At 68.6% G+C, this 55,784-nt stretch carries 54 protein-coding genes; 38 read left to right on the top strand and 16 right to left on the bottom strand.

The genetic code is table 11. The features are described 5' to 3' along the window. The 14 genes from rpsB to lpxB form a co-directional block, all read left to right on the top strand. Nucleotides 1-647, top strand: a 647-nt coding sequence (gene rpsB, locus ACFE87_RS16180; protein ID WP_375460681.1) for a 30S ribosomal protein S2, incomplete at its 5' end; no start/stop codon positions are given. 83 nt (nt 648-730) lie between these two features. Continuing rightward, nucleotides 731-1,690 carry a translation elongation factor Ts gene (gene tsf / locus ACFE87_RS16175; protein WP_375460680.1) on the top strand — a complete coding sequence of 320 codons (960 nt, stop codon included), beginning with the start codon at nt 731-733 and terminating at the stop codon, nt 1,688-1,690. A gap of 87 nt (nt 1,691-1,777) precedes the next feature. Continuing rightward, on the top strand, nt 1,778-2,506 hold the full coding sequence (gene pyrH / locus ACFE87_RS16170) for a UMP kinase (protein WP_375460679.1): 729 nt from the start codon (nt 1,778-1,780) through the stop codon (nt 2,504-2,506). A gap of 95 nt (nt 2,507-2,601) precedes the next feature. Next, nucleotides 2,602-3,168, top strand: a complete 567-nt coding sequence (gene frr, locus ACFE87_RS16165) for a ribosome recycling factor (RefSeq protein WP_375460678.1) — start codon at nt 2,602-2,604, stop codon at nt 3,166-3,168. A 31-nt stretch (nt 3,169-3,199) separates the two neighbouring features. Continuing rightward, nucleotides 3,200-3,982: an isoprenyl transferase gene (locus tag ACFE87_RS16160; RefSeq protein ID WP_375460677.1), complete on the top strand. Its 783-nt coding sequence runs from the start codon at nt 3,200-3,202 to the stop codon at nt 3,980-3,982. Beyond that, complete coding sequence (locus ACFE87_RS16155; RefSeq protein WP_375460676.1) at nt 3,954-4,835, top strand: phosphatidate cytidylyltransferase; 882 nt, start codon at nt 3,954-3,956, stop codon at nt 4,833-4,835. The genes ACFE87_RS16160 and ACFE87_RS16155 overlap by 29 nt, the downstream gene beginning before the upstream one ends. After that, nucleotides 4,832-6,022 (top strand): 1-deoxy-D-xylulose-5-phosphate reductoisomerase, encoded by a 1,191-nt coding sequence (dxr, locus tag ACFE87_RS16150; RefSeq protein WP_375460675.1) that lies wholly within the window; start codon nt 4,832-4,834, stop codon nt 6,020-6,022. Before ACFE87_RS16155 ends, dxr begins: the two co-directional genes overlap by 4 nt. Before the next feature lie 10 nt (nt 6,023-6,032). Beyond that, nucleotides 6,033-7,199, top strand: a complete 1,167-nt coding sequence (gene rseP, locus ACFE87_RS16145; protein ID WP_375460674.1) for an RIP metalloprotease RseP — start codon at nt 6,033-6,035, stop codon at nt 7,197-7,199. A gap of 167 nt (nt 7,200-7,366) precedes the next feature. Further along, nucleotides 7,367-9,925 carry an outer membrane protein assembly factor BamA gene (gene bamA / locus ACFE87_RS16140; protein WP_375460685.1) on the top strand — a complete coding sequence of 853 codons (2,559 nt, stop codon included), beginning with the start codon at nt 7,367-7,369 and terminating at the stop codon, nt 9,923-9,925. Nucleotides 9,926-9,974: 49 nt separating this feature from the next. Next, nucleotides 9,975-11,027, top strand: a complete 1,053-nt coding sequence (lpxD, locus tag ACFE87_RS16135) for a UDP-3-O-(3-hydroxymyristoyl)glucosamine N-acyltransferase (protein WP_375460673.1) — start codon at nt 9,975-9,977, stop codon at nt 11,025-11,027. Between the two features lie 249 nt (nt 11,028-11,276). Then, on the top strand, nt 11,277-11,747 hold the full coding sequence (fabZ, locus tag ACFE87_RS16130) for a 3-hydroxyacyl-ACP dehydratase FabZ (RefSeq protein WP_375460672.1): 471 nt from the start codon (nt 11,277-11,279) through the stop codon (nt 11,745-11,747). After that, complete coding sequence (gene lpxA / locus ACFE87_RS16125; protein ID WP_375460671.1) at nt 11,744-12,571, top strand: acyl-ACP--UDP-N-acetylglucosamine O-acyltransferase; 828 nt, start codon at nt 11,744-11,746, stop codon at nt 12,569-12,571. Before fabZ ends, lpxA begins: the two co-directional genes overlap by 4 nt. After that, the gene (locus tag ACFE87_RS16120) at nt 12,568-13,440 is read left to right on the top strand and encodes an LpxI family protein (protein ID WP_375460670.1); all 873 of its coding nucleotides are present in this window, start codon (nt 12,568-12,570) and stop codon (nt 13,438-13,440) included. Before lpxA ends, ACFE87_RS16120 begins: the two co-directional genes overlap by 4 nt. Next, nucleotides 13,433-14,617, top strand: a complete 1,185-nt coding sequence (gene lpxB / locus ACFE87_RS16115; protein ID WP_375460669.1) for a lipid-A-disaccharide synthase — start codon at nt 13,433-13,435, stop codon at nt 14,615-14,617. The genes ACFE87_RS16120 and lpxB overlap by 8 nt, the downstream gene beginning before the upstream one ends. Nucleotides 14,618-14,787: 170 nt before the next feature. Here the strand turns inward: lpxB and gltA are convergent, their stop codons facing one another. The 3 genes from gltA to ACFE87_RS16100 form a co-directional block, all read right to left on the bottom strand. Continuing rightward, nucleotides 14,788-16,080, bottom strand: a complete 1,293-nt coding sequence (gltA, locus tag ACFE87_RS16110) for a citrate synthase (RefSeq protein ID WP_375460668.1) — start codon at nt 16,078-16,080, stop codon at nt 14,788-14,790. 139 nt (nt 16,081-16,219) lie between these two features. Beyond that, the gene (gene gltX, locus ACFE87_RS16105) at nt 16,220-17,668 is read right to left on the bottom strand and encodes a glutamate--tRNA ligase (RefSeq protein ID WP_375460667.1); all 1,449 of its coding nucleotides are present in this window, start codon (nt 17,666-17,668) and stop codon (nt 16,220-16,222) included. Between the two features lie 369 nt (nt 17,669-18,037). Continuing rightward, nucleotides 18,038-18,403 carry a hypothetical protein gene (locus tag ACFE87_RS16100; RefSeq protein WP_375460666.1) on the bottom strand — a complete coding sequence of 122 codons (366 nt, stop codon included), beginning with the start codon at nt 18,401-18,403 and terminating at the stop codon, nt 18,038-18,040. A 468-nt stretch (nt 18,404-18,871) separates the two neighbouring features. Here ACFE87_RS16100 and ACFE87_RS16095 point away from each other — a divergent pair, with 468 nt between their 5' ends. Then, on the top strand, nt 18,872-21,166 hold the full coding sequence (locus ACFE87_RS16095) for a ComEC/Rec2 family competence protein (protein ID WP_375460684.1): 2,295 nt from the start codon (nt 18,872-18,874) through the stop codon (nt 21,164-21,166). A 38-nt stretch (nt 21,167-21,204) separates the two neighbouring features. On the opposite strand, the gene lexA is transcribed toward ACFE87_RS16095, so the two are convergent. The 4 genes from lexA to ACFE87_RS16075 all read right to left on the bottom strand — a co-directional run bounded on the left by lexA (nt 21,205) and on the right by ACFE87_RS16075 (nt 26,500). Next, nucleotides 21,205-21,903, bottom strand: a complete 699-nt coding sequence (gene lexA / locus ACFE87_RS16090; protein ID WP_375460665.1) for a transcriptional repressor LexA — start codon at nt 21,901-21,903, stop codon at nt 21,205-21,207. 111 nt (nt 21,904-22,014) lie between these two features. Continuing rightward, nucleotides 22,015-23,241, bottom strand: a complete 1,227-nt coding sequence (locus tag ACFE87_RS16085) for an MFS transporter (protein ID WP_375460664.1) — start codon at nt 23,239-23,241, stop codon at nt 22,015-22,017. An 82-nt stretch (nt 23,242-23,323) separates the two neighbouring features. After that, entirely contained in the window at nt 23,324-24,418 is a 1,095-nt protein-coding gene (locus ACFE87_RS16080; RefSeq protein ID WP_375460663.1) for an AI-2E family transporter, read from the bottom strand. 174 nt (nt 24,419-24,592) lie between these two features. Continuing rightward, a complete protein-coding gene (locus ACFE87_RS16075; RefSeq protein WP_375460662.1) occupies nt 24,593-26,500 on the bottom strand; it encodes a SurA N-terminal domain-containing protein in 1,908 nt (635 codons plus the stop codon). 126 nt (nt 26,501-26,626) lie between these two features. Between ACFE87_RS16075 and tpiA the strand changes: the two genes are divergently transcribed. From tpiA to ACFE87_RS16050, 5 genes are all read left to right on the top strand, one after another. Then, entirely contained in the window at nt 26,627-27,385 is a 759-nt protein-coding gene (tpiA, locus tag ACFE87_RS16070) for a triose-phosphate isomerase (protein ID WP_375460661.1), read from the top strand. A 268-nt stretch (nt 27,386-27,653) separates the two neighbouring features. Beyond that, a complete protein-coding gene (locus ACFE87_RS16065) occupies nt 27,654-27,896 on the top strand; it encodes a DUF2283 domain-containing protein (protein ID WP_375460660.1) in 243 nt (80 codons plus the stop codon). 74 nt (nt 27,897-27,970) lie between these two features. Beyond that, entirely contained in the window at nt 27,971-28,378 is a 408-nt protein-coding gene (secG, locus tag ACFE87_RS16060; RefSeq protein ID WP_375460659.1) for a preprotein translocase subunit SecG, read from the top strand. Between the two features lie 114 nt (nt 28,379-28,492). Beyond that, nucleotides 28,493-30,121, top strand: a complete 1,629-nt coding sequence (locus tag ACFE87_RS16055; RefSeq protein WP_375460658.1) for a CTP synthase — start codon at nt 28,493-28,495, stop codon at nt 30,119-30,121. 566 nt (nt 30,122-30,687) lie between these two features. Continuing rightward, a complete protein-coding gene (locus ACFE87_RS16050) occupies nt 30,688-31,101 on the top strand; it encodes a DUF350 domain-containing protein (RefSeq protein ID WP_375460657.1) in 414 nt (137 codons plus the stop codon). On the opposite strand, the gene ACFE87_RS16045 is transcribed toward ACFE87_RS16050, so the two are convergent. Together ACFE87_RS16045 and ACFE87_RS16040 are read right to left on the bottom strand one after the other, a co-directional pair. Then, nucleotides 31,102-31,659 (bottom strand): CoA-binding protein, encoded by a 558-nt coding sequence (locus tag ACFE87_RS16045; RefSeq protein ID WP_375460656.1) that lies wholly within the window; start codon nt 31,657-31,659, stop codon nt 31,102-31,104. Further along, a complete protein-coding gene (locus ACFE87_RS16040; RefSeq protein WP_375460655.1) occupies nt 31,644-32,459 on the bottom strand; it encodes an enoyl-CoA hydratase in 816 nt (271 codons plus the stop codon). Before ACFE87_RS16040 ends, ACFE87_RS16045 begins: the two co-directional genes overlap by 16 nt. Nucleotides 32,460-32,573: 114 nt before the next feature. Here ACFE87_RS16040 and ACFE87_RS16035 point away from each other — a divergent pair, with 114 nt between their 5' ends. From ACFE87_RS16035 to ACFE87_RS16015, 5 genes are all read left to right on the top strand, one after another. After that, nucleotides 32,574-32,987 (top strand): PaaI family thioesterase, encoded by a 414-nt coding sequence (locus tag ACFE87_RS16035; protein WP_375460683.1) that lies wholly within the window; start codon nt 32,574-32,576, stop codon nt 32,985-32,987. Nucleotides 32,988-33,167: 180 nt separating this feature from the next. Further along, complete coding sequence (rplM, locus tag ACFE87_RS16030; RefSeq protein WP_375460654.1) at nt 33,168-33,629, top strand: 50S ribosomal protein L13; 462 nt, start codon at nt 33,168-33,170, stop codon at nt 33,627-33,629. 1 nt (nt 33,630) lies between these two features. Beyond that, complete coding sequence (rpsI, locus tag ACFE87_RS16025) at nt 33,631-34,110, top strand: 30S ribosomal protein S9 (RefSeq protein WP_375460653.1); 480 nt, start codon at nt 33,631-33,633, stop codon at nt 34,108-34,110. Nucleotides 34,111-34,403: 293 nt separating this feature from the next. Next, entirely contained in the window at nt 34,404-35,375 is a 972-nt protein-coding gene (argC, locus tag ACFE87_RS16020) for an N-acetyl-gamma-glutamyl-phosphate reductase (RefSeq protein ID WP_375460652.1), read from the top strand. A 28-nt stretch (nt 35,376-35,403) separates the two neighbouring features. Next, nucleotides 35,404-36,327, top strand: coding sequence for a polysaccharide deacetylase family protein (locus tag ACFE87_RS16015; RefSeq protein ID WP_375460651.1), 924 nt, complete (start codon nt 35,404-35,406; stop codon nt 36,325-36,327). Here ACFE87_RS16015 and ACFE87_RS16010 read toward each other — a convergent pair. After that, nucleotides 36,312-37,253, bottom strand: a complete 942-nt coding sequence (locus ACFE87_RS16010; protein ID WP_375460650.1) for a LysR family transcriptional regulator — start codon at nt 37,251-37,253, stop codon at nt 36,312-36,314. The genes ACFE87_RS16015 and ACFE87_RS16010 overlap by 16 nt on opposite strands. A 67-nt stretch (nt 37,254-37,320) precedes the next feature. Between ACFE87_RS16010 and ACFE87_RS16005 the strand changes: the two genes are divergently transcribed. Beyond that, nucleotides 37,321-37,860: a flavin reductase family protein gene (locus tag ACFE87_RS16005; protein ID WP_375460649.1), complete on the top strand. Its 540-nt coding sequence runs from the start codon at nt 37,321-37,323 to the stop codon at nt 37,858-37,860. A 17-nt stretch (nt 37,861-37,877) separates the two neighbouring features. Further along, nucleotides 37,878-38,873, top strand: coding sequence for a Gfo/Idh/MocA family protein (locus tag ACFE87_RS16000; RefSeq protein ID WP_375460648.1), 996 nt, complete (start codon nt 37,878-37,880; stop codon nt 38,871-38,873). A 7-nt stretch (nt 38,874-38,880) separates the two neighbouring features. Here ACFE87_RS16000 and maiA read toward each other — a convergent pair whose 3' ends face one another. Beyond that, a complete protein-coding gene (maiA, locus tag ACFE87_RS15995; protein ID WP_375460647.1) occupies nt 38,881-39,531 on the bottom strand; it encodes a maleylacetoacetate isomerase in 651 nt (216 codons plus the stop codon). A gap of 32 nt (nt 39,532-39,563) precedes the next feature. On the opposite strand from maiA, the gene ACFE87_RS15990 reads away from it, so the two are divergent. Beyond that, a complete protein-coding gene (locus ACFE87_RS15990) occupies nt 39,564-40,124 on the top strand; it encodes a carboxymuconolactone decarboxylase family protein (RefSeq protein ID WP_375460646.1) in 561 nt (186 codons plus the stop codon). 16 nt (nt 40,125-40,140) lie between these two features. Here the strand turns inward: ACFE87_RS15990 and ACFE87_RS15985 are convergent, their stop codons facing one another. Next, complete coding sequence (locus tag ACFE87_RS15985; RefSeq protein ID WP_375460645.1) at nt 40,141-41,079, bottom strand: NAD(P)-dependent oxidoreductase; 939 nt, start codon at nt 41,077-41,079, stop codon at nt 40,141-40,143. A gap of 33 nt (nt 41,080-41,112) precedes the next feature. Here ACFE87_RS15985 and ACFE87_RS15980 point away from each other — a divergent pair, with 33 nt between their 5' ends. The 8 genes from ACFE87_RS15980 (at nt 41,113) to ACFE87_RS15945 (ending at nt 49,659) form a co-directional block, all read left to right on the top strand. Further along, on the top strand, nt 41,113-42,024 hold the full coding sequence (locus ACFE87_RS15980; protein ID WP_375460644.1) for an NAD(P)-dependent oxidoreductase: 912 nt from the start codon (nt 41,113-41,115) through the stop codon (nt 42,022-42,024). A gap of 140 nt (nt 42,025-42,164) precedes the next feature. After that, a complete protein-coding gene (locus ACFE87_RS15975; RefSeq protein ID WP_375460643.1) occupies nt 42,165-43,880 on the top strand; it encodes a CocE/NonD family hydrolase in 1,716 nt (571 codons plus the stop codon). Between the two features lie 49 nt (nt 43,881-43,929). Next, nucleotides 43,930-45,171 carry an ABC transporter substrate-binding protein gene (locus ACFE87_RS15970; RefSeq protein WP_375460642.1) on the top strand — a complete coding sequence of 414 codons (1,242 nt, stop codon included), beginning with the start codon at nt 43,930-43,932 and terminating at the stop codon, nt 45,169-45,171. Nucleotides 45,172-45,183: 12 nt separating this feature from the next. After that, complete coding sequence (locus tag ACFE87_RS15965) at nt 45,184-46,044, top strand: branched-chain amino acid ABC transporter permease (RefSeq protein WP_375460641.1); 861 nt, start codon at nt 45,184-45,186, stop codon at nt 46,042-46,044. Nucleotides 46,045-46,086: 42 nt separating this feature from the next. Further along, nucleotides 46,087-47,085: a branched-chain amino acid ABC transporter permease gene (locus ACFE87_RS15960; protein ID WP_375460640.1), complete on the top strand. Its 999-nt coding sequence runs from the start codon at nt 46,087-46,089 to the stop codon at nt 47,083-47,085. After that, entirely contained in the window at nt 47,082-47,819 is a 738-nt protein-coding gene (locus tag ACFE87_RS15955) for an ABC transporter ATP-binding protein (protein WP_375460639.1), read from the top strand. Before ACFE87_RS15960 ends, ACFE87_RS15955 begins: the two co-directional genes overlap by 4 nt. Next, complete coding sequence (locus ACFE87_RS15950) at nt 47,809-48,528, top strand: ABC transporter ATP-binding protein (protein WP_375460638.1); 720 nt, start codon at nt 47,809-47,811, stop codon at nt 48,526-48,528. Before ACFE87_RS15955 ends, ACFE87_RS15950 begins: the two co-directional genes overlap by 11 nt. A 60-nt stretch (nt 48,529-48,588) precedes the next feature. Further along, nucleotides 48,589-49,659, top strand: coding sequence for an amidohydrolase family protein (locus tag ACFE87_RS15945; protein WP_375460637.1), 1,071 nt, complete (start codon nt 48,589-48,591; stop codon nt 49,657-49,659). Nucleotides 49,660-49,686: 27 nt separating this feature from the next. Here ACFE87_RS15945 and ACFE87_RS15940 read toward each other — a convergent pair whose 3' ends face one another. Both ACFE87_RS15940 and ACFE87_RS15935 read right to left on the bottom strand, forming a co-directional pair. Next, a complete protein-coding gene (locus tag ACFE87_RS15940) occupies nt 49,687-50,907 on the bottom strand; it encodes an FAD binding domain-containing protein (RefSeq protein ID WP_375460636.1) in 1,221 nt (406 codons plus the stop codon). A gap of 57 nt (nt 50,908-50,964) precedes the next feature. Then, nucleotides 50,965-51,621, bottom strand: a complete 657-nt coding sequence (locus ACFE87_RS15935; RefSeq protein WP_375460635.1) for a TetR/AcrR family transcriptional regulator — start codon at nt 51,619-51,621, stop codon at nt 50,965-50,967. A gap of 114 nt (nt 51,622-51,735) precedes the next feature. Between ACFE87_RS15935 and ACFE87_RS15930 the strand changes: the two genes are divergently transcribed. After that, entirely contained in the window at nt 51,736-52,176 is a 441-nt protein-coding gene (locus tag ACFE87_RS15930) for a hypothetical protein (protein WP_375460682.1), read from the top strand. Here the strand turns inward: ACFE87_RS15930 and ACFE87_RS15925 are convergent. Beyond that, complete coding sequence (locus tag ACFE87_RS15925) at nt 52,173-54,293, bottom strand: molybdopterin cofactor-binding domain-containing protein (protein ID WP_375460634.1); 2,121 nt, start codon at nt 54,291-54,293, stop codon at nt 52,173-52,175. The two genes, ACFE87_RS15930 and ACFE87_RS15925, sit on opposite strands and share 4 nt — an antisense overlap. Then, on the bottom strand, nt 54,290-54,772 hold the full coding sequence (locus tag ACFE87_RS15920; protein WP_375460633.1) for a (2Fe-2S)-binding protein: 483 nt from the start codon (nt 54,770-54,772) through the stop codon (nt 54,290-54,292). The genes ACFE87_RS15925 and ACFE87_RS15920 overlap by 4 nt, the downstream gene beginning before the upstream one ends. A 173-nt stretch (nt 54,773-54,945) precedes the next feature. Here ACFE87_RS15920 and ACFE87_RS15915 point away from each other — a divergent pair. After that, nucleotides 54,946-55,784, top strand: an 839-nt coding sequence (locus ACFE87_RS15915) for a cyclase family protein (protein ID WP_375460632.1), incomplete at its 3' end; no start/stop codon positions are given.

Genomic DNA, 55,784 nt, shown 5'->3' with positions numbered 1-55,784 from the left:
GCGAGAAGGACAAGCTCGAGAAGGCGCTCGGCGGCATCAAGGACATGGGCGGCGTCCCGACCCTGATCTTCGTGATCGACACGAACAAGGAGGCTCTGGCCATCAAGGAGGCGCAGCGCCTCGGCATCCCGGTCGCCGCGATCGTCGACACGAATTGCGATCCCGAGGGCATCGCCTTCCCGGTTCCGGCGAATGACGATGCCGGCCGGGCGATCGCGCTCTATTGCGACCTCATCGCGAAGGCGGCGCTCGACGGGATCGGCCGCAGCCAGGGCCACCAGGGCGTCGACATCGGAGCCTCCGAGGAGCCGATGCCGGAAGAACTCCCGGCCGCGAATGCGAACGAGCCCGAGGCCGGGGCGGAGCCCGCGGCCGAAGCCATGCCGGAGCCCGAGATCGAGATTCCGGCCGAGGATTTCGAGCTGCTCACGGCGCCGCGCGGCGCCCCGGACGACCTCACCAAGCTGTCCGGCGTCGGGCCGCAGCTCGACAAGAAGCTGAACGACGTCGGCATCTTCCACTATTGGCAGGTCGCCGCGATGAAGCCCGAGGATGTCACCAAGCTCGACGGCGACCTCAAGCTCAACGGCCGTATCGGCCGCGACGGCTGGATCGACCAGGCGCGCAGGCTCCTCGACGCGGCCTGACGGCCTAGGCCGGCCAGACCGCGAGACCTGATCGAAGCCGGCGTCACCCGCCGGCTTCCTCTTTCCTGAAAGGACGACACGAGATGGCGACGATCACCGCCGCGATGGTGAAGGACCTGCGCGAGAAGACCGGCGCGGGCATGATGGATTGCAAGGGCGCGCTGAACGAGGTCGACGGCGACATCGAGGCCGCGATCGATTGGCTGCGCACGAAGGGCCTGGCCAAGGCCGCCAAGAAGGCCGGCCGCACGGCCGCGGAGGGCCTCATCGCGGTCGAGAGCCCCGGCCGCTCGGCCGCCATGGTCGAGGTGAATTCCGAGACCGACTTCGTGGCCCGCAACGATTCCTTCCAGGCCTTTGCCCGGGAGGCCGCCAAGATCGCGCTGATGACGGACGGCTCGCTCGAGGCGCTCGAGGCCGAGCATGTGCCGGGCTCGCAGACGAGCGTGAAGGACAAGCTGCAGGAACTGATCGCGACGGTCGGCGAGAACATGTCGCTGCGCCGCGTCGCGAAGCTCGAGGTCAAGCACGGCTATGTGGCGACCTACGTCCACAGCCCGGTCACCGAGGGCCTCGGCAAGATCGGTGTGCTGGTGGCGCTCGAATCGGAGGGCGATGTCGGCGCGCTCGCCACGCTCGGCGGCCAGATCGCGAAACATGTCGCGGCCATGAACCCGGTCGCGGTCGACGCCTCCGGCGTGGATGCCGCGACGCTCGAGCGCGAGAGCGCGATCCTGCGCGAGAAGAATGCCGGCAAGCCGGATAACGTGCTGGCAAAGATCGTCGAGAGCGGGCTCAAGTCCTTCTACAAGGAAAACACGCTCCTCGATCAGCCCTCCGTCATCCCGGATCATGCGGGCAAGACCTTCACGCAGCTGCTGAAGGAGGCCGAGGGCAAGGTCGGGAAGCCGGTCGTGCTGAAGGCGTTCGTGCGCTACGCGCTCGGCGAGGGCATCGCCAAGGACGAGACGGATTTCGCAGCCGAGGTCGCCGCGCAATCCGGGATCGGCAAGAAGCCGGACGGCGACGACGCCCGGAGCTGACGGCTCCGAGCTAGGCCGCTCGTGCCGGCGCAAGCCGGTACCCAGATGGCGGAGACTGGACCCCGGCTTCCGCCGGGGTGAGCGGACATGGAGGATGGTTTGGCGGAAGGGCGCAGGCGGGTTCTGGTCAAGCTCTCCGGCGAGGCGCTGGCCGCGCCGGATGGGTATTGGCTCCATGCCCAGACCCTCGCGACGCTCGCCGACGACCTCGCCCGGACGGCCGCGACCGGCGTCGAACTCGCGATCGTCATCGGGGGCGGCAACATCATCCGGGGTGCCCGGATGAGCCAGGCCGGCTGGATCGACCGGCCGACCGCCGATTCGATGGGCATGCTGGCGACGGTGATGAATTCGCTCGCGCTCGAGACGGCGCTGAACGCCGCCGGGGTCGACGCCCGGACGATGTCGGCGGTGTCGATGCCGACGATCTGCGAAACCTATGCGCGCCAGCCCGCCCTGCATCATCTCGACCAGGGACAGGTCGTCCTGATCGCGGGTGGCACGGGAAACCCGTTCTTCACGACCGACACGGCCGCCGTGCTGCGCGCGGCGGAGCTGCGCTGCCACGCCGTCCTGAAGGCGACGCAGGTCGACGGCGTCTATTCGGCCGACCCCAAACTCGATCCGACCGCGACCCGCTACGACCGGCTCACGCATGACGAGGCCATCACCCGGGACCTGAAGGTGATGGATACCGCGGCCTTCGCGCTCGCACGCGAGAACCGGCTGACCGTGATCATCGGATCGATTCACGCGCCGAGCTCCGTCCAGGCGATCCTGTCGGGCCACTCGCCCTCGACGACGGTCGCGCCCTGACCCACCGTGCCGCGTCCGTTCCCGGGCGCTTCACACCTCTTGATGCCCGTACGGCGCGCGCGTAAGCGGGGCCGTCCTGTCCGAGATCCATGATCATGGCCGCCGTACCGACCTTCGACCTGAGCGACCTCAAGCGGCGCATGCAGGGCGCCATCGCGTCCCTGAAGCATGACCTCGGCAGCCTTCGCACCGGCCGGGCGACGCCGAGCCTCGTCGATCCGATCCATGTCGACGCCTACGGCCAGTCGCTCTCGATGAACCAGGTCGCGACCGTGTCCGTGCCGGAGCCGCGCCTCCTCTCGGTGCAGGTCTGGGACCGCGGCATGGTGGCGGCGGTCGAGAAGGCGATCCGCGAATCCGACCTCGGCCTCAACCCGCAGACGGAGGGTCAGGTGATCCGCCTCCGCATCCCGGAGATGAACGAGCAGCGCCGCAAGGAGATGGTCAAGGTCGCCCACAAATACGCGGAGGAGGCCAAGGTCGCCGTGCGCCATGTTCGCCGGGACGGGCTCGACCTTCTGAAACGGCTCGAGAAGGATTCCCACATCAGCGAGGACGACGGCAAGCGCCACGGGGTCGAGGTGCAGAAGGCCACGGACCAGACGGTCGCCGAGGTGGACAACCTCGTGGCCGCAAAGGAAAAGGAAATCATGCAGGTCTAAGGTCGGGACGAGCGGCGGACGAAGAACACGCATGTCACTCCCTTCCCAGGCACTCGAAAGCGCGGACGCCGCCCTCGGCGACGGCCTCGATGTCCTGTCGGCCGCGATCCCGACGCATGTCGCGATCATCATGGACGGCAATGGCCGCTGGGCGGCGCGGCGGGGCCTGCCTCGCATCGAGGGCCACCGGCGTGGCGTGGACGCGGTCCGGCGGGCCGTGCGGTCCGCGGCCGAACTCGGGATCCGCTATCTGACCGTCTACGGCTTCTCGACCGAGAACTGGAGTCGGCCGCCGTCCGAGGTGGCCGACCTCTTCGGGCTTCTGAAGCGCTTCATCCGGAACGACCTCGCCGACCTGCATGCCCGCAACGTTCGGGTACGGGTCATCGGCGACCGTACCGGCCTCTCGCCGGACGTGCTCCTGCTTCTCGACGAGGCCCAGGACCTGACCCGGCGCAACGGCGGCCTGACGCTCGTCGTCGCCTTCAATTACGGTGGCCGCCAGGAGATCGCGCGCGCCATGCGGGCCTTGGCCCGGCTGGTACGGGCCGGTCAGCTCGATCCGGACGCGATCGACGTCGAGGCGATCGGCTCCGCGCTCGACACCTCCGACATCCCGGATCCGGACCTCGTCATCAGGACCTCCGGCGAGATGCGGACCTCGAATTTCCTGCCCTGGCAAACCGCCTATTCCGAATTCGTCTTCCTGCCGGATCTCTGGCCCGATTTCGACGATCGCGCCTTCCGGTCGGCGATCGGGCAGTTCATGGGCCGGGACCGGCGCTATGGTGGCCGGGGCGCGAAAGCTGTCTGACGTGGCCATCATGGGCCGGGATGGTCCGGGCGGCCGCCCGGCGGCCTCCGAGCTTCGGCTGCGCGCCACCTCGTCCGTGGCGCTGGCCGCCGTCGCGGTCGCCACCGCCTGGACCGGCGGCTGGCCGCTCGCCGCGATCTGGCTCGGCGCCGGGATGGCGGTCGCGATGGAGTGGCTCGCCATGACTCGCGCCGAGCCGAAGCGGCCGCTCGCCGCTGTCGCGCTGGTCGGACTGGCCGCGCTCCAGATCGCGTTCATCGCCGGTTCGGCTGCGACCGTCATGATCGCCGCCATCGTGATTGCTGCCGCAACCCTCATCGTCGCCGCCGGACAACGGGATCGCGCCTGGGCGCTGTCGGGACTGGCCTACGCGGCGGCGATCGCGGTCGTGCCGGTGGCGGTCCGGGCCGGCCCGGGCGGCGCGGCCGCACTGTTTTGGATGTTCGCCGTGGTCTGGTCGACCGACATCGCGGCTTATTTCACCGGCCGGGCATTCGGCGGCCCGAAGCTGTGGCCCGCCGTGAGCCCCAAGAAGACCTGGTCAGGCTTCGTGGGCGGGCTTCTCGGCGCCACGCTCGCCGGGGTCGCGGTCGCGGTCGCGGCGGAGCGGGCGGGCGTCGTGCTGCCGGTCGGCCTCATCGCCATCGCGGCCATTTCCGCCGTCGTGTCGGTCGCGAGCCAGGTCGGCGACTTCGCGGAATCGGGCATGAAGCGCCGTTTCGGCGTCAAGGATTCCGGCACGCTGATCCCGGGTCACGGCGGCTTCATGGACCGGCTCGACGGCTTCGCGGCGGTCGCCCTCCTGGTTGGGCTCGTGCTCGCGGCGGCGAGCCTCTCGGCGGGGACGCCTTGACCGAACGCATCACGATTCTCGGGGCGACGGGTTCGATCGGAGTCTCGACCGCCGACGTGCTCTCGCAGCATCCGGATCGCTACCGCGTCTCGGCGCTCGTCGCCGGCCGTGATGCGGCTGGCCTCGCCCGCATGGCCCGCAGGCTCGGAGCCGAATATGCGGCGGTCTCCGACCCTTCGAAGCTGCGCGAGCTCCGGGTGGAGCTGTCCGGATCGGGAATCGCCTGCGGGGCGGGCGCCGACGCCGTCCGCGAGGCCTCGGAACGCGACGCGGACCTCGTGGTCTCGGCGATCTCCGGGATCGCCGGTCTCGTCCCGACCCGCGACGCCCTGAAGCCGGGCCGGCGCATCGCGCTCGCGAACAAGGAAAGCCTCGTCTCCGCCGGCCAGGCCTTCATGACGGAGGCGGCCCGGACGGGGGTGCAGATCCTCGCCATGGATTCGGAGCACAACGCGCTCACCCAGGCTCTGGCCGCCGGCCATCCGGACGATGTCGAGTGCATGATTCTGACCGCCTCGGGCGGGCCCTTCCGGACCTGGACCCGCGAGCGGATGGCCGCCGCCCGCCCGGCCGACACCGCCAAGCACCCGACCTATTCGATGGGCGCCAAGATCAACGTCGATTCCGCGAGCCTCATGAACAAGGGACTCGAGCTGATCGAGGCGCATCACCTGTTCGGCATCGGGGCCGACCGGCTCGGCGTCGTGGTCCATCCGCAATCCATCATCCACGGCCTCGTGCAATGGCGCGACGGCGGCATGACGGCCGGGATGGCCGTTCCGGACATGCGGATCCCGATCGCTCATTGCCTCGCCGTCGACCGCAGGCTGCCGATCACCGTGCCGCGTCTCGATCTTGCCGCGATCGGGAGCTTTACCTTCGAGGCTCCGGACGAGGAGCGCTTTCCGTGTCTCGGCCTCGCCCGGGCCGCCCTGGCGGCGGGCGGCGCGATGCCGACAGTGCTGAACGGGGCGAACGAGATCGCCGTCGAGGCCTTCCTCGGCGGCCGGATCGGGTTTCTTGACATCCCCTGGATCGTCGAAGAGACCCTGAGCCGCAGCGCGGGACAAGGGGCGCATGCCCCTGGGTCGATCGAAGATGCGCTCGCGCTCGACTTCGAGGCGAGGGCGGTGGCCGCGGATCTCCTGCGGCGGCGCGAACCGTATCCGGCCAGAGCTGGCCGTTGAGGAGACACTGATGGAGGCCTTCGGCCCCTCGCTCGCCAAGATCGTCGGGATGCTGATCTATCCGGCGGCCTTCCTGTTCGTGCTGACGATCGTCGTCTTCGTGCACGAATTCGGTCACTTCTGGATCGGTCGTCTCTGCGGCGTCGGCGTGAAGGCCTTCTCGATCGGCTTCGGCCGCGAGCTCTTCGGCTGGTACGACCGCCACGGCACCCGCTGGAAAGTCTCGGCCATTCCGCTCGGCGGTTACGTCAAGTTCGTGGGCGACATGAACGCGGCGAGCGTGCCGGACGGCGAGGCCGACGCCAGCATGAGTCCCGCCGAGCGAGCCGTGAGCTTCCATCACCAGGTGCTCTGGAAGCGGGCCGCGATCGTGGCCGCAGGGCCGATCGCGAATTTCATCCTCGCCATCGTCGTGTTCGCGGGCCTCACCTACGTCAACGGGCGCGCGGTCCTGCCGGCCCGGATCGAGGCCGTGCAGCCGGGGACGCCGGCCGAGGCGGCCGGCTTCCAGCCGGGCGACCTGATCGTCTCGATCGACGGCCGGCCGATCGCGAGTTTCTCCGAGATGCAGCGCTTCGTCTCGACGAGCGGGGGCGACCGGCTCCAATTCGTCGTCGAGCGAAGCGGCCGCCGGGTCACCATCGAGGCGACGCCGGCCGTGCGCGAGGTCGAGGTGCCGGGATTCGGCAAGCAGCGCATCGGCCAGCTCGGGCTCCAGGGCTCACGCAACCCGGCCGACATGACCCATGTCAGCTACGGATTCGTCGACTCGGTCGGGGCAGGGGTCTCCGAGACCTGGAACGTCGTCGACCGGACGATGAACTATCTCGGCAAGCTCGTGACGGGACGAGAATCGCCGCAGCAGCTCTCCGGCCCGATCGGGATCATGCGGGTTTCGGGGGACGTCGCCGCAGTCGGGGGAATCGGGTCGCTCATCGGGCTGATCGCGATCTTGTCCGTCTCGATCGGCCTCCTCAACCTGTTTCCCGTGCCGCTTCTCGACGGGGGACACCTCCTGTTCTACGCCGTCGAGGCGGTCAGGGGCCGTCCACTCAGTGATCGCGCCCAGGAAATCGGGTTTCGGATCGGTCTCGCGCTCGTCGTGATGCTGATGCTCTTCGCCACCTGGAATGATATTGTTCACCTTGGCGCATCATTTAGTTCGCGCGGGACGTGACACGAAGGCCACGCCCTCCGGGAATGAGGGCGGAGTTAAGCTTAACCCGGTTGCATGGACGCCGGGATTGGAGGAAGCCAGGGTCTGAATTTGGTCGGCTGGGGGCAGCCGCCGGATCGGGACCTGACTTCCATGAGAAGCAAGAAACGAGACGGGCAACATAAATGATGTCGACGAAGACGATTCGCCGGGTTCGCCCGGCCGGTTCCCTCGCTGCGGTGATCGTGGCCGCCACGCTGGCTCTCGCGAGCTTCGTCGGCCCGGCTGCCGCGCAGGAGATCGTCGTTCGGGGTAACGGTCGCGTCGATGTCGAGACCGTCCGCTCCTACATTTCCGGCTCCGGCTCCCTCGAAGAGGCCCGCCGGACCATGCTCCAGACCGGTCTCTTCTCCAGCGTCAGCATCGCCCGCCAGGGCGGCCAGATCGTCGTCACCGTCAACGAGAACACGACGATCAACCGCGTGGTCATCGAGGGCAATCGCAAGTTCAAGCGCGAGCAGCTCGACACCGAGCTCCAGACGAAGGCGCGCCGGCCGCTCGACACCCGCCTGATCGAGGCCGACGCGGAGCGCCTGCGCGAATTCTACCGCCGCATCGGTCGCGGCAACGCCACCGTCACCTCCCGCACCGTCGCCCTGCCGAACGGCAAGGTCGACGTCGTGTTCACGGTCGAGGAAGGCGGGAAGACGGGCGTGCTCGAGATCAATTTCGTCGGCAACCAGGAGGTCTCGTCCACGCGGCTGCGCGGTCTCATGCAGACCGGCGAGATGAACCTCCTGAGCTTCCTGAAGACGAACGACGTCTATGACGCCGACAAGATCGCGGCCGACCAGGAGATCATCCGTCGCTACTACCTGAAGAACGGCTATGCCGACTTCCAGTTCACCGGCACGGATGTCCGTTTCGACGCCCAGCAGGGCGGCTACATCATCACCATGACGGTGAGCGAGGGCGCGCAATACCGGGTCGGCAATGTCGGCTTCGACTCGCGCGTCTCGTCGATCGATCCCGAGACCCTGCGGGGCGAGATCCAGACCGATCCGGGCGACATCTACAATGCCGAGGCGGTCGAGAAGACCCTCACCAACATGACGACGGCGGCCGTCCGCCGCGGCTACCCCTTCGTGCAGGTTCGCCCGACGGGCGCCCGCGATCCGGCGAGCCAGACGGTCAATCTCGGCTTCGTGGTCGACGAGGGCCCGCGGGTCTATGTCGAGCGCATCATGGTGAAGGGCAACACCCGCACCCGCGACTACGTCATCCGGCGCGAACTCGACATCGGCGAAGGCGACCCCTTCAACAAGGTGCTGATGGACCGCGGCGAGCGCCGGCTGAACAATCTCGGCTATTTCAAGAAGGTCCGGGTGACGACCGAGCCCGGCTCCGCCGCCGACCGCGTCGTCATCAACATCGACGTCGAGGACCAGGCCACCGGCGCCTTCTCGGTCGCGGGCGGCTATTCCACCGCGGACGGTGCCATCGGCGAGGTCTCGATCTCGGAATCGAACTTCCTCGGCCGCGGCCAGTTCGTCCGGCTCGCGGGCCAGCTCGGCCAGCGCTCGAACGGCGTCGATTTCAGCTTCACCGAGCCCTATTTCCTCGGCTACCGGGTCGCGGCCGGCTTCGACCTCTTCACGAAGTTCTCCGACCAGACGCAGTATTCCCGCTACGAGAACCGGACCACCGGCGGTCAGCTCCGCATCGGCTTCCCGCTGACCGAAGAATCCGGCATCACTTTGCGCTACTCGCTCTATCAGCAGCAGCTGAAGATCCCGAACTCGCTGAAGCAGCCCTTCAATGACTGTTCCCAACCTCTCCCGGGACTTACGATCTTAAATCCCGATGGCGTTACCGCAGCGTACCGGTCTGGTAACTGCGCATACAACGGCGAAGCCTCGATTGCCGTGAAGGAGTCGCGCGGCGAGACCCTGACGTCCCTCGTGGGTCTCACGCTGGCCTACAACTCGGTCGACAACCTCAAGAACCCGCGTAGCGGTTTGTATGCCGAACTGAAGCCTGATTTTGCCGGGGTCGGCGGAGACTCGCAGTTTGTTCGCGTGAGTGGCGAAGCCCGGGTGTACAAGGAACTCTTCATCGAGGACGTGGTCGGCGTCCTGAAGTTCCAGGGCGGTCATATCGAGGGAACCGGTAGGACGAAGTCGACCAGCGGGCTGGCGAGCACCGGTGGTGACCTGCGTCTCGTGGACCATTATTTCCTTGGGCCATCTCTCGTTCGCGGCTTTGCGCCGGCCGGCATTGGCCCGCGCGATATCGGGAGCCCCGACTCAAGCCAGAACGCGGTGGGCGGTACTACGTATCTCGGCGTTTCAGCTGAAGCTCAGTTCCCGATCCCCTTTATCCCGCGGGATCTCGGGCTGAAGGGCGCCGTGTTCGCCGATGCAGGGACGCTGTTCGGCTATAAGGGTCCTCGCGCCCTGGACGTGAACCGCAACGGGAGCTTCGAAGGAGCTGGGTGCGCGGGTGTTGGCGGATTCTCAGCTCTGGACGTCCAGCCCGAGTGCGTCGTCGTCCGTGACCAGAACAAGATCCGGTCTTCCGTTGGCGCCAGCATCTTGTGGAACTCGCCGCTCGGGCCGCTTCGCTTCGACTATGCCTACGCCCTGACGAAGGACGAGGGCACCTTCATCAATTACGGCCAGGGCCCGGTGCGCGTCGGCCAGGATCAGACGCAGGCCTTCCGCTTCTCCGGCGGCACGCGCTTCTAAGCCACTGGAATCGGGAGCCGGTCGGCCACGGCCGGCTCCCGCTTTTTCCATGGAACCCGTCTTCTTTCCTCCGCGAGGCGGGCCCTTGGCACTCGCCGAGATCGCGGCGATCGCGGGAGCGGCCGTTCCGCAGGGTGCCCCCGACCTGCTGATCGAGTCCGTCGCCTCGCTTGAAGAGGCCGGCCCGCGCGACCTCTCCTACATGGACAATGCGCGATACGCCGACGCGCTCACGGCCACCCGGGCCGGGCTCTGCCTCGTCTCCGCGCGCTTCGCCCCCAAGGTCTCGGCCGGCACCTACGCCCTCGTCGTTGCCGAGCCCTACCGGACCTATGCCTCGGTGCTCGGCCGGCTCTACCCGGACGCGCTCCGGCCGGGCCCCGTCTTCGGCGACAAGGGGGTCAGCCCCGGCAGTTGCGTCCACCCCTCGGCCCGCCTCGAGGACGGCGTCACCGTCGATCCGGGCGTCGTCATCGGCCCGGGCGCCCAGATCGGGCGGAACACGGTGTTGGCCGCCGGGGCCGTGATCGGCCCGAACTGCCGCATCGGCCGCGACTGCTCGGTCGGGCCGCATGCCTCCGTGCTCCACGCCCTCGTCGGCAACCGGGTGACGCTGCATCCGGGCGTACGGATCGGCCAGGACGGTTTCGGCTACGCCCTCGGCCAGGGCCGGCACATGAAGGTCGCCCAGACCGGACGCGTCGTCATCCAGGACGATGTCGAGATCGGCGCCAACACCACGGTCGACCGGGGCACGACCCGCGACACCGTGATCGGGGAGGGGACCAAGATCGATAACCTGGTCCAGATCGCCCACAACGTGGTGATCGGGCGCCATTGCATCATCGTCTCCCAGACCGGGATTTCGGGTTCGACGACGCTCGAGGATTATGTCGTGCTGGCCGGGCAGGTCGGGGTCGTCGGGCATCTGCGGATCGGAGCCGGATCGCAGATCGCCGGGTCCAGCAACGTCAACCGCGATGTTCCGCCCGGGTCGCGCTGGGGCGGCACGCCGGCCAAGCCCGTGCGGGAGTGGTTCCGGGAGATGACGACGTTGAAGTCGCTGGCGGCGCGGCGGGGGCCGCAATCCGACGAGAGCTAAGGGCCGGGGTCCGAGTGAGATCTGAGGTTCTGCGTCCTTCGAGGTCCCGCTTCGCGGGGCACCTCAGGATGAGGAGCACAGTGGACGCTCCACCCACGTCTTCATGCTGAGGTGCGAGCGAAGGCGAGCCTCGAAGCACGCTCCCGGGTTCAGCCTACCCGATCTGTTCCGCGAACTGCCCGCATTCACCTTCCGGGCGAAAGGCTCTAAGTCGGGGCGTCGGGCCGGCCCGACTGGAGAGAGAGTGGAATGTCCGAGGCGCTGAAGCCGAAGCTCGAAGCCGTCGACATCAATCGCATCCTGGAACTGCTTCCGCACCGCTACCCGTTCCTGCTCGTGGACCGGATCGTCGAGATCGACGGCGACAATTCCTGCATCGGGATCAAGAACATCACCTACAACGAGGCGCCTTTCACGGGTCATTTCCCGCAGGCCCCCGTCTTTCCGGGCGTGCTCCTGATCGAGGGAATGGCGCAGACGGCGGGAGCGATCTGCATCGCCTCGAAGCTCGCGGAGAGCAAGCCGCCGAGCCGAGTGTTCTTCATGACGATCGACAAGGCCAAGTTCCGGAAGCCCGTCATTCCCGGCGATACCGTGCGCTATCACATGCGCAAGCTGAGCTCGCGCCGGAACATGTGGTGGTACAAGGGCGAGGCGCGGGTCGATGGCACGCTCGTGGCGGAAGCCGAAGTCGGCGCCATGCTGGTCGTCGAGCCATGACGCTGCCGTTGACCGAGGGCCGGATGATCCACCCGACCGCGATCGTCGATCCCGCCGCCCGGATCGGCGTGGGCGTCCGCATCGGCCCGTTCTGCACGATCGGCCCGGATGTCGAACTCGGCGACAGTTGCGATCTCGTGAGCCACGTCGTCGTCGCCGGCCACACGACGATCGGCGCCCGCACCCGCATCTTCCCCTTCGCCTCGATCGGGCACGCGCCGCAGGACCTGCGCTACAAGGGCGAGCCGACCACGCTCTCGATCGGCCAGGACAACATCATCCGCGAGGGGGTGACGATCAATATCGGCACCGCGACCGGCACCGGCACGACGATCATCGGCGACCGCTGCCTGCTTCTCGCCCAGTCCCACGTCGCCCATGATTGCCGGGTCGGCTCGAATGTCGTCCTCACCTCCAACGTGATGCTCGCCGGCCATTGCAAGATCGGCGATTTCGCGATCATCGGCGGCGGGGCGGGCGTGCACCAATATGTCCGGATCGGGCCGCACGCCTTCGTGGGCGGTCTCTCGGCCGTGATACAGGACGTAATTCCCTACGGCATGGTGCTCGGCAACCGGGCCTACCTGCACGGGCTGAACATCATCGGGCTCCGCCGCCGCGGCTTCTCGCGCGAGCAGATCCACGACCTCAGGCGCGCCTATCGCCTCCTTTTCGCCGACGAGGGCACCTTGTCGGAGCGGGTCGAGGACGTGGCGGAGGAATTCGCCAAACACCCGACCGTGCACGAGATCCTCGACTTCATCCGTGACGGCAACGAACGCTCGATCTGCACGCCCCGCGACGTGTCGTCCGTCGGGTCGTGACGGCGGGTTCGGTCGCGATCCTGGCCGGAGCGGGAGAATTGCCGCTCCTGCTCGCCGATCGTCTCGCCTCGGCCGGCAGGCCGCTCCGGATCCTGGCCATCCGGGGCTTCTCGGCCCGCGCCACGCGCGCCCGGGCGGACGCGGTCGTGGCCCTGCTCGACATCCAGCGCGCCTTTGCCTGTCTCGATCGCTGGAAGCCCGGCATCGTCACCCTGGCCGGCGGGCTGACGCGTCCCTCCGCCGCGGCCCTCGCCGGCGCCTTCTCGCTCGTCCGCAACCGCGACGATATCGGCCGCCTGATCGCGCGCGGCGACGACAACCTCATGCGCGGCGTGGTCGAACTCATCGAGGAGCGGGGTTATCCCGTGGCCGGGGTGCGCGAACTCGCGCCCGAACTCCTCGCCGACCAGGTCGTCTACGGCCGGCGGCAGCCGGATGCGAAGGACGAGGCCGCGATCAGCTGGGGCGTCCGGGTGCTCGATGCGATGTCGCCCTTCGATATCGGCCAGGCCGTCGTCGTCTCGGGCGAGCGCGTGCTGGCGATCGAGGGGCCGGAGGGCACCGACCGCACGCTGGCGCGGGCGCGCGCAGAGCGGGAGCGCAAGTTGTTCCGGCGTGCCCGCTCGGGCGGCGTCCTGGTCAAGGCGCCGAAGCGCGGCCAGGACCTCCGGGTCGACCTGCCGGCGATCGGACCGCGGACCGTCGCCAATGCGGCCGCCGCCGGCCTCGACGGGATCGCGGTCGCGGCCGGCCTGACGCTGGTCCTCAACCGGCGGGAGACGGTCGAGGCCGCAGACCGGCACGGATTGTTCGTGGTCGGGATCGACCCTTCGCGTTTCACGGCCCGGGATGCCGACGCTCATGGCTGAGCCGCTGCGGGTCTTCCTGGTCGCAGGCGAGCCTTCGGGCGACCAGCTCGGCGCGAGCCTGATCCGGGCGCTGCGCAAGGGCCATCCGGGCGAGGTAATCGTCGAGGGCGTCGGCGCCGAAGCCATGGCGCGCGAAGGTCTCCGAAGCATCTTTCCGCTGACCGACATCACGGCGATGGGCGTGATCCAGGTCGTGCGGAAGCTGCCGCTGATCCTGCGCCGCGCCTCGGACGTGGTCGCAGCCGCGGTCGCGGCCCGGCCGGACGTCCTCGTCATCATCGACAGCCCGGATTTCACCCACCCGGTGGCGCGCCGCATCGCGCGCCGAATGCCGGACCTGCCGATCGTGAACTACGTCAGCCCTACGGTCTGGGCCTGGCGTCCGGGCCGTGCCGCCAAGATGCGGCGCTACGTGGCCCATGTGCTGGCGTTGAAGCCGTTCGAGCCGGCCGCGCATCTCCGCCTCGGCGGTCCGCCCTGCACCTATATCGGCCACCCGCTGATCGAGCGGCTGGACGATCTCGCGCCGGCGGCGGGTGAGCGGAGCCCTCTCTCGGAGGGCCCGCTCCGGCTCGTGGTGCTCCCGGGCAGCCGGCGTGGCGAGATCTCGCGCCTGATGGCGCCCTTCGGCGAGACGCTGCGGCGCGTGGTCGCCGGGTCGGAGCGCGAGATCGAGGTGACCTTGCCGGCCGTGCCGCATCTCTCGGCCGAGATCCGGCGGGCCGCCGAGGGCTGGCCGGTGAAGCCCCGCATCGTCGAGGGCGAAGCGGCGAAATACGAGGCGTTCCGCCGCTCCCATGTGGCGCTCGCGGCCTCCGGCACCGTGACTCTGGAACTCGCGCTCGCGGGCGTGCCGATGGTCGTCGCCTACCAGGTGTCCCGGGCCGAGGGCCTGCTGAAATTCCTGATCACCACGTCGACCATCGTGCTGGCCAACCTGGTCGTCGGCGAGAACGTGGTGCCGGAATTCACGCAGGAGGATTGCATCCCGGAGAAGCTCGCGGCCGCCGTGATGCCGCTCCTCGACGATACGCCGGAGCGTCGCCGCCAGGCCGAGGCCTTTGCCCGTCTGCCGGAGATCCTGGAGGCGGACGCACCGACGACCCCGAGCGAGCGCGCTGCCGCGATCGTGCTGCGGGTCGTCGCGGAGTGGCGAGCGGGAACGCGGCTCGGCTGAGCGGCCAGGCCGTCATGCGTGCTTCGAGGCCGACCTTCGGTCGGCACTCACCATGAGGAGGTGGGTCGAATCCACCACGCACCCATGCCGAGGTGCCCGGCGAAGCCGGGCCTCGAAGGACGCGCTCTTGCGGTCCGCTTTGCCGACCCGGAACGACGAGGCTGAGGCTCTCAGCTTCGCTGGGCGATGGTCGGGTAATCGCGCTGCGCTGCGCCGGTATAGAGCTGGCGCGGACGGCCGATCTTCTGGGACGGGTCCTCGATCATCTCCATCCATTGCGCGATCCAGCCGACGGTGCGGGCGAGCGCGAACAGCACGGTGAACATCGAGGTCGGAAAACCCATCGCCTTGAGCGTGATGCCCGAATAGAAGTCGATATTCGGGTAGAGCTTCTTCTCGATGAAATAGTCGTCCTTCAGCGCGAGCTGCTCGAGCTCCATCGCGACATCCAGCAGCGGGTCGTCCTTGATGCCGAGTTCGGAGAGGACCTCATGCGTCGTCTTCTGCATGATGCGGGCGCGGGGGTCGTAGTTCTTGTACACCCGGTGACCGAAACCCATCAGGCGGAACGGGTCGTTCTTGTCCTTGGCCTTGGCGACGTATTTGGCGACATTCTCCGGGTGGCCGATCTCGGCCAGCATCTTCAGCGCCGCCTCGTTCGCGCCGCCATGGGCGGGCCCCCACAGGCAGGCGATGCCGGCCGCGATGCAGGCGAAGGGGTTGGCCCCCGATGATCCCGCGAGGCGCACCGTCGAGGTCGAGGCGTTCTGCTCGTGATCCGCGTGCAGGATGAAGATCCGGTCGAGCGCGCGAGCCAGGATCGGATTGACCTTGTACTCCTCGCACGGAACCGCAAAGCACATCTGCAGGAAGTTCGACGTGTAATCGAGCGAATTCATCGGATAGATGAAGGGCTGCCCGATGTGGTACTTGTAGGCGCAGGCCGCGAGCGTCGGCATCTTGGCGATCATCCGGATCTGCGCGACCATGCGCTGGTTCGCGTCATGGATGTCGGTCGAGTCGTGATAGAAGGCCGAGAGCGCGCCGACCGACGCCACCATGATGGCCATCGGGTGGGCGTCGCGCCGGAAGCCCTGGAAGAAGCGGTTCATCTGGTCGTGCACCATCGTGTGGTGCGTGACGCGGTAGACGAAGTCCGCCTTCTGCGGCCCGGTCGGCAACTCGCCGTAGAGCAGGAGGTAGCAGGTTTCGAGGAAGTCGCCGTGCTCGGCCAATTGCTCGATCGGATAGCCGCGGTAGAGCAGGACGCCGGCGTCCCCGTCGATATAGGTGATCTTGGATTCGCAGGCGGCCGTGGAGGTGAAGCCGGGATCGTAGGTGAAGGCGCCGGTCTGCCCGTAGAGCTTGGAGATATCGATCACGTCCGGCCCGATCGTGCCCGACTTGACCGGGAAATCGATCGTCTTGTCGTGCACGGTCAGGCTGCTGCTATTGCCGCTCATCGGGCTCGCCTCTCATGTCCATGATGGCCCGCGACGCGAAGCATGGAGCACGCCAGCCCGCGGGAAGGATACGGGACAGCGCCGAGGCCGCCTTCGCACCTGTCGTTCCCCGGTTCGGTATCGGATCGCCAGAGGGCGTTCAAGCCGCGTTCGAGGCCGCGTCTCCGGCATCGGCCTGGGCATCGATCCGCGCAAGGCAGAGATCGCGCCCGACGATGGCCATGACGTCGAAAAGTCCGGGCGAGGTGCCGCGACCGGTAACCGCGGCCCGCAACGGCTGCGCGATCTGGCCGAGCTTCACGCCTGCCGCTTCCGCGCCCGCCCGGACCGCCGCTTCGAGCGAGGCCGGATCCCAGGCGGCGAGGGCGGCCAGACGGGGTCGGATCCCGGCAAGCCGCGCGCGGCCCACCGGATCGAGGATCGCCTCGGCCTTGGCGTCGAGCGCGAGCGGGGTCGGACCGTAGAGGTAATAAGCGAGGTCCAGGAGTTCGATCAGCGTCTTCGCCCGCTCCTTCAGGCTCGGCATCGAGAGGAGGAGTTGCTCCCGCAACGCAGGAGCGAAGACCGGCCCGAGGTCGCGCGCGGGCCCGACGGCGGGCAGGATCTCCTCGATCGCCTGCACGACAGCTTCGTCCGGCGTCTCGCGCAGGTGATGCCCGTTCAGGTTCTCGAGCTTGGCGAAATCGAACCGTGCCGGCGAGCGGCCGATCTGGGGCAGGTCGAAGGAGGCCACCATCTCGGCATCGGAGAAGATTTCCTGGTTGCCGTGGCTCCAGCCCAGGCGGACGAGGTAGTTGCGGAGAGCCGATGGCAGGTAGCCCATGGTCCGGTAGGCATCGATGCCGAGCGCGCCATGGCGTTTCGAGAGCTTGGCGCCGTCCGGCCCGTGGATCAGCGGGATATGCGCCATGGTCGGCACGCTCCAGCCGAGCCCCTGGTAGATCTGGCTCTGGCGGGCTCCGTTCGTGAGGTGGTCGTCGCCCCGGATGATGTGGGTGATGCCCATGTCTTGATCGTCGACGACGACGGCCAGCATGTAGGTGGGCGTGCCGTCCGAGCGCAGCAGCACGAGGTCGTCCAGATCCTTGTTCTGCCAGACGACCCGGCCCTGGACCTGATCCTCGATCACCGTCTCGCCGTCCTGTGGCGCGCGGAGGCGGATCACCGGCGCGACGTCCGCCGGCGCCTCCGCCGGATCGCGGTCGCGCCAGCGTCCGTCGTAGCGGGGCGCCCGACCCTCCTTGCGGGCGAGGTCGCGCATCTCGCCGAGTTCCTGTTGCGAGGCCCAGCAGCGATAGGCCCGGCCGTCGGCGACGAGGCTCTCGGCCACCTCCCGATGCCGCGCCACGCGGGACGATTGGTAGACGACATCCCCGTCCCAATCGAGACCGAGCCAGGACAGCCCCTCGAGGATGGCCGCGATCGCGGGCTCGGTCGAGCGCTCGCGGTCCGTGTCCTCGATGCGAAGCAGCATCCGTCCGCCGAAGCGGCGGGCGTAGAGCCAATTGAACAGGGCGGTGCGGGCGCCGCCGATGTGAAGAAAGCCGGTCGGCGACGGCGCAAAGCGCGTGACCACGGGGTCTGGCATGGCGGTAGGGCTTCGTCAGGAGAGAGGGGGTCGACCGTGCCAAAGGCTCGGGTGGCAGCCGGTTACCCATCGTTTAGCATGGCCGGTACGGCGGCGTTAAGTCGGTACGACGGCGTCGTGGAGCGAGAGCCGGCGGCGTTGTCCCCCCGCTGGGCCCCCGTGGCGCGGCATCGTGCGGCAGCCGCCGGATCGGCATCACTGGCCTGATGCTCGAGCGCGCGACGCGCGTCCGCCCGTCATCAGGACCGGCTCGTTCTCCCTCGTGAGTTCGTTGCGTCGTGGCCGCCTGCGCAAGAGGGTCGGAGACCCGGGATCGGCCATGCCGCCGCCCAGGCTCCGACCCTCAGGTCGATGCGCGCGAGCGCCGGGCTAGCAGCTGCAGCCGATATTCTTGGAGACGATCCGCTGGCCGGCGATGGAGACGGTCACCTCGACGCCGCACGGAATGCCCCACTTGGTGCAGATGTCGAGGCAGGCCTGAGCAGCGGTCCCGCTCGGGAAAGAGATCGGGATCGGCAGGCAGACGCTGCCGAGCCCCAGCGGAAGATTGAGGCAGACCTGTCCGTTCTGGACCGTGAGGCTGATGCATTGCGCAGCCAGCTTCAGGCTGCCGTCTTCCAGCATCGGCTGGGCATTGGCGGCCTGCGCCATGCGGGCCTGGCTGTGCCGACGCGCCGCCTCGAGGGCCTGATTGACGGATTCGGCGCTGAATTCCGGATATGACTCGTTGGCCATGTTTACCTCCCGTTGTGCCAAAGACTGGCACAACTCAAGGTAGTGTACGGAACGGACGGTCGCAACTGGAATTTGTGGTTCGCGCGCGCGGAGCGGCCGCATTCGTGCTGCCCGGATAGGCCAGCAGCGGTGACGATCCGGCCGGGCCAAGACTATCGCCGGTCGTGGTTCGGCTCCCTCGTGGCCGCCAAGTACCGCCATGCCTCACGCGGAAACGTCGCCCGATTGTGACGCAGCCGGGGTCTTCGGGATCGGCCGAGCTCGACAGCGAGGTCTTGGCCGAGCTCGTCGCCGGTGGCCCGAACCACGGCGGACACGCGGAAGCTGCAGCGCCATCGTGGATTCGCGGCCGAATCCCGATGCGACGGGTGGCTTCCGGCCGGCGATCGTCTAGCATGCGCAAGACAGCGGCGTGGCGTCGGTACGATGCGGTCAGCAGGCGAGCGGCACCGGGGCGGGCGCGAGGGCATGGCCCGGACGCGTTCCGCTGCCGGCGCCGCGGCTGCAGGGACCGCGCCGGCGATCCGGGCTGGCGGCTGGAATGCGGCCGTCCGGAATGCGCTGGCGGCCTTGCCCGCGCAGCTCTCCGACCTCGTCCAGCAGGAGATCGACCGGCGCAGGCTCTTTCCCTGGATCGCGGTCGCCTACGGGCTCGGGATCGTGCTGGCCTTCGCGGCGGACGGCGCGGTTTCGGTCTGGCCTCCGCTCGCGGCCGGGGCAGGCTTCGCCTGCGGGGCGTATCTCGCCCGCCACCGCTTCGGCCGCATGATCGTCTTCGTGGCGCTGACTGCCGTCTTCTTCGGGTCCGCGGCCGCGCTCGTCCGCACCGAGATGGTGGCTGCTCCGGTCCTCGACCGGCTCCACGTCGGACGGCTCGAGGGGTTCATCGAGACGGTCGAGGAGCGCGCCTCCGGCGGCGGCCGGCTCGTGATCCGGACGGCGAAGCTCGAGCGTCGGGAGGGCGGGCAGGTCCCGTCCAGCGTGCGCGTGACGGTCCGGGCGGTCGCGGGCCTGGCGCCGGGCGATTACGTGGGTGGAACGGTCCGGCTCTTGCCGCCGCCGGAAGCGGCGCGCCCGGGCGGCTACGACTTCGCCCGCGACGCCTATTTCCGCGGGATCGGCGCGGTCGGCTCGGCCTCGGGCCGTCTTGTGAGGATCGAGCCGCCCCCGTTCGCGCCCGACCTGTCCTTGCGGAGCGCGGCCCTGATCGACCGGGCCCGGAACGCGCTCACGGCCAGGATCGTCGAGGCGATCGGCGGGCAGGCCGGCGCCGTCTCGGCCGCGCTCGTCACCGGCAAGCGCGGCCTCATCGACGAACGCACGAACGACATCCTGCGGGCGGCCGGAATCTACCATGTCGTGTCGATCTCCGGCCTGCACATGGTGCTGGCCGCAGGCCTCTTCTTCGCCGCGACGCGCGCGCTCCTGGCGCTCTCGCCGGCGCTGGCGCTTGGCTGGCCGATCAAGAAGATCGCGGCGATCGTCGGCATGGCGGGCGCGACGGCCTATTGCATCTTCTCCGGCTCGGAGGTCGCGACCGAGCGCTCGCTCGTCATGATCCTCGTCATGCAGGGCGCGATCCTGTTCGACCGGCCGGCGCTGTCGCTCCGCAACCTCGCCATCTCGGCGATCCTCGTCCTGACGCGGGAGCCCGAGGCGCTGCTCGGACCGAGCTTCCAGATGTCCTACGCGGCGGTCGCGGGCCTGATCGCCTTCGCCGAGGCGGCGCGTCGGGTCCGCCCCGCGGCGGAGGCGGGCGACCCGCTTCGTCGGGCGGCACTCTGGGTCGGCATGACGCTCGCCGGCATCCTGGGCACGACGCTCGTCGCGACGCTCGCGACCGGGCCGTTCGGAACCTTCCACTTCCAGAATGTCCAACCCTACGGGCTGATCGGCAACGCCGCGACCCTGCCCCTCGTGTCCTTCGCCGTGATGCCGGCCGCCGTGATCGGCGTGGTCGCGCTCCCCTTCGGCCTTGACCGTCCGATCTGGGCGGCCATGGGCTATGCCACGGACGGCGTGCTCCGCCTGTCGGAATGGGTCGCGGGTTTCGCCGGTTCGACGCTGGTGGTGCCGGCCTTCGGGGCGGGCGCGCTCTCGCTCTTGGCCTTCGCGCTGCTCGTCGCGACGCTCTGTGGTTCGGCGCTCCGGCTTCTCGCGGGCCTTCCCTTCATTCTGGGCGTGGCGCTCGCCTCCGCTGCGCCGCGCCCGGACATCTACGTGGCCCGGGACGGGTCGGGCGCCGCGGTCCGGGGCCGGGACGGCCGGCTCGCGCTCCTGGGGCGGGTCCCGGCCTTCACGGCCGAGCAATGGCTCAAGGCCGATGGCGATGCGCGCCGGGCCGCGGATGCCTCGCTCAAGGCCGGACCGCGCTGTGACCGGATCGGCTGCACGATCGAGATGCGGGACGGCCGGATCGTCTCGCATCTCCTCGACCGGCGCGGTTTTGCCGAGGATTGCGGCCGTGCCGCCGTCGTCCTCTCCCACCTTCAGGCACCGCCGGACTGCGCCGCGCCCACCCTGGTCGACCGCGCCTTCCTGGCCGGACACGGAGCGACGACCCTGTTCGCGACGTCGTCGGGGTTCCGGCTCGAGACCACCCGCCGCCCTGGCGAGAGCCGGCCATGGCTCGCCCGCAAAGCCTCCGCGAGGCCGGCCGCCGCCATCGCATCCGCCTCGCCGCCGCCGGGCAGGCCCGCCTCACGTCCTGCTCCGGCGGAGGAGGCGGTGCCGGACCTCCCGGATGCCGATGCGGAGCCTTGAGGCACTCGCACCGGGAGGACGGGCGCGCCGCTCGGCCGTCAGTACCGCCTGACGAGACTCACGAGCTTGCCCTGGATGCGGACGCGGTCGGGGCCGAGCACGCGCGTCTCGTAGGCCGGGTTCGCGGCTTCGAGCGCGATGGAGGATCCGCGCCGGCGAAAACGCTTCAGCGTCGCCTCCTCGTCGTCGATCAGCGCGACGATGATGTCGCCGGTCAGCGCGTCGTCCTGGCGTTTGATGACGACCGTGTCGCCGTCGAGAATGCCGGCATCGATCATCGAATCGCCCCGCACCTCGAGCGCATAATGTTCGCCCGACGCGAGGAAGTCCGGCGAGAGCGTGATCGAATGCGAGCGGTTCTGCAGGGCGGAGACCGGCGTGCCGGCCGCGATGCGGCCCATGACCGGGATCGAAACGGCCTTGCCGCCGTCGGGAACGCCGCCCGGAGCGGCCGCCGGCGTCGTACGGGCTCGCCCGAAATTGCCCTCGACGACGCTCGGGCTGAATTTCGGCCTGGCGGTCGTCTCAGGCATGCGCAGGACTTCGAGCGCCCGCGCCCGGTTCGGTAGCCGCTTGATGAAGCCGCGCTCCTCGAGAGCGGTGATCAGCCGGTGGATGCCCGATTTCGACTTCAGGTCGAGCGCCTCCTTCATTTCGTCGAAGGAGGGCGGCACGCCGGATTCGGAGAGGCGCGCGTGAATGAAGCGCAGCAACTCGTTCTGCTTGCGGGTCAGCATCGTCGCGCTCCTGCTCGAACGACTCGGGTGAGAAACAAAGCATGAACGGCGTAACCGTTCTGCTAATGTTCCACAAGCGGCGATGTGGACTTTCGGACCTACTCTTCCGCTCTACTCGGCCGGCGCGATCGCGGGATCGGCTTTCGCCCAGAGTTCGGGGCGAAGCTCCTCGGGCCGATCCGGGAAGAAGAGGGCGCACAGGAAGGTGACGGTCGCGACCCCGGCAAGGACCAGGGTCGCCGAGGTGAGGCTGCCCGTGCGTTCGTGCAGGAACCCGATGAGCGGGGCTGCCACGGCGCTGCCGAGGAAACCCATGAAGAAGCGCACCGAATAGAGCTTCGCCCGCAGCGGTGGCGCGACGTAGCGGGCGGTCATCGTCTCGTTCACGGTGACTTGCCCGAAGATCACCGCGGCCGCGACCCCGGCTAGCGGCAGGACCAGCCAGCCCTGCGCGAAGGAGAGCGCGGCGAGGGTCGGGGCGAGGACGAGGGCCAGCGGCAGGAAGAGGCGTTTCAGCGTCGTGCGGTCGATGAGCCGTCCGACCGTGAACTGGGTCGCGGCGCCGCACAGCGTGACCGCGAAGGCCAGGATTCCGACGATCGGGATCAGGTTCGCGTCGCCGGCGAGCCGCTCCTGCATCAGCTTCGGCAGGAGAAGCGTGAAGGCGTTGAAGACGAGGCCCGAGACGACCGCGATCGCGAGCAGCGTCGCGACGGCGCGCCGGACGAGGGGCGCCGGGATCACCGGGAAGGGCGTCGCGGAAGGATGGGCGGCGTGGTCGTATTCCGGCACCCCAATCCAGAGGAGGCCGAGCCCGATGCACACGATGCCGGGCACCATGAAGGCGACCTGCCAGCCGTAGCGCTGGGCGAGGAAGGCCGTGACGACCGGCGCAAGGGCGACGCCGAAATTGCCGAAGACGCCGTTCGTGCCGATTGAGCGGCCGGGTCGCTCGCCCGCCGCCTCGACCAGCATCGCGGTCCCGATCGGGTGATAGATCGCCGCGAAGAGCCCGGCCGAGCCGAGTGCCAGCGCGAGGAGGAGGGGGGTCGCCGCGAAGCCGGCCGCGATCAACGACAGGCCGGTGCCGAAACAGAAGGCCAGCATCAGCGCGTGGCGCCCGATTCGGGCGGCGAGCCATCCCTGCGGGAGCGAGGCGACCCCGTAGAGGACGAACATGCCGGTCGCGAGCGCGAGCACCGGCCCGTAATCGGGCCCGAAGGCGCCGCCGGGCCGGGCCATCACCAGCACCGCCGTCGGCAGGATCAGCAGGCTGTAATGGGTGAGGAGATGCGCGGCGTTGACGAAGACGATTTGCCGGCGGGCCGAGCTCGCCATGATGGAGCCTCCGCGAGGATCGTGAGCCGCCCCGGCACTAGACGAAGGTCGCGCGAGCGTCCAGCACGGCCTGAAGGGCGCCTCAGGCGGCGCTTCGGGCTTCGCCGGTCGTGCCCGGCGCCTTCGCTCCACCTTCCAGGACGCGCTCGATATAAATGCGCCGGACCACGACCATGACCACGGCGAGGAGCGGGGTGGCGACCAGGATGCCGGCAACCCCGAACAGCGTCCCCATCCCGAACAGCACCACGATCAGCAGGACGGGCGGGATGTCGACCTGCGATTTCTGCACGATCGGCTGCAGGACGTTGTTCTCGACCTGCTGCACGCCGACCAGCAGGCCGAGCGTCCAGAGCGCCGTGGTGGTGTCGGCCGCGAGCGCGATCAGGATCGCCGGGACGGCGGACAGGATCGGTCCGAGATAAGGGATGAATTCGAGAAGGCCGGCCAGGAGCCCGAGCACGAGCGCGTAGGGCACGCCGATGGCCCAGAGGCCGAGCGCGACCATGGCTCCGATGAAGGCCATGAGGATGAGTTGCGCCCCCAGCCACGACACGATCGTGCTTTCGAGCTCGTCCAGGAGTTCGTCCGCGAACGCGCGGTGCCGCACGGGGACGAGCCGCACGAAGCCGCGCCGGTAGAGGTCGGGTTCGAGGGCGAGGAAGATCGCCGCCCCGAGGACGAGGCCCGCATAGCCGAGCGAGCCCGAGATGCCGGCGAGGATGCGGCCGGCATGGCCCATGGCCTCGCTCGGCTCCGGCAGACTGAGCCCGGACGAGATCTGGCCCCAGAGGGATTCGAGCCAGGGATGGTCGCCGAGGCGACGCTGGAAAGCGCCCGCCGCCTCTGGCAGCTTCTGCACGAGCTGCCGTGCCTGGTCCGCGAGGGTCGGGGCCAAGAAAGCCGCGGCGGCGGCCGCCGCGAGCGCCAGCACGGCCACCACCAGGACCACCGCCCAGCGACGCCCGAGGCCCAGCTTCCGGTGCAGGATGTCGCCGACCTCTCGCAGGAGCACCGCGAGGATCACGGCCAGGAAGGTCATGAGGAGGAGCGTGCGAAGGGCCCAGGCCGCAGCCGCGAGCGCCACGAGCGCCAACACGACGAAGCCGGCGAACACGACCCGGCTCCTGAAGGCAGCATCCGTCGCGGCGGGAGGTGTCGAATCCGTGTCGATCATCGGGGGCTCTACCTGCGACGGCATCCGGGTAACGCAGTCTCGTGACAAACGCTCAATCGTGCGTGCGATCCCCCCTCCGCCGCAACCCGGCCGGGGCCTCGCCCATGCGGCCTTCCCGAAACGCGCGCTGAACGGCCGTCCGAGCGGACCCGGTTCAGGTCGAACGGGCGAGGATCAGAGGTCGCTGCCCCCGATCGCCCGGCTGACATTCGACGGGTAGAGCTTCACGCCGATCCGCTTTTCGGCATCGGCGACATATTCGGCGAGGAGGTCCTCGGCGACAAGCGAGCGGATCTGCTGCTCGGTCGCCGCACTTTCCTGGGTCGAGGTGATGAAGGGCGGAACGGTGGCCGCCGTCACCTTGAACAGGAAGCGGGTCGTGTCGTCTCCGGTGGCGCTTGCGGCCCTGCCGACCGGCGTCGCGAAGATGCGGGTCACGACCGGCGGGGCGAGCCCATCCTTGGGCTGGCCGCGGGCGAGGTCCGTCGCGGTCTCGACCGCGAGGCCGAGCTCGGCCGCGATCGCGGCCATGGTCTCGCCCTTGTCGAGACGCTCCGTCAGGCTCCGGGCCTTGGCGGTGAGGCCGGTCGAGACCTCGTTCGCACGCCACTCCTCGGTCACGCGGTCGCGAACCTCGTCCAGCGTCCGGTCTTTCGCGGGCTCGATCGCGGTCACCTCGAACCAGGCATAGCCGCCGTCGCGGTAGGTCACGGCCTCGATGTCGGCGCCGACATCGGCCCGGAAGGCGGCCGTGAGAACGTTGTCCCGCTCGGGCCCGAGATCGACGACCGTCCCGGCCCGGTCGCGGCCGGAGCGGTCGACGGCCGTCACGCGCAACAACGCGATGCCGCGCTCCTTCGCGATCTCGGTCAGCGGTTTCGCACTCGCGCGCTGGTCCTCGATCGCGTCGTGAACCGCGGTCAGCTCGGTGCGGGCCCGCTCCCGGGCGAGCTCGGTCTTCACCTCGGCCTTGACCTCTTCGAAGGGCTTCGCACTGCCGGCCTCGACCTTCGTGACGCGGAGGAGGACAGGGCCGAACCGGCCCGCGACCACGTCGCTCACCTGGCCCTCGGCCAAGGCGAAGGCGGCGGTCGCGACCGCCTGGTCGATCATCTCGCCTCGGGTGAGCGTCCCGAGATTGAGGGTCGGCTCGTCGACGCTGCGCTCCTGGGCGAGGTCCTCGAAGGAGGTGCCGGCCTTGATCCGGGCCGAAGCGGTCTCGGCCTCATCCTTGGTCGGGAACACGATCTGCTGGATGGCCCTCCTCTCGGGCTGGCCGAAGCGGGAATCCTTGAGCCGGGCATAATAGGCCTCGGCATCCTGATCGGAGACCGCATCGGGCTTGGCAAGCGCCGCGGCGTCGAGTCGGAGCATGGAGAGGGCGCGGTATTCCGGCGCGCGGAACGAGGTCTTGCGCTCGTCGTAGAAGCTCTGCATCTGGGCCGGATTCGGGGCCGGAATGTCGCCCAGCACCACCGGGCCGAGCCGCAGATACTCCGCCGAGCGCCGCTCCGCCTGGAAGCGGTGCACGGCCTCCCGCATCGCGATTGGCACCCGGTAGGCTCCGGTCAGGGCCTCCGCGAGCTGCTGGCGCGCCACGACGGCACGCTGTTCGCGCACGAATTGCGCCTCGCTGATCCCCGTCTGGCGCAGGATGTCGATGAAGAGCCCGCGGTCGAAGGCTCCGTTCGCGCCCCGGAAGGCGGGATCGGCCTGGACCGTGCGGATGACGAGCTCGTCCGACACGCTGAGTCCGAGCCGGCGCGTATCCTGGTCGAAGGCCGCTTCCGAGACGAGCCGGGCCAGCACGCGCTGTTCGAGCCCGAGCGCGCGCGCCTGTTCCGGCGTGATGCTGCGCCGCGCCCGCCGGATGAGATTCTGGTATTCGGTCTGGTAGGCCGTCCGGAACTGCTCGGCCGTGATGTCGACCCCGCCGACGGTCGCGACCTGGGTCCGCACGTTGCCCCGGAATATGTCGCCGATGCCCCAGACCGCGAAGGAGACGATCAGGAAGCCGAACAGGATCGCGACCACGACCTTGCCGACCCAGCTCTTCCCGAGCCTGTTGATTCCTTGCAGCATCGAAACCGTGTTCCAGAGCGCCCCGCCGACGCCCTAGCGTAACGGCGCCCCCCTGCGCAAACCGCGGGCGCCGCGTTGCCGCCTTCCGGACCGGCTGCTAGTCCGGACCTGTCGAGGGAGGACGGGATGGCAGGCAGCTCGCCGCGGCCGCTGGTCGCGGGCAATTGGAAGATGAACGGGCTGCGGAGTTCGCTCGCGGTCCTTCGGGACATCGCGGAGCGCTCGTCCGAGCGGGGCGGCGACGTCGAATACCTGCTCTGCCCGCCCGCAACGCTCCTCGCGGCCTGTGCCGACGCGGCGCGGGGTACCTCCCTCGCGGTGGGCGGCCAGGATTGTCACCCGGATGCCTCCGGTGCCCGGACCGGAGACGTGTCGGCCGAGATGCTGGCCGATGCCGGCGCGACCTATTGCATCGTCGGTCATTCGGAACGGCGTGCGGACCATGGCGAGACGGATGCAGCGGTGAAGGCGAAGGCGGCCGCTTCGCACCGGGCGGGGCTCACGGCCATCGTTTGCGTGGGGGAGACCCGGGCCGAACGCGAGGGCGGCCGCGCGCTCGACGTGGTGGCCGGGCAGGTCCGAGGCTCGCTGCCGGACGATGCATCGGCCGGGAACACGGTTGTGGCCTACGAACCCGTATGGGCGATCGGGACCGGCCTCGTTCCGACCGTCACCGATGTCGCCGAGATGCACGCGATGATCCGGGGCGAGCTTGCCGGGATCGTCGGGACCGACGCGATGCGGATTCTCTACGGCGGATCGGTCAAGCCGTCGAACGCGCGCGAGCTTCTCTCGGTCGCGAATGTGAACGGGGCGCTCGTCGGCGGGGCTAGCTTGGTCGCGACCGACTTCATGGGGATCGCGGGGGCATATTTCGCCTCGTGACGGCTGCCCTTGAGGCGCGTCACGAGATCGTATTCCGCGCACGCATTCCGTCGTCTTCGTGAGCGGAGCGTCGACCAGGCCTGAGTCGAGCGATTGGAGCGAGCGCCGGACTGAACCGGGCCGGACCCCGACCAGCCAGCATGGGTGCGAGTTTCGGTTTCGAGCCTGCAATGGGTCGCGTGTTGCGGATCGTGGTAAGAAAAATCGGTGAAGATTGTCACGTCGTGACGCTGTTCCCGGATCGCGAAGCTGGAAGACGGAGGCCGCGGTGAAGATCGAGTGGCACACCTTCGACGCGGAAGCGGATGCGGCCTACGCCTACGTGACCGGTCACCCGGTCGATGAGACCGAGGATGTCGCACCCGGCATCATCGTGGATTACGACGCGGACGGGCAGCCGGTCGGCGTCGAACTGCTGTCCGTGTCCATCCGGTTGTCCGGTTCGGACCTGCCGTCCTATCTGAAAGGACTGGTCGAAGGCCTGTTCGCAAAGCGACTGGCCGCCGAGTAGCCCCGCCCTTCATTCGCCATCTCCGGCATGCTAGAGCGACGCGCAACACGCGGCCGGTGCCGCCAGGCTTTCCCATGCAAACCGTCCTCATCGTCGTCCATCTTCTGATCGTCATGGCCCTGATCGGGGTCGTGCTGCTGCAGCGCTCCGAGGGCGGGCTCGGGCTCGGTGGCGGTGGCGGCGGCGGGGGAGGGGGCGTCGGCGGCTTCCTGACCGGACGGGGACAGGCGAACGCGCTCACCCGGGCGACCGCGATCCTGGCGGCGGCCTTCTTCGCGACGAGCCTCGCGCTCGGCATCCTGGCGCATCGCGGCCAGGCCCCGCGTTCGATCTTCGACCAGAACAAGACGACGACCACGCCCGCCGCGCCGGGCCAGCCGGCCACGACAGGGCAGGGCGGTGTGTTGGACGAGATCCAGCGGATGCAGGAGCCGGCGGCCCCGATCGCGCCCACGGCGCCTCTGCCGCCCCAGACTCGCTAACTTCGCAAGCGACGTCGTCGGACGTCGCATTCCGGCTCGCCTGTGGACGGAGCGGGCCTGCCCGGCCGTTTCACCCTATCCAAGCCGCGCCTCACCGCTTAAGCGGAAAACCCCATGACGCGGTACGTTTTCATCACCGGCGGCGTGGTCTCCTCGCTCGGCAAGGGTCTGGCCTCGGCGGCGCTCGGCGCGCTCCTCCAGGGGCGCGGCTTCAAGGTCCGGCTGAGGAAGCTCGACCCCTATCTCAACGTCGATCCAGGGACGATGAGTCCCTACCAGCACGGCGAGGTCTTCGTGACAGATGACGGGGCCGAGACCGATCTCGACCTCGGCCATTACGAGCGTTTCACGGGCCGGCCCTGCACGCGCTCGGACAACATCACGACCGGGCGCATCTACCAGGACATCATCACCAAGGAACGTCGCGGCGATTATCTCGGCGCGACCATCCAGGTGATCCCGCACGTCACGAACGCGATCAAGGACTTTGTCCTCGACGGCAATGACGGGTTCGACTTCGTCCTCGTCGAGATCGGTGGCACGGTCGGCGACATCGAGGGACTGCCCTTCTTCGAGGCCATCCGCCAGCTCGGCCAGGAGCTCGACCGGGGCCAGGCGCTCTTCGTGCACCTCACGCTCCTGCCCTTCATCCCGTCGGCGGGCGAACTCAAGACGAAGCCGACGCAGCATTCCGTGAAGGAGCTGCGCTCGATCGGCATCCAGCCCGACATCCTGCTCTGCCGCTGCGACCGCGACATCCCGCCGGACGAGCGCAAGAAGCTCGCCCTCTTCTGCAACGTGCGGGAGAGCGCCGTGATCGAGGCGCGCGACGTCGCCTCGATCTACTCCGTGCCGCTCGCCTATCACGAGGCCGGTCTCGACGACGAGATCCTGCGCATCCTCGGCATCCGGAGCGCGAGGGGGCCGGACCTCTCGCGCTGGCACTCGATCATGGAGCGGGTGCGCAATCCGGAGGGCGAGGTCACGATCGCGGTCGTCGGGAAATATACCGGCCTCAAGGACGCCTATAAGTCGCTCATCGAGGCGCTGCATCACGGCGGCATCGCGAACCGGATCCGAGTCAATCTGGAGTGGATCGAGAGCGAGGTCTTCGAGCGCGAGGACCCGTCGCCCTTCCTCGAAGGCGTGAACGGTATCCTGGTCCCGGGCGGTTTCGGCCAGCGCGGAACCGAGGGCAAGATCCGGGCGGCCCGCTTCGCGCGCGAGCGCAACGTGCCCTATTTCGGCATCTGTTTCGGCATGCAGATGGCCGTGATCGAGGCGACGCGCTCGCTCGCCGGCGTGCCGGACGCCAATTCGACCGAGTTCGGTCCCTCGCCGGAGCCGGTGGTCGGCCTTCTGACGGAATGGCTGCGCGGCAACGAGCTCGAGACCCGGATGCAGGAGGGCGACCTCGGCGGCACGATGCGGCTCGGCGCCTATCCGGCGCGACTGCGGCAGGGCAGCCGGATCGCGCAGATCTATGGCGCCACCGAGATCTCCGAGCGGCACCGGCACCGTTACGAGGTCAACATGGCCTATCGCGACCGGCTCGAAGAGAAGGGGCTCGTCTTCTCGGGCCTGTCGCCCGACGGTCTCCTGCCGGAGATCGTAGAATTGCAGGACCATCCCTGGTTCGTCGGCGTCCAGTTCCATCCGGAGCTGAAGTCACGACCTTTCGAACCGCATCCGCTGTTCAAGAGCTTCGTCGGCGCGGCTCGCGATCAATCCCGGCTCGTCTGAGCTTCGTCAGACTTCGCGGATTTTCCGCTCGATGGCCTCCGCCTCGGCGGGATCGAGGTCCACGGCACCGAATCTCACGGTCGGCCTGTTCGTTTCCCGCTGTCATGCCTGTCTCCTGATCTCGCCCATCAGCCCCCGGCAATTCCTTCGATGACGACGCCGGTTCCGCCGCAGGCTTCGCACGGCTCGGAGCCGATGCGGCCCGACCCCTTGCATGTCGGGCAGACATTCTCGCCCGTACCCGGCGTGCCAGGCGGCGCATCGTCTCCAGGATGGGTTGGTTCCGTATCTGCTGCCGTCACCATGTCGGGGCCCCCTTCATCCGGCAACGCGCGACGGCGGGGCGCGACTGCTCGCTCGGCGGACGGTCCGAATCAGGACGTTCGTCCTGCGTTGCCGGGCTGGGTGCGTGCGTCGAGGCCCCACTTCCCGGGACACGTCAGCATGCGGAAGGTAGTGGCATCTCCAACCTCCTCATGCTGAGGTGCGAGCCAACGGCGAGCCTCGAAGCACGCCAAACGGTAAAGCCAGCTCGGATCGGGCTGCGGATGGGGCAAAATACGCCGATGGCCGACGGACAAATGTTGGCGGCGCTCTCGGCGCTGCAGACCTTCGCGATCTATTTCGGGACGGCGCTCGGCCTCGTCGTGCTCTACCTCGTCGCCTACCCGGCCGCGACCTCGCGTAACCAATTCTCGCTCGTTCGCCAGAACGTGCTGTCCGCCTCGCTCGCGCTCGGCTTCAGCCTGGTCGGCTTCGCGCTGCCGCTCTCGAGCGCGCTCGTCTATTCACGGGAGGTGCTGGACACGGTGATCTGGGGCGTCGTCGCGATCCTCGTCCAGATCCTCGTCTACTGGCTCGTCCGCCTCCTCGTGCCGCGCCTGCCGCACCGGATCGCAGCGGGCGAGATGTCGGCCGCGCTTTTCCTCGGCGCCGCCTCGCTCGCGGCCGGCATTCTCAACGCCGCCGCGATGCGCTGATCAGAGCCTGCGGTCGATCGTGAGCTTCTGAAAGCCCTTGCCGGCGAGGGCAGGGCGTTTCGAGGACAGGATGCGCGAGTTGATGCCCTGCCAGCCGATCTCGCCGGAGAGCCGGCCGTATTCGATCTTGGGGCAGCGATTCATGATCACCGTGACGCCCTCGGCCTCGGCCCGCGCGGCCGCCGCATCGTCCCGGACGGAGAGCTGCATCCAGATCACCTTCGGCAGGGGCCGGAGCGCCAGCGCCTCGTCCGTGACGCCGCCCGCGTCGGCCGAACTCCGGAATATCTCGACCATGTCGATCGGGCGGGGGATCTCGGCGAGGCTGGCATATCCCGTCGCGCCGAGCAGCGTCCGGCCGGCGAGGCGCGGGTTCACCGGGACCACGTCGTAGCCGCGATCGATCAGGTATTTGGTGACGATGTAGCTCGGCCGGGCCGTGTTGTCGGAGGCGCCGACGATCGCGATCGTCCGCACCTCCTTCAGGATCCTTCGGATCGCCTCGTCCGGGTAGCTCTCATGTCCCGGCGAGACGGGCTGGGTCACGATCCCGTCCATGCCGGGTCCCGCTTTTCGATGAAGGCGCCGATCCCCTCCTCGGCGTCGCGCGCCAGCATGTTCTCGGTCATCACCTGGGATGCATGCGCGTAGGCGTCGGCGAGGCTCATCTCCGCCTGTTCGTAGAAGGCCGCCTTGCCGATCTTGACCGTATGCGGCGACTTCGAGGCGATCACGGCCGCGAGCCGCAGCGCCTCCGCGAGCGCCTCGCCAGCGGGGACGACGCGGTTCACGAGGCCGATCCGGGCGGCATCCTCGGCCGGCACCATCTCGCCGAGCAGCAGCATTTCCATCGCGTGTTTCGGGGCGACGTTGCGGGAGAGCGCGACCATCGGCGTGGAGCAGAAGAGCCCGATATGGACGCCCGGGGTCGCGAAGCGAGCGTCCGCGCCGGCGACGGCGAGATCGGCCGAGGCGACGAGCTGGCACCCGGCCGCGCTCGCCACTCCCTCGACCGCCGCGATCACGGGCTGCGGCAGCCGCACCACACGCTGCATCATGGCCGAGCAGCGTTCCAGCAGATCGGCGAAATAGGCTCGGCCGCGGTCCGGATCCGAGCGCCGGGCCGTCATCTCCTTCATGTCGTGCCCCGCCGAGAAGGCCGGCCCGGATCCCGCGAGGATGACGGCCCGCACCGACGGATCCGATCCGATCCGGTCGAACGCTTCCGTCAAGGCCTCGATCAGCGCCTCGGACAGGGCGTTGCGGCTCGTCGGCCGGTTCAGCGTCAAGACGGCGATGCCGCCCGCACGGTCCTCCCGAAGCAGGACCGGGATGTCGAAGCTGGTTTGCGCGTTCATGGGGCCTGGCTGGCGAGATCGCGTGCGTCTCGCGCCTATTGTCGGGTCCGCCCCGTCATGCTGCAAGGCCGGGATGGCCGGAGCCGGAACAGACCTGTGACGAAGCTGCCCTTGATGACGCGCGACGAGGTCGAGGCTCTTCTCGAGCGCGAGTTCCCGCAACTCTACGCGGACGGACCGAACCACGTCATCGAGGAGGTCGGTCCCCTGACCGCGAGCCTCCGGCTCGTCGTCACCGACCGCCACCTCAGGCCGGGCGGCACCGTCTCGGGACCGGCCATGATGCAACTCTGCGATGTCGGGCTCTATGTCGCGATCCTGGCCAATGCCGGCCCGGTGTCGCTCGCGGTCACGACGAACCTCTCCTTCAACTTCCTGCGCAAGCCGGAACAGCGCGACATCATCGCCCGCTGCCGGCTCCTCAAGCTCGGGAAGCGGCTTGCGGTGGGCGAGGTCAGCCTAGCCCATGCCGGTTCGGACGACGTCCTGTGCCACGCCGTCGGGACCTATTCGATCCCGCCGCGGTGATGCGGTATTTTGATACCGTATGTGACAAGACATTGCTGAAACTGCGGAATCGGCCCGGACAGCGCCTTGACCTCGCACGGATGCCGGGCTATGTGCCGGGCCTCGATGCCTCTCTGGGGAGCGTCGCGCGTTCGGCGGCCCGGCCGCCCTGCTCCGGCCGCCGGCCATCTGGAACCTGACATGAAGACGTTCTCTCTCAAGCCCGCCGATGTCGAGAAGAAGTGGATCGTGATCGACGCCGAGGGCCTCGTCGTCGGCCGCCTCGCCACGATCGTCGCGATGCGGCTCCGCGGCAAGCACAAGCCGATCTACACCCCCCACGTCGATTGCGGCGACAACGTCGTCGTCATCAACGCCGACAAGGTGAAGTTCACCGGCCGCAAGCTCGAGCAGAAGGTCTATTACCACCACACCGGCTATATCGGCGGCATCAAGGAGCGCTCGGCCAAGTCGATCATGGCCGGCAAGTTTCCGGAGCGGATCGTCGAGAAGGCGGTCGAGCGCATGCTGCCGCGCGGGCCGCTCTTCCGGAAGATCATGGGCAACCTGCGGGTCTACAAGGGAACGGAGCATCCCCACGTCGCCCAGCAGCCCGAGCCATTCGACGTCGGCGCCCTCAACCGCAAGAACGTGAGCAACTGACATGGCTGTCCTCCAGTCCCTTTCCGACCTCGGCCAGCAGATCGCCCCCGCCCAGGCGGACGAGGCGCCCCGCTACGAGAAGAAGATCGACGCCCAGGGCCGCGCCTATGCGACCGGCAAGCGCAAGGACGCGGTCGCCCGCGTCTGGATCAAGCCGGGTTCCGGCGAGATCACGGTGAACCAGCGTCCGGTCACGCAGTATTTCGCCCGGCCGGTTCTGCGGATGATCATCCAGCAGCCGCTCCAGGTCGCGAACCGTCTCGGCCAGTACGACATCGTCGTCACGGTCGCGGGCGGCGGGCTTTCGGGCCAGGCCGGCGCGGTGCGCCACGGCCTGTCGAAGGCCCTGACCCATTTCGAGCCGGATCTCCGGCCGCCACTGAAGCGCGAGGGCTTCCTGACGCGGGATTCTCGCGTGGTCGAGCGCAAGAAATACGGTCGCAAGAAGGCCCGCCGCAGCTTCCAGTTCTCGAAGCGCTGATCCGGTCTCTCCGGGCTCGGGAAGGCGGCCACATGGCCGCCTTTCCTCGTTATACGGCATGGCTCTAGAGGGGACGTTCGCGTGCTGCATCGCCGCTCGCAGGCCCGTGATTGACTTCGGACCGTCGCGCTGTCATGTCGCGGCGATGACCCGCCTCCGCTCCCTTCGACGTCGTTCCTCCGAGCGACCACGCGCGGGCTGAGCCGGGACTTCGAGCCTCATCAAGCCGCGCTGCAGCGCGGCTTTTTTATTGCCTCTGCTGCCGCGCACCCTCCCAGACGAGAGACGCGATCATGAACATGGTCTTTCAGGCGGCAAAGCCGGCCCGGGCCGGGATTTCGACGATCTTCATCGATGGCGAGGCCGGGACGACGGGCCTCGAGATCCGTGAACGCCTCGAAGGCCGACAGGATCTCGCGATCCGGTCGATCGCGCCGGAATTCCGGAAGGATTCCGAGGCCCGGAAGCGGATGATGGCCGAGGCCGATCTCGCCATCCTGTGCCTCCCCGACGCGGCCGCCCGGGAGGCGGTGGCGTTGGCGGATTCGCTCGGCCCGGACGCGCCCCGGATCGTGGACGCGAGCACGGCCCACCGCACCGTCCCCGACTGGACCTATGGCTTTGCCGAACTCGCGCCCGGCCAGCGCGAGGCCATCGCCGGGGCACGCCGGGTCGCCAATCCCGGCTGCTACGCGACCGGGGCGATCGCTCTCCTCCGTCCGCTCGTGGATGCGGGCCTACTGCCGGCCAGCCATCCCGTGTCGATCAATGCCGTGTCGGGCTATAGCGGCGGCGGCCGCACCATGATCGAGGCCTTCGAGGGCGGGCAGGGACCGGCTTTCGAGCTGTACGGGCTCGGCTTCGAGCACAAGCACCTGCCCGAGACGATGGTGCATGCGCGGCTGACGGCGCAGCCGATCTTCATCCCGGCGGTCGGGCATTTCCGTCAGGGCATGCTGGTCGCCATCCCGCTTCATCTCGACCGGATTCCCGGCACGCCGAAGGTGGCCGATCTCGAAGCCGCGCTCAGGGCGCATTACGGCGCGGCCGAGGGCGGACAGGTCAGGGTCGTGTCGGCCCCGCCCGACGAGCGGCTCGAGCCCGAGGCTCTGAACGGGACGGACCTCATGGAATTGAGGGTTTATGGCCGGGACAAACACGCCCTTCTCGTGGCGCGGCTCGACAATCTCGGGAAGGGCGCCTCGGGCGCGGCCGTGCAGAATGCCGAGATCATGCTCGGCCTGGAGCCGGCCGGGCGGTCCTGAAAGGTCATCTAGGACGGAGGAGACGCGGTTGACCGACAGGGCAGGCGAGGTCGGCGGCTCGGTACGAGACCGGATTCCCTACCAGCCGATCACGAGGCGTCCGGCGCTGAAGCTGCCGGGCGGCGCGCGGGTCGCGGTCTACACCATCGTCAATGTCGAGACCTGGCGCCCGACGCTGCCGATGCCCCGGACCGTGCTGCCGCCGCCGATGGGTCAGCCGCTCCTGCCGGATGTCCCGAACTGGTCCTGGCACGAATACGGGATGCGGGTCGGCTTCTGGCGCTTCATCGAGGCGCTCGGCAGCCGCGGGCTGAAGGCGACCTTCGCCGTGAACGGCAGCTCCTGCCGGGTCTATGAAGAGGCCTGCGCCGCGGCGCGCGAGGCCGGCTGGGAGTTCATGGGCCACGGCTACGTGCAGGGCCCGATGCACAAGGTCGAGGACCAGCGCGCCGCGATCGCGGACACGATCGCGGCGATCCGCGACTTCACCGGACGAGCGCCGCGCGGCTGGGAAAGCCCCGGGCTGACCGAGACCGACGAGACGATCGACCTCCTCGCCGAGGCCGGGATCGAATACGTGGCCGACTGGGTCCTGGACGACCAGCCGGTCCCGGTGAACGTGCGGTCCGGCCGGATGGTCGCGATGCCCTATCCGGTCGAGGTGAACGACGTCGTGATCTCGGCCGTGCAGCTTCAGGGTTCCGACGAAATCCTCCGCCGCGGGCGGGACACGTTCGACCGCCTCTACCAGGAGGGCGCGACGACCCCGCGGATCATGCCGATCTCGATCCACCCCTATCTCACGGGCGTGCCGCACCGGATCCGCTATCTCGAGGAGCTCTACGACTACATCCTCGGCCACGAGGGCGTGGCCTGGATGACCGGGGAGGAGATCCTGGACTGGTACCTCGCGGAGACGGACCGTCTCGGCCAGGATCAGGCGGCCCGGTAGGTCGCTTCAGGGGCCGCCCATCGCGAGTTGATGCGCCGGGCCTCTTCTTCGAGGACGGCCAGGAAGGCGCCCGCGACAGGAGAGATCGCGCGTCGGGCCGGCTCGATCAGGACGAGGTCGAGTGTCAGCGACGGCGAGGCGAGCGGGTTGATGAGCAGGTTCGTGGGTTCCTCCTCGCCCGCCACCATGATGCCCGGCAGCACCGCGACCCAGTCTGAGCGGCCGACGAGGTCGAGCGTCCCGAACATCGCGTCGAGTTCGATCAGCCGCTCGATCGCGACGCCGTTCGAGGCGAAGTAGGATTCGATGCTGATCCGGCGCGTATTCACCCGGCTCGGGACCACGAGCCGGAGCGGGCCGAGCTCGGCGGGACGCACCGGCTCCATCGTCCGCCGCGGCCAATGCGCCGCGGACCCGACGAGCACCTCCGGCGTCCGCATGAAAAGCCGGCTCACGATCCCGGCGATGGCGGCCGTGCCGGGTACGATGGCGAAGTCGAGTTCGGCGCCCCGGACGAGGTGGGTGAGCGTCCCGCTATAGCCTTCCACCACCCGGATGGCCGTATTCGGATGGGCGGACGTGAACCGCGCCAAAGCCGGCGCGAGGACGCACCGGGTCATCGTCGGCATCAGCCCGACCACGACCTCGCCTTCGAGGCCGCCGCCGTAGGATTGCGCCACCTTCGTCGCCGCGTCGTGGGCGCGCAGAACGTCGAGGCAGGCCCGGTAATAGGCGTCGCCGGCGGGCGTCGCCGTCACGCGTCCCTTGTCGCGGCTGAAGAGTGCCACCCGGAAGCGCTGTTCCAGCTTGCGGATATGCTGCGAGACGCCCGATTGCGTGGCGTTCTCGCGCTGCGCGGCGACCGTGAACGAGCGTTCCTCGTAGGCGGCCACGAAGAGCCGGATGTCCTGAAGACTGCCGACCATCCCGCGCCCCGGCATCGCGTTTATTGATGACGCGGAGAAGAAACCATCATTTTCCGAGCGAATGCAAATGCGCTACCCGGCGCCCATGACCATGCTGTCCCTGCCGCTGGATGGAGACACGACCGACCCTCGCCTGCTGCGGCAGGCGCTCGGCCGCTTCGCGACCGGCGTGACGGTGATCACCACCTGCACGCCCGACGGCAAATACGAGGGCCTGACCGCGAATTCCTTCTCGGCCGTGTCGCTCGACCCGCCGCTCGTGCTGTGGAGCCTCAGGCTCGCCGCGCCGTCGCTCGAGAGCTTCACCTCGTCCGGCCATTTCGTCGTGAACGTGCTCTCGACCTCGCAGAGCGTCGCCTCGCGCCATTTCGCGACGCCGCGGCACGACAAGTTCGAGGACGTGGACTTCTCCGCCGGGATCGCCGGTTGCCCGATGCTGGACGAGAGCCTCGCGATCTTCGAATGCCGCACCGAGACCACGGTCCAGGGCGGCGACCACATGATCTTCATCGGGCGCGTGATGCAGGCGCATTACCGCGACGGCGAGCCGCTGATCTTCGCGGCCGGCCGCTACGGGACGCATCTGCCGCTGCCCGAAGACGCCTGACGAACGGGGGATGGGACGTGATCAAGGCTGCCGTGGCCGGGCTCGGCTGGTGGGGACAACACATCGTCCGGCGCATGGCGGGTTCCGAGGTCCTGCGAATCGTGGCGGCCGTCGAGACCAATCCGGAGCGCTCCGCCTTCGCGGCCGAGCACGGGATCCGGTTCGCGTCCGAGTTGCCGGAGGTGTTGCGGGACCCCGAGATCGACGCGGTGATCCTCGCGACCCCGCACGCGCTCCACACCGGGCAGGTTCTGGCCGTCGCCGCCGCCGGCAAGCATGTCTTCTGCGAGAAGCCGCTGGCGCTGAACCGTGCCGATGCCGAGCGCTCCGTCGAGGCCTGCCGCCAAGCGGGCGTCATGCTCGGGATCGGGCACGAGCGGCGCTACGAGGCGGCGATCGGCGAATTGCGCCAGCTGGTGCGGAGCGGCGCACTCGGAACCATCATGCATGCGGAGGCGAATTTCAGCCACGACAAGCTCGCGAACGTCCCGGAAGGCGATTGGCGCGCCTCGCCGGCCGATGCCCCGGCGGCCGGGATGACGGCGATGGGCGTCCACCTCACCGACCTCTATCTCGACCTGTTCGGGCCCATCCGGGAGGTCTTCGCGGCCACGACGAGCCGGGTCGCCTACCACCGGACCGGGGACGTGATCTCCGTCCTCCTGCGTTTCGAATCCGGCGCGACCGGCTACCTGAACGCGATCCTGGTGACCCCGCTCTATATCGGGCTCACCGTCTTCGGCTCCGAGGGGTGGGCCGAGATCCGCAACCACACGCATCCGGACACGCCGGGCCCGACGACGCTCACCGTGCAATACCGCGACGGCCGCCGCGAGAGCCGGGATTACGACTGGCGCGACACGGTCCGGGAGGGCCTCGAGACGTTCGCGCGGGCGATCGGCGGCGCGCCCTATCCTTTCACGGAGGCCGAGAAGGTCGGCAACGTCGCCGTGCTCGAAGCCATCTGCCGTTCCGCGGCGACCAATGCTCCCGTGGCCGTCGAGCCGGCGTGAGCGATCCTTACGCCTGGGGCGGCGCGCCCGCCTGGCGGAGCGGATGGGCATCGGCGAACGCCGCCTCCGCCAAGCAGCTTTCCGCGATGCGCGTCACATGCGGCAGGTTCTCTGGCCGGGCGCCGAAGAGATTGGCGCCCACCGTGAGGCTGACGAGACAGATGTCGGCGATCGTCGCCGTATCGCCATGACAATAGCGCCCGGTCTCCGGCTCCGTCGCGAGATGGCTCTCGATCGCGGTGAGGCCGGCCTCGATCCAGTGCCGGCACCATCGTGCCCGCGCCTCCTCCGCGATCCCCAGCTCGGCATCCAGATATTCGCGCACCCGCGGGACGATCAAGGGGTGCGAATCGGCGGCGACGATCGCGGCAAGTCCGCGGACACGCGCCCGGCCGCGCGCGTCGGTCGGCAGGAGTGGCGGCTCGGGACGGGTTTCTTCGAGATATTCCAGGATCGCGAGCGATTGGAACAGGACAGGACCTTCTCCGTCGACCAGCGCCGGCAGCACCATCTGCGGGTTGACGGCCCGGTACGACTCGCTGCGCTGGACGCCGGCTATGAGATCGATGGAGGTCTCTTCGAAGGAAATCCCTTTGAGGTTGAGCGCGATCCTCACGCGGAAGGTCGCGAGCGACCGCCAGAAGCCCCAGAGCTGCAATCCCGCCTCCCTCACCCTACGACGAGGATCTGATGCCCCGCCTTCCCGATATCGAGCCGGACACGTTGAGCCCTGAGCAGCGGCGTGTCTACGACGCCATCCTCTCGGGGCCGCGCGGGGTCGTGCAAGGTCCGCTGCGGGTCTGGGTGAACAGCCCGGATTTGGCCGAGCGGGCGCAGGCGCTCGGCGCCTTCTGCCGCTACGGCACGAGCCTGCCGCAGCGTCTGTCGGAACTCGCCATCATCACCACGGGCGCGCATTGGCAGGCCGGGTTCGAATGGGCGGTCCATGCCCCGATCGCGCTTCAGGTCGGGCTCGACCCCTCCGCCGTCGAGGCGATCCGGGTCGGTCGGGAGCCGATCCTCGACAAACCCGACGAGAAGGCCGTCTACGCCTTCGCCTCCGAATTGCTGCGACAGCGACGGGTGTCGGATGCGACCTACCGGCAGGCCGTCGAAGCACTGGGCCAGATCGGCGTCGTCGATCTCGTCGGCGTGCTCGGCTATTACGGCCTGATCTCCATGACCATCAACGCCTTCGAGGTCCCGCTGCCCGAAGGGGAGGCGGACCCGTTCGCTGAAGCGGCCCGATGAGATCAGCGGCGGACGATCAGGCCTTGCCGGGCCAATAGGACGGCAGGCTCGCGCCGTCGCGGCTGTCCCAGCCGGCCTCCGCCGCCTCGTCGTAGACGGCGAGCGTGCGCTCCGCGAGCGGGAGGCTCGCGCCGCGGGTCTTGGCCTCCGCCACCATCGTCCTCAGGTCCTTGCGGATCGAGCCGATGTCGAAGGCGGGAGGCGGGTCGCCGCCGGACAGGGCTTCGGCGATCGCGGGCCCGCGGACCTTGAGCACGTTCGCGCCCCCGGACGTGTCCGAGAAGAATTCCATCAGCCATTTCGGGTCGTGGCCGAGATGGCGGCAGAGGGTCAGCGCCTCGCCGAGTGCCTGGTAGAAGACGAGAAGCGGCAGGTTGATCGCGAGCTTCATGCTCGCTCCCGCGCCGACCGGGCCGACATGGTCGAGCCGGCGGCAGAGCCCGTCGAGGATCGGGCGCGCACGCTCGACATCGGCCGCCTCGCCACCGGCGAGCCCGAGGAGCTTGCCGGTCCGTGCGGGCATCACCGTGCCGCCGACCGGGCATTCGACGAAGATCGCGCCGGTCCGCCGGACATCCTCGGCGAGCCGGATCTCGGTCTCGGGCTGGACCGTGCTCATGTCGACGACGAGCTTGCCGGCGAGGTCGGCCGAGAGAAGGCCGCGCTCGCCGCGATACACGGTGTCGATCGCGCCGGCGTCCGTCAGGATGGTCATCACCGCGTCGACCTGGCCCGCGAGTTCGGCCGGCGAGGACGCGACGGTTGCCCCGGCATTGGCCAGCGGCTTCGCCTTCTCAGGCGACCGGTTCCAGACGACGACGTCGTGCCCGAGTTCCTGCAGCCGGGCGGCCATCGCAGCGCCCATGCGGCCGAGGCCCGCCACTCCGATGCGCATTCCTGCCTGCCTATTTATCTCCCGATCAAAAGCGCTAGCATGGGGTCCTGAACATGCCAACGCGGACGCCGACGCCGCGGGCAGGGAGGCTGCATGAGGGACATCGCGGGGATCGTCGGCCTCGGGATCATGGGCGGCGCGATGGCCCGGAACCTCGTGTCCCGCGGCTGGGAGGTGGTCGGTTTCGATCTCAGCCCCGAGCGGCGCGAGGAGGCTGCCCGGAACGGCATCACGCTGGCGGCCGACGTCGCCGATCTCGCCCGGCGCGCGCCCTTGATCATCACGAGCCTGCCGAGCCCGGCCGCCGTTCGGGCGACCGCGGACGCGATCGCGGCGACCGATGTCCCGCCCCGCATCGTCGCGGAGGCGAGCACCCTCTCGCTCGAGGACAAGCTCGCCTTCGAGGGGACCTTGTCGGGGGCCGGACATGTGTCGCTCGATTGCCCGATCTCGGGGACCGGGGCGCAGGCCGAGACCCGCGACCTCGTCGTCTATGCGAGCGGCGACGCGGGCGCGATCGCCCGGATGATGCCGATCTTCGCCGATCTGTCGCGCGAGGCGCACGACCTCGGCCGGTTCGGCAACGGCACGCGCATGAAGCTCGTCGCGAACCTGCTCGTCGCGATCCACAACGTCGCCTCGGCGGAAGCGATGGTGCTGGGCACCAAGGCGGGGCTCGATCCGGACCAGATCGTGAGGCTGATCTCCACTGGGGCCGGGACCTCGCGCATCTTCGAATTGCGGGCACCGATGATGGCGGCGGATCGCTACGAGCCCGCGACCATGAAGGTCTCGGTCTGGCAGAAGGACATGGACGTGATCGGCCGCTTCGCGGCAGATCTCGGGGTCGAGACACCGCTCTTCTCGGCCTCGGGCCCCGTCTACGCTGCGGCGATACAGGCGGGGCTCGGTCCGCTCGACACCGCTGCGGTTTGCAGGATCATCCAGAGCCGATCGGGCGGCGAAGCCATCAGTCAATCTGATCGCGCGACCGCGATTTTATAATTTTCGAGCCTGGCGACCCACACCTAACGTCCAGCCAAGAACAGCATACGGGAGAGAATATTCTGAGCGTGGCGCTGGACCATCGGTCCCCACTCGGCCCTGGCACGGAGGGGCAACACCGCTCCGAGATCCGCGACGGCATGCGCGTCGACTGGAACCTTCCGGTCGTCATGGATGACGGGCTCGTGCTGCGCGCCGACGTGTTCCGTCCGGTGTCCGAGGGCCGCCACCCCGTCCTCCTGACCTACGGGCCCTACGCCAAGGGCCTCGCCTTCCAGGACGGATATCCGAGCGCCTGGAGCATCATGGCCGCCAAGCATCCGGATGTCCCGGCCGGCTCCTCGAACCTCTACCAGGCCTGGGAGGTCGTCGATCCGGAGAAATGGGTGCCGCACGGCTATGCCTGCGTCCGGGTGGATTCCCGCGGCTGCGGCTGCTCGCCCGGCTATATCGACCATTTCGGTCCCCGCGAGCAGACGGATTACGTCGCCTGCATCGCATGGGCGGCGGCGCAAGGCTGGTCGAACGGCAAGGTCGGCCTGAACGGCGTCTCCTATTTCGGCTCGAACCAGTGGCATGTCGCCAAGCACAAGCCGCCAAACCTTGCCGCCATGTGCATCTGGGAGGGATCGGCCGACTGGTACCGCGACATGACCCATCACGGCGGGATCCTGTCGACCTTCTGGGCCAACTGGTACGACATGCAGGTGAAGACGGTGCAATACGGCGCCGGCGAGCGGGGTCGCCGAAGCCGCGCGCATGGCGAACTCGTCTGCGGTCCCGAGACGCTCTCCGACGAGGAGCTTGCGGCCAACCGCTGCGATTTCGGAGCCGAGATCCGCGCCCACCCGCTCGACGACCGTTACCATCAGGACCGCTCGCCCGTCTGGTCGGAGATCGAGGTGCCGTTCCTGTCGGCCGCGAATTGGGGCGGGCAGGGGCTGCACCCTCGCGGCAATTTCGAGGCCTTCATGCGGGCCGCCTCGCCGAATAAATGGCTCGAGGTGCACGGGCTCGAGCATTGGACGCATTTCTACACCGATTACGGCCGCGAGCTGCAGCTTCGCTTCTTCGACCATTTCCTGAAGGGCGAGGATAACGGCTGGGATCGCCAGCCCCGCATCCTGCTTCAGGTTCGTCACCCGGGCGAGCGCTTCATCGAGCGCGCCGAAAACGAGTGGCCGCTGGCCCGCACGGAATGGACGAAGCTGCATCTCGACCTCGCCACGGATTCGCTGGCGGCGGCCCCGCCCCCGGCCGTGGCGCTACGCAGCTTCGAGGCGATGGGGGACGGGCTGACCTTCCTGACCCCCGCACTCGAACGGGAGACGGAAATCACGGGGCCGATCGCGGCCAAGCTCTTCGTGTCCTCCTCTACGGAGGACGCCGAACTCTTCCTCGTGCTGCGGGTCTTCGCGCCCGACATGAAAGAGGTCACCTTCCAGGGCGCGATCGACCCGCATACGCCGGTCGCGCAGGGCTGGCTTAGGGCGTCGCATCGCAAGCTCGATCCCGAACTGACGCTCCCTTTCCGGCCGTACCACACCCATGACGAGCGTCAGCTTCTTACCCCAGGCGAGATCGTCGAACTCGACATCGAGGTCTGGCCGACCTGCATCGTCGTGCCGGCAGGCCACCGGCTCGGCCTGTCCGTCCGCGGGCGGGACTATGTCTATCCGGGCGGAAGCGGCGGCAAGCTGTCGAATTTCAAGAACGAGCTGACCGGGTGCGGACCGTTCCTGCACGACGATCCCGCGGACCGCCCGCCCGAGATCTTCGGCGGCACGACGACGCTCCATTTCGGGCCGGACAGGCAGGCGTTCATCCTCCTGCCCGTCATTCCGAAGCCAAGCTGACACACAGAAGCGGCGAGACCAAACCAGCGCCGAACCCGAGGAGGAACCCATGACCATCCAACGCCGGACCATTCTCAAGGGCGCACTTGCATCCACGGCCGCGGTCGCGATGCCGAACCTCGTTCGCGCGCAGGCGGCGCCGTTCCGGATCGGACTGCTGACGGTGAAGACCGGTCCGCTCGCGCAGGGCGGCATCCAGATGGAGCAGGGGCTCGCGACCTTCCTGAAGGAGAAGAATTCGACGCTCGGGGGCCGCAAGGTCGAGCTGATCACGGCGGATACGGGCGGCAATCCGGCGGGCGCGCGCACGAAAGCGCAGGAGGTGGTCGAGCGCGACAAGGTCGACATCATTCTCGGCCCGCTCGCGGCTTTCGAACTCCTCGCCATCACCGATTACGTCCGCCAGAAGCAGATCCCGCTGATTAGCGTCGCGGCGGCGGAGGACGTCACCCAGCGCAACGTCAATCCGTGGATCATCCGGCCGACCGCGACCTCCGGGCAATGCTCGCACGTGATGGCCGATTACGCCGCCAAGGAGATGAAGCTCAAGCGGATGGCCACGATCTCGGAGGATTTCGCCTTCGGCCACGAGCAGGTCGGCGCGTTCCTTCGCGTCTTCGAGGAGAACGGCGGCAAGATCGTCAAGAAGCTCTGGCCGCCGCTGAACGCGCCCGATTTCACGCCCTTCATCGCGCAGATCGGGCAGGTGGACGGCGTCTTCACCGGCTTCGCCGGCTCGAACCCGCTGAAGTTCCTGCGCGCCTATTCCGATCTCGGCCTCAAGGGACAGATCCCGATCACCGGGGGCTGGACGGCCCTCGACGATGCGCTGCTGAAAAGCTTCGGCGACGAGGCCGTCGGCGCCATCTCGGCGACCTACTACACGGCCGACCACGGCACCGAATCCAACAAGCGTTTCGTCGCCGCCATGGCCAAGGATTACGACGTCATCGCCGGCGCCTATTCGGCCGGCATGTACATCGCCGGGCAGTGCATCGAGGCCGCCATCGCGAAGCTCGACGGCAAGACCGACGACAAGACAGCCGTCATGGCCGCTCTGAAGGCCGTGTCCCTCACCGATACGCCGCGCGGGCCGATCAGCTTCGACCAGAACGGCAACGTCGTCGGCGAGGTGTTCATCCGGCGCTGCGAGCGCCAGGGCGGCAAGCTCGTGAACAAGACTATCAAGACCTACGAGAAGGTCAGCCAGTTCTGGACCTACGACCCGGCCGAGTTCGTCAAGCAGCCGGTTTATTCCAGGGATTATCCACCCGCGAAGAACCTCCAGTAAGCCGCCGAAAAAATGGCCGTCTGGCCGCTCCTCACCGTCAACAGCCTGAGCCTCGGCGGATTGCTGTTCCTGCTCTCCGCCGGGTTCTCGCTGATCTTCGGGCTGATGCGGATCCCGAACCTGATGCATGGCTCGTTCTTCATGCTCGGCGCCTATCTCGGCGCGAGCCTGACGCAGCGTGGCTATAATTTCTGGTTTGCCGCCCTCGTCAGCGCCGGGGCCATGGTGGTGATCGGCGGCCTGATCGAGCGCCTGCTGCTGCGCCGATTGGCCGGGCAGGAGCTTGCGCAGGTGCTCCTGACCCTCGGCCTCTCCTTCGTCGTCGCCGACCTGTGCTTGATGATCTGGACGGGCGATCCGATCCAGCCCGCGACGCCGCCCGGGCTTGCGGGCGGCGTGCGGGCGATGGGCATGTTCTTCCCGATCTACCGGCTCGCGATCATCGCGATCGCGATCGTCGTCGCGATCGCGCTCTGGATCCTGATCGACTGGTCGCGGCTCGGGGCGATGATCCGGGCCGGCGTCGACGACGCGCCGATGGCGCGCGTGATGGGCATCAAGGTGTCGCGGCTCTTCACGATCATCTTCTGCCTCGGGGCAGGCCTCGCGGCGTTCGCGGGCGTGATGGGGGCGCCGTTCCTGTCCGTCTATCCCGGCCTCGACGCCGACATGCTGCCGCTCGCCTTGATCGTCGTGATCCTCGGCGGCGCAGGCAGCCTCGTCGGGGCGCTGATCGGGAGCTTCATCATCGGCTTTCTGTACAATTTCGGCCAGGCGATGTTTCCGGACCTCGCCTACGTGATCCTGTTCCTGCCCATGGTGCTGGTCCTCATCCTGCGGCCGCAGGGCCTGCTCGGACGCGTGGCGACGTGAGCGGTATCGTCATTCGCCCCGCGCCCCTCCACGGATAGAGGCATGACCGCGCGAAAGGGACAGATCGCCTGGGCGACCCTGCTGCTCGCCATTCTGGCGACGGTGCCGATCTGGATGCCGAGCCTCTATTACGTGAACATCGCGAGCCAGATCCTGTTCTGGGCGATCTTCGCGCTCGGGCTGAACGTCCTCGTCGGCTATGGCGGCCTCGTCTCGCTCGGCCATGCCGGCCTGTTCGGCTTCTCAGGCTACACGGCCGCCTTGCTCCTGGCCGCGGGCTACGGACATGCCGTCGCGATCCCGGCCGCCGTTCTCGGCGCGGTCGCGATGTCGGCGCTCTTCGCCGTCCTGGCACTCCGCTCGACCGGGATCGCCTTCCTGATGATCACGCTCGCGCTCGGCCAGATCCTCTGGGGCATCGCGTATCGCTGGGCGAGCCTTACCCAGGGCGACAACGGCGTGAACGTGTCCGGCCGCCCAGCCCCGTTCGGGATCGACCTGACCGAACCGCGCGCCTTCTATGTCGCGGTCTACGTGATCCTGATCCTCTGCCTCGTCTCGATGCTGGCCTTCGTGCGCTCGCCCTTCGGGGCCAGCCTCCGCGGCACGCGCGACCAGCCCCGGCGCATGCGGGCACTCGGCTTCAACGTCTGGCTGATCCGGTTCGTGGCCTTCCTGTTCTCGGGCTTCTGGACCGCGATCGCCGGGCTCCTGTTCCTCTACTACAACCAGTTCATCAGCCCGCAGGTGATGGCGCTCCAGACCTCCGCCGAGGCGCTGCTGATGGTGATCTCGGGCGGCACGGCGACGCTTGCCGGACCGGTGGTCGGCGCCGCGATCGTCGTCATCATGAAGAACGTCGTCTCGGCCTATGTCGAACGCTGGAACATGGTCCTCGGGCTGATCTTCGTCCTCATCATCAGCTTCATGCCGGAGGGTCTCGTGCCCGGGACGGCGCGCCTCTGGCGGGCCGCTCGCGCGCGGCTGCGGGCCGGCCGGGCCTCCGCCGAGCTGAACGCGGCCGGGGAGGGCGGCCGGTGAGCGCCCTCACGGTTCGAGGCCTGTGCAAATCCTTCGGCGGGCTCCACGTCACCCGGAACGTCGATCTCCACGTCTCGCCCGGGGAGCGGCGCCTGATCATCGGGCCGAACGGGGCCGGCAAGACGACCCTCTTCAACCAGATCACCGGCGACCTGAAGCCCACGAGCGGCACGATCTCGCTCCTCGGCCAGGACATCACCCGGGTGCCGAGCCGGATGCGGGCGCATCTCGGTCTCGCCCGGACCTACCAGATCATCACGCTGTTCGGACGCGACACGATCCTGCACAACGTCACCCTTGCGCTGCTCGGGCTGTCGCCGGTGCGCTGGAACCCGTTCGTCCGGCTCGACCGGCAGACGGAGCTGATCGAGAGGGCCGAGGCCGCGCTCGCCCGGGTGGGCCTGGAGGGGATGAAGCACAGGGCGCTGGGCGAGACCTCCTACGGCGAACGCCGGCGCGTCGAGATCGCGATGGCGCTCGCGCAGAACCCGAAGGTGCTGCTGCTCGACGAGCCCTTTGCGGGCCTCTCGGTCGACGAACGCCGCGACGTCAGCCGGCTCCTCGCCTCGATCCCGCGCGACGTCACCATGGTGATGATCGAGCACGACATGGATGTCGCTCTCGAATTCGCCGACCGGATCACGCTCCTGCATTTCGGCGAGGTGATCGTCGAGGGCTCGCGTGCGGACGTCGTCGCCGACCCGCGCACCCGGGAGGTCTATCTTGGGGCGTAGCGCGCTCACCCTCTCCGACGTGCACGCCTTCTACGGCGACAGCCACGTCCTGCACGGGATCTCGCTCGACCTCGGCGAGGGTCGGCTGCTCGGACTTCTCGGCCGGAACGGGGCCGGCAAGTCGACCTGCATGAACGTGACGGTCGGCCTCGTGCAGATGCGCGACGGCGCGATCGAGGTGTTTGGCGACCCGATCTCGAAATGCCAGCCGGAGGTGATGGCCTCGCGCGGCATCGCGCTCGTGCCGCAGGGGCGGCGCATCTTCCGCTCTCTCACGGTTCGCGAGAATCTCGCGGTCGCGTCCCGCAAGCCGGCCCGCGACGCGAAGGCGCCCTGGACGATCGAGCGCGTGTTCGACATGTTCCCGCGCCTGCGCGAACGGAAGAGCCAGAATGCCGGCCTGCTCTCGGGCGGCGAGCAGCAGATGCTCGCGATCGGCCGGGCGCTGATGACCAACCCGCGCGTGCTCCTCATGGACGAGCCCTCGGAGGGACTGGCGCCGCAGATCGTGGCCGAGGTGGGGCGCATCATCGCGCGATTGAAAACCGAAGGCCTCTCGATCGTGCTCGTCGAGCAGAACATCAAGCTGGCGCTCGATCTCGCCGACGAGGTCGCCATCATCAACACGGGCGAGGTCGTCTTCACCGGCACGCCCGCGGCCCTGCAGGCCGACGAGGCCGTCATCGCGCAGCATCTCGGCGTGTTCTGACCGGACCCCGGCGCTGGCCCTCTCCACCCTTCCTCGAACCTCGATCCTTCAGGAGCTGTCATGGCCGAGATCTGGAACAAGTACGACCCGACCGCCGCCCGCCCTCATCCGAAGCCGGGCCGGACGAACCGCCCGAGGAGCCTCACCTTCGACATGCACGCCCATGTCGGAATTCCGGCGGCCGGGCAGTTCGTCGCCCAGCATTTCGACCCGATGACGACGCCCCTCGTGCGCTGGCAATCGCCCGAGACCCGGGCCGTCAACGCGAAACAGGAACAGGATCTGAAGACGCGGATCACGCCGGCCGGTTTCGACCAGCGCCTGCGCGACCTCGAGGCGATGGGGCTCGACCAGCAGCTGATCCTGCCGCCGCCGCCGCAATGCTATTACACCGTGCCGATCGAGATCGCCGTGAAGGCCGCCCAGATCGTGAATGACGGCATCGCCGAGTTCGTGGCGCGCGCCTCCGATCGGTATATCGGGATGGGGACCGTGCCGATGCCGGATGGCGAGGAGGCCGCGAAGGAGCTCGAGCGCTGCATGAAGGAGCTCGGCTTCAAGGGCGTCCAGGTCCTGACCAACGTCGACGGCAAGGAGCTGTCCGACCCCGAATTCGCGCCGTTCTGGGCGAAGGCGGAGGAACTCGGCGCGCTCGTCGTCATCCACCCGAACGGGTTCACGGAGGGCAAGCGTTTCGAGCGCTTCTATTTCAACAACGTCATCGGCAACCCGCTCGAGACGACGCTCGCGCTGCACTACCTGATCTTCGACGGCGTTCTGGAGCGGCACCCGAACCTGAAGATCCTGGCCGTGCATGGCGGCGGCTATCTCGGCGCGTATTGGGGCCGGATCGACCATGCCTGGGGCGCGCGCTCGGACTGTCACGCCGACCTGCCGAATCCGCCGACGAGCTACCTGAAGAAGGTCATCTTCGACACCGTCGTGTTCACGCCGGGCCAGCTCGAGAATCTCGTCGCGACGTTCGGGGTGGACCAGATCGTCATGGGAACGGATTACCCCTTCGACATGGCGGATTACGATCCGGTTGGCCATGTCGTGTCGTCGAAGCTCGACGAGGGCCAGATCGCGGCCATCTGCGGCGGCAACGCGAAGCGGATCCTCGGGCTGTAGGCACCCGACGCTGCGGGCGCTGCCGGGCTACGCGTCGAGGAAATCCAGCAGCGCCGTCTCCGCCATCACGGCCTCGGGCGAGCGATGGCGCTCCGCCCTGGCCCGCTCCGCGTCGCTCGCGAAGTCGCGCTTCATGTAGGTGCCGAGATGACGGGCCTGTTCGACCATGCGGCGTCCCATCTCGAGCCGCTCGGCCTCGAAGCCGGCCAGGGCGGCCGAGACGTCACCGGTGTCGAGTAGCCTGTCGGCGAGGCACATGGCGTCGCCCGCGGCCTTCGCCGTTCCGGCTCCGACATGGGGCCTGGCGACAAAGGCCGCGTCGCCGATCAGGGCCACGCGACCAAAGGCCATGCGGGGCGATTCGAGGTCGTAGATCGGCTGCAGGAAGGGCTGTTCTGTCAGCCGGATGATCTCGCGGAATTGCGGCGCGAATACCTCCTCCGCATGAGCCCGCATCTCGGCGACGACCGCCTCGGCGATGAGGGGAGGCGGGATCGACATCTCGTGCCGGTGTCCGGCCTCGTCCGTGAGAAGCCGCGGCAGGTCGGTCGCATCGTCTGCCGGCCGGTACCAGACGAAGTTGTAGCGGCGGCCACCTTCGCTCGCGTGCTCGTCGTCGCCCGCGACCGGGTAGCCCAGGATCTGCTCCTCCGCCGGCAGGCCGAAGGAGAAGTGGTCGAACATGCGGCGATGCAGGTCGGGCGGAAACACGGCCTCCTCGACGAGTCCGCGCCAGGCGACATAGCCCGCATAGCTCGGCAGCGTTTCGGGCGCGAAGATGCGGCGCACGCTGGAGCGGAAACCGTCGGCGCCGATGAGGAGATCGCCCGTGGAGGTCGTCCCGTCCGCAAAGATGGCCGTGGCGCCCGCCTCGTCCTGCGTGACCCCAACGAGGTCGCGGCCGAGATGGTAGCTTTCGCCCGGGAAGACCGCCCGCAGGATGCCGAAGAGCCGGTTCCAGGAGGTCGCGACCTGAGGCCGGACCGTCTCCGCGATCACACGGCCGGAACGGTCGAGCGTCTGGCGCCGGCTCACGTCGACGCCGAGGTCGCGCGTCGCGGCGAGGCCGAGGTCGCGCAGCGTCGCCAACACCTGCGGTTGCGTGACGATGCCGGCTCCGCGGGCCGCCAATTCCACAGGCGACCGCTCGAAGACTTCGACATCCCAGCCGTCGCGAATGAGCCGCAGGCCGGCGAACAGGCCGCTCATCGAGCCGCCGATCACCAGCGCCCGCCTGCCGCTCGCCATCTCCTTCTCCATTGTTTATCGGCCGATAAAGGACGCGGCGGTGGCGTGCAACAGGCTTTACGCGAGAGCGCGTTTCACGGTTTCGGGAAAGCCCTGGAGGAAGCTGTCGATCGACATCTCGATGAAGTGGGGCAGGGGAGTGCGGGGCGCGACGCCATACACGTTCTCGCGCATACCGTAATAGAAGATGCCGCCGTGGAAGAGCCAATAGCCGTCGATCTCGGCCGCCGTGATCGGGATTTCGGCGGCTCCGGGCAGGCCCGCGAAGACGCGGACCTCCTCGCAGATCGTGCGGAGAACATGGTCCTCGACGAAGCTGATCCACCAGCGGTTGATGTCGAGTCCGCGCAGGCCCGAGAACAGGTAGATCCGCATCCATTGCGGCTCGAAGATCACCCCCGTGTAATGCGCGTAGAAGGCGACGAGGCGCTCGCGAAGCGGCGCCTCGCGGCGGCCGAGAAGCTCGATCCACTCGCCCCGCCAGCGGCTGAGATAGACCTCCTCGTAGACGGCGCGGATGAGCTCGTCCTTGGACGGGAAGTAGCGGTAGATCAGCGGCTGCGTGACGCCGAGCCGATCCGCCAGGCCCCGGGTCGCACCTTCGAAGCCGAATTCGGAGAAATAGGCGACGGCGGCGTCGACGATCTGCCTGCGGCGGTCCGCGGGGGCCAGTCGGCGGAACGCCTTCTTGGCCGGCTCGATCGCGGCGCTCATCGGCCCACACTCCGGCGCGAGCCCGCTTGGCAGGTCCTCATGGCCGCGAGCCTTGACACCTCAAATCTTGCTGATCAAGTGCTCAACAGTGCACGTCTGGAGGTTCGCATGGCGATGACGATGACGCCCGGCAATGCGATCGAGCATGCTCCCTGGCCGCAATGGCTGACCGACGAACTGGCCCGCGCCGTTCGGAACGGATGCGTCGGCAACGAGCTCGTCTCCGAGGACGAGCGGGTGCGGGTCTGGACGATCCGGCTGAAGCCCGGCGAGCGCTATGGCTTCCACAAGCATGTGCTCGACTATTTCTGGACCTGCATCACGGGCGGCCGCGCCCGCTCCCACCATCAGGACGGCTCGACCTACGAGCGCGACTACGTGCCGGGCGAGACGCAGCACGAGCGCTATGCGGCCGGCGCGTCCAAGATCCACGACCTCGAGAATACAGGAACGGCCGACCTGATCTTCACGACGGTGGAATTCCTCGACAGCGCCAACCCGCCGCTCCCCGTGCCGAACGCAGCGCGTTTCGAGGAGCGCAGGAAGGCCGCCTAACCCGCCTCCATCGCGGCCAGGATGCGGTCGCGCGTGAGGGGCAGGTCCCGCATCCTGATGCCGAGCGCATGGGCGACCGCATTGCCGATCGCCGCCGCCGTCGGCCCGAGCGAGACCTCGCCCAGCCCGAGCGGCGGGTCGTTTGGGTCGCCGACGAGGGCGATCTCGACGTCCGGCACCTGCGAGAAGCGCAGGATCGGGTAGGTGTTCCAGGTCGAGGTCGCGACGCAGCCGTCCTCGAACCGCACCTCCTCCTGCGTGGCCCAACTCACCGCCTGGATGATGCCGCCCTCGATCTGGTTCGCGGCTCCGTCCGGGTTGATGACGAGCCCGGCATCGACGGTTGCCCAGAGGCGGCGGACCCGCACCTCCTCGTCCACCTCGACCTCGGCCACGATCGCGGCATAGGCGGCGTGGTTCTTGTAGCGGCTGAAGGCGATGCCGCGGCCCATGCCGGTTCCGCCCTCCAGGCCGGGCTGCCAGCCGGCCATCTCGGCGGCCCGCTCGATCACGCGGCGGCCACGCGGATCGCTCAGCATGGACAGCCGGTACGCCACCGGATCGCGGCCGGCGCGCTCTGCGATCTCGTCCACCGCGCTCTCGATCGCGAAGACGTTGGCGAGCGCTCCGAGCCCGCGCAGCGCGGAGGTTCGGACGGGAAGCTTTGGGACCAGCCGGTGCACGATCCGCTGCGGAGGCAGATCGTAGAGCGCGAGAGAATTGCGGCTCGCGCCGCCGCCGCGCTCGTCCGGAAAATCCTTGCCGTCCGGACGGGGCCAGGGCCTTGCGAGCGCTTCGGAGGAGAGCAGATGCACCTCGCCATGGGCGCCCGGGCGGCTGACATGGGTGGGGCTCGTCACCGTCAGCGTCCAGTCGAGCACGCGGCCGTCCGCCTCGCAGCCCGCGTCGATCTCGACGATCATCGCCGCCCCGAAGGGCGACGACGACAGCTCGTCCTCGCGCATCCACATGACGCGTATCGGCACGCCTGGGCGAGCCACGGCCACGAGCGCCGCGTCGAGGGCGACGTCGTCGGCCCCGTTATGGCCGTAGCAGCCCGCGCCCTGCTGGTGATGGACCACGACATGGTCCGGCGCGAGTTCGAGGACCTGGGCGAGCGAGGCGCGGAGCGGTCCGACGCCCTGGCTGTGCGTCCAGACATTGAGGCGGCCGCCCGCGAACAGCGCCACGGCGCAGGAGGGGCCGATCGAGCCATGGGCAAGGTAGGGCCGTGAATAGCGGGCATCGAGCCGGAACGCGGCGGCGGGGTCCGGGCGGTTGTCGGGCCCGATCTGCCGGTCGCTCGTCGGCTGGGACAAGAGCCAGGCCGCCTGCCCGTGCTCGGGCGAGAGCGGCTCGCCGCCTGTCCATGCGAGACGCTGCCACGCCCGGCCGAGTGCCGCCGCGCAGGCGGTCTCGTCCCGCGAGACGAAGGCGAGAAAATCGCCGTCCCGGATCAGCTCGACCTCGGGACCAGCCAAGCGCGCCAGCACCTCGTCCGGGCTCGCGAACCGCGCACCCGCCCAGGGCCGGTGCACGATCCGGGCATGCAGCATCCCGGGAAGCGCCATGTCGTGGATGAAGGGCGCCCCGAACACCTTGCCGGGCAGGTCGAGCCGCTGCTCGCTCCGTCCGACGACGCGGTATTCCGAGGGGCGTTTCGTCGGCACCGATCCCGTCGCCGTCGCCGAGAGTTCCACCGAGCCGGCGAGGGACCAGTAATCGAGCGCGGTCCGCGCCCCGGCGCGCCGGATTTCCCCGGCCTCCACGGACAGCTCGGCGGGATCCGCGCCAAGCCGGGCCGCCGCACTCTCCAGCATGCGGGCCCGCACCTCGGCGCAGACGAGCCGGATCGAACCGCCGCCGATCTCGACCGACAGCGAACCGGCCGTGACGCCTTCGGCGGGAGAAAGTTGCGTGTCGCCGGAGACGACCTTCAACTGCCGAGGCTCGAGGTCGAGTTCCTCAGCCGCGATCTGGCGCAGCGCCGTGAGGATGCCCTGGCCGAGTTCGACCTTGCCGGTCTTGAGCGCGACGGTGCGGTCCGGCTCGAAGGCGATCCACTGGTCGAGCCGCGGGTTGTCGACGAGGCTCTGGGGCAGCGTGTTCCGGATCATGCGGGCACGCCTTCGCGGAGCATCGTGGCGGCACGCTCGACGGCGCGGATGACGCGAAGGTGGACTCCGCAGCGGCAGAGATTCGGTTCGAGCGCGGTCTTGATCTCGTCATGGGAGGGCGAGGTCGTGCGGGCGAGCAGCGCGGCGGCCGAGATCTGGATGCCGGACAGGCAATAGCCGCATTGCCCGGCCTGCTCTTCGATGAGCGCCATCTGGATCGGATGCGGAGCCGCCTCGTCGCCCAGTCCCTCGACGGTCGTGATCGCGCCGTCCCGGACGGCCGAGACCGGCAGGGTGCAGGAATAGACCGGGATGCCGTCGAGCAGCACCATGCAGGCGCCGCAGCGCTCGTGGCCGCAGCCGAACCGCGCCGATTTCAGGTCGAGCTCGTTCCGGAGCACGGCCAGGAGGGGCGCGTCCGGATCGGTCTCGACCTCCCGCACCACGCCATTCACGTTCAACCGAAGGCTCGACCTCATCGCACCTCGCTATCCGGCCCGTGACCAGGCGGCGAAGGACCGGCTTGACCCCCGGGCCGCGTTATTTAACATCTGCTCAACAACGAAGATACGGACCCAGGGAGGAAGGCGCGACCGTCGGCGCGGCCTCTCTGAACCACCGTCTCCGAACGCTGGTGCAAGGGAAGGACCGCATGAATATCCAGGTCGGCAAGGCCGCGATTTACGAAGCGGCCGAGAAGCTGAAGAACTGGGGACGGTGGGGCGCCGGCGATCGCATCGGCACGCTGAACCATATCACGCCCGAGATGATCCGCGAGGCCGCGACGCTCGTCCGCACGGGCGAGGTTTTCGCGATGGGCATTCCGCTGAACAACCAGGGTCCGCAGACCGGCCTCTTCGGCGGGCGCTGGAATCCGATCCACACGATGCTGGCGACCGGCACGGACGCGATCGCAGGCCGTTTCGACCACACGAACAAGCTCCGCTTCGCCGACGACGCGCTGAACATGCCCGTGCAGGCGGCGACGCACTGGGATTCGCTCGGCCACATCTTCCTCGACGACAAGATGTATAACGATCTGGACGCGAGGCTCGTCGACGGCGGCGGCGTGCAGGAGCTTGGGATCGAGCATACGCGGGCCAAGATGGTCGGCCGCGGTGTCCTCCTCGATGTCGCCCGCCACAAGGGCGTGGACTGGCTCGAGGACGGCTACGGCATCTCGAACGACGAGCTCGATGCGACGGCGGAGGCGCAGGGTGTCGAAATCCGAAAAGGCGATTTCGTGATCGTGCGGACCGGCCAGATGGAGCGCTGCCTGCACGAGAAGAAATGGGGCGGTTATGCCGGGGGCGACGCGCCGGGCGTGCGCTTCGAGAATTGCTATTGGTCGCAGGCCAAGGAGATCGCCGCGATCTGCTCCGACACCTGGGGTGTCGAGGTGCGGCCGAACGAGACGACCGAGGTGCAGCAGCCCTGGCATTGGGTGGTGATCCCGGCGATCGGCCTCACCATGGGCGAGATGTTCTACGT

This window comes from uncultured Enterovirga sp. (genome assembly GCF_964242715.1).
Classification (GTDB): Bacteria; Pseudomonadota; Alphaproteobacteria; order Rhizobiales; family Beijerinckiaceae; genus Enterovirga.
This window is presented reverse-complemented; position numbering and strand designations above follow the sequence as displayed.

What these genes read in the sequence shown, in the direction of transcription:
- tsf (WP_375460680.1), top strand. Translation starts at nt 731, where the DNA reads ATGGCGACGATCACCGCCGCGATGGTGAAGGACCTGCGCGAGAAGACC.
- pyrH (WP_375460679.1), top strand. Translation starts at nt 1,778, where the DNA reads ATGGAGGATGGTTTGGCGGAAGGGCGCAGGCGGGTTCTGGTCAAGCTC.
- frr (WP_375460678.1), top strand. Translation starts at nt 2,602, where the DNA reads ATGGCCGCCGTACCGACCTTCGACCTGAGCGACCTCAAGCGGCGCATG.
- ACFE87_RS16160 (WP_375460677.1), top strand. Translation starts at nt 3,200, where the DNA reads ATGTCACTCCCTTCCCAGGCACTCGAAAGCGCGGACGCCGCCCTCGGC.
- ACFE87_RS16155 (WP_375460676.1), top strand. Translation starts at nt 3,954, where the DNA reads ATGGTGGCCGGGGCGCGAAAGCTGTCTGACGTGGCCATCATGGGCCGG.
- rseP (WP_375460674.1), top strand. Translation starts at nt 6,033, where the DNA reads ATGGAGGCCTTCGGCCCCTCGCTCGCCAAGATCGTCGGGATGCTGATC.
- bamA (WP_375460685.1), top strand. Translation starts at nt 7,367, where the DNA reads ATGTCGACGAAGACGATTCGCCGGGTTCGCCCGGCCGGTTCCCTCGCT.
- lpxD (WP_375460673.1), top strand. Translation starts at nt 9,975, where the DNA reads ATGGAACCCGTCTTCTTTCCTCCGCGAGGCGGGCCCTTGGCACTCGCC.
- fabZ (WP_375460672.1), top strand. Translation starts at nt 11,277, where the DNA reads ATGTCCGAGGCGCTGAAGCCGAAGCTCGAAGCCGTCGACATCAATCGC.
- lpxA (WP_375460671.1), top strand. Translation starts at nt 11,744, where the DNA reads ATGACGCTGCCGTTGACCGAGGGCCGGATGATCCACCCGACCGCGATC.
- lpxB (WP_375460669.1), top strand. Translation starts at nt 13,433, where the DNA reads ATGGCTGAGCCGCTGCGGGTCTTCCTGGTCGCAGGCGAGCCTTCGGGC.
- gltA (WP_375460668.1), bottom strand. Translation starts at nt 16,080, where the DNA reads ATGAGCGGCAATAGCAGCAGCCTGACCGTGCACGACAAGACGATCGAT.
- gltX (WP_375460667.1), bottom strand. Translation starts at nt 17,668, where the DNA reads ATGCCAGACCCCGTGGTCACGCGCTTTGCGCCGTCGCCGACCGGCTTT.
- ACFE87_RS16100 (WP_375460666.1), bottom strand. Translation starts at nt 18,403, where the DNA reads ATGGCCAACGAGTCATATCCGGAATTCAGCGCCGAATCCGTCAATCAG.
- ACFE87_RS16095 (WP_375460684.1), top strand. Translation starts at nt 18,872, where the DNA reads ATGGCCCGGACGCGTTCCGCTGCCGGCGCCGCGGCTGCAGGGACCGCG.
- lexA (WP_375460665.1), bottom strand. Translation starts at nt 21,903, where the DNA reads ATGCTGACCCGCAAGCAGAACGAGTTGCTGCGCTTCATTCACGCGCGC.
- ACFE87_RS16085 (WP_375460664.1), bottom strand. Translation starts at nt 23,241, where the DNA reads ATGGCGAGCTCGGCCCGCCGGCAAATCGTCTTCGTCAACGCCGCGCAT.
- ACFE87_RS16080 (WP_375460663.1), bottom strand. Translation starts at nt 24,418, where the DNA reads ATGATCGACACGGATTCGACACCTCCCGCCGCGACGGATGCTGCCTTC.
- ACFE87_RS16075 (WP_375460662.1), bottom strand. Translation starts at nt 26,500, where the DNA reads ATGCTGCAAGGAATCAACAGGCTCGGGAAGAGCTGGGTCGGCAAGGTC.
- tpiA (WP_375460661.1), top strand. Translation starts at nt 26,627, where the DNA reads ATGGCAGGCAGCTCGCCGCGGCCGCTGGTCGCGGGCAATTGGAAGATG.
- secG (WP_375460659.1), top strand. Translation starts at nt 27,971, where the DNA reads ATGCAAACCGTCCTCATCGTCGTCCATCTTCTGATCGTCATGGCCCTG.
- ACFE87_RS16055 (WP_375460658.1), top strand. Translation starts at nt 28,493, where the DNA reads ATGACGCGGTACGTTTTCATCACCGGCGGCGTGGTCTCCTCGCTCGGC.
- ACFE87_RS16050 (WP_375460657.1), top strand. Translation starts at nt 30,688, where the DNA reads ATGGCCGACGGACAAATGTTGGCGGCGCTCTCGGCGCTGCAGACCTTC.
- ACFE87_RS16045 (WP_375460656.1), bottom strand. Translation starts at nt 31,659, where the DNA reads ATGGACGGGATCGTGACCCAGCCCGTCTCGCCGGGACATGAGAGCTAC.
- ACFE87_RS16040 (WP_375460655.1), bottom strand. Translation starts at nt 32,459, where the DNA reads ATGAACGCGCAAACCAGCTTCGACATCCCGGTCCTGCTTCGGGAGGAC.
- ACFE87_RS16035 (WP_375460683.1), top strand. Translation starts at nt 32,574, where the DNA reads ATGACGCGCGACGAGGTCGAGGCTCTTCTCGAGCGCGAGTTCCCGCAA.
- rplM (WP_375460654.1), top strand. Translation starts at nt 33,168, where the DNA reads ATGAAGACGTTCTCTCTCAAGCCCGCCGATGTCGAGAAGAAGTGGATC.
- rpsI (WP_375460653.1), top strand. Translation starts at nt 33,631, where the DNA reads ATGGCTGTCCTCCAGTCCCTTTCCGACCTCGGCCAGCAGATCGCCCCC.
- argC (WP_375460652.1), top strand. Translation starts at nt 34,404, where the DNA reads ATGAACATGGTCTTTCAGGCGGCAAAGCCGGCCCGGGCCGGGATTTCG.
- ACFE87_RS16010 (WP_375460650.1), bottom strand. Translation starts at nt 37,253, where the DNA reads ATGGTCGGCAGTCTTCAGGACATCCGGCTCTTCGTGGCCGCCTACGAG.
- ACFE87_RS16005 (WP_375460649.1), top strand. Translation starts at nt 37,321, where the DNA reads ATGCGCTACCCGGCGCCCATGACCATGCTGTCCCTGCCGCTGGATGGA.
- ACFE87_RS15990 (WP_375460646.1), top strand. Translation starts at nt 39,564, where the DNA reads ATGCCCCGCCTTCCCGATATCGAGCCGGACACGTTGAGCCCTGAGCAG.
- ACFE87_RS15980 (WP_375460644.1), top strand. Translation starts at nt 41,113, where the DNA reads ATGAGGGACATCGCGGGGATCGTCGGCCTCGGGATCATGGGCGGCGCG.
- ACFE87_RS15975 (WP_375460643.1), top strand. Translation starts at nt 42,165, where the DNA reads ATGCGCGTCGACTGGAACCTTCCGGTCGTCATGGATGACGGGCTCGTG.
- ACFE87_RS15970 (WP_375460642.1), top strand. Translation starts at nt 43,930, where the DNA reads ATGACCATCCAACGCCGGACCATTCTCAAGGGCGCACTTGCATCCACG.
- ACFE87_RS15965 (WP_375460641.1), top strand. Translation starts at nt 45,184, where the DNA reads ATGGCCGTCTGGCCGCTCCTCACCGTCAACAGCCTGAGCCTCGGCGGA.
- ACFE87_RS15960 (WP_375460640.1), top strand. Translation starts at nt 46,087, where the DNA reads ATGACCGCGCGAAAGGGACAGATCGCCTGGGCGACCCTGCTGCTCGCC.
- ACFE87_RS15945 (WP_375460637.1), top strand. Translation starts at nt 48,589, where the DNA reads ATGGCCGAGATCTGGAACAAGTACGACCCGACCGCCGCCCGCCCTCAT.
- ACFE87_RS15940 (WP_375460636.1), bottom strand. Translation starts at nt 50,907, where the DNA reads ATGGCGAGCGGCAGGCGGGCGCTGGTGATCGGCGGCTCGATGAGCGGC.
- ACFE87_RS15935 (WP_375460635.1), bottom strand. Translation starts at nt 51,621, where the DNA reads ATGAGCGCCGCGATCGAGCCGGCCAAGAAGGCGTTCCGCCGACTGGCC.
- ACFE87_RS15930 (WP_375460682.1), top strand. Translation starts at nt 51,736, where the DNA reads ATGACGATGACGCCCGGCAATGCGATCGAGCATGCTCCCTGGCCGCAA.
- ACFE87_RS15925 (WP_375460634.1), bottom strand. Translation starts at nt 54,293, where the DNA reads ATGATCCGGAACACGCTGCCCCAGAGCCTCGTCGACAACCCGCGGCTC.
- ACFE87_RS15920 (WP_375460633.1), bottom strand. Translation starts at nt 54,772, where the DNA reads ATGAGGTCGAGCCTTCGGTTGAACGTGAATGGCGTGGTGCGGGAGGTC.